The 56,582-nt window shown below is 42.2% G+C and carries 67 protein-coding genes, 1 pseudogene and 1 riboswitch (1 of these 69 running past the window's edge); of the genes and pseudogenes, 9 read left to right on the top strand and 59 right to left on the bottom strand.

The window, feature by feature from the left end:
- Positions 1-30, top strand: partial view of an SDR family oxidoreductase gene (locus AC0TWI_RS07515; protein WP_488125720.1) — the final stretch only. The gene continues 708 nt to the left of window position 1, outside the view; only the last 30 of its 738 coding nucleotides appear in the window; its start codon lies beyond the left edge, outside the window; its stop codon occupies positions 28-30.
- A gap of 175 nt (positions 31-205) precedes the next feature.
- Here the strand turns inward: AC0TWI_RS07515 and AC0TWI_RS07510 are convergent, their stop codons facing one another.
- From AC0TWI_RS07510 to AC0TWI_RS07455, 12 genes and pseudogenes are all read right to left on the bottom strand, one after another.
- Positions 206-1,897: an amidase family protein gene (locus AC0TWI_RS07510; RefSeq protein WP_488125796.1), complete on the bottom strand. Its 1,692-nt coding sequence runs from the start codon at positions 1,895-1,897 to the stop codon at positions 206-208.
- A gap of 88 nt (positions 1,898-1,985) precedes the next feature.
- Complete coding sequence (locus AC0TWI_RS07505) at positions 1,986-4,037, bottom strand: methyl-accepting chemotaxis protein (RefSeq protein ID WP_488125719.1); 2,052 nt, start codon at positions 4,035-4,037, stop codon at positions 1,986-1,988.
- Positions 4,038-4,289: 252 nt separating this feature from the next.
- A riboswitch (cyclic di-GMP riboswitch) is annotated at positions 4,290-4,396 on the bottom strand.
- A 504-nt stretch (positions 4,397-4,900) separates the two neighbouring features.
- On the bottom strand, positions 4,901-5,755 hold the full coding sequence (locus AC0TWI_RS07500) for a MurR/RpiR family transcriptional regulator (RefSeq protein WP_488125718.1): 855 nt from the start codon (positions 5,753-5,755) through the stop codon (positions 4,901-4,903).
- Between the two features lie 3 nt (positions 5,756-5,758).
- Positions 5,759-6,661 (bottom strand): ROK family protein, encoded by a 903-nt coding sequence (locus AC0TWI_RS07495; RefSeq protein WP_488125717.1) that lies wholly within the window; start codon positions 6,659-6,661, stop codon positions 5,759-5,761.
- A gap of 1 nt (position 6,662) precedes the next feature.
- Positions 6,663-7,352, bottom strand: a complete 690-nt coding sequence (locus AC0TWI_RS07490; protein WP_488125716.1) for an N-acetylmannosamine-6-phosphate 2-epimerase — start codon at positions 7,350-7,352, stop codon at positions 6,663-6,665.
- Positions 7,353-7,492: 140 nt separating this feature from the next.
- Complete coding sequence (locus AC0TWI_RS07485; protein WP_488125795.1) at positions 7,493-8,404, bottom strand: acetylxylan esterase; 912 nt, start codon at positions 8,402-8,404, stop codon at positions 7,493-7,495.
- 135 nt (positions 8,405-8,539) lie between these two features.
- Positions 8,540-9,370, bottom strand: a complete 831-nt coding sequence (locus AC0TWI_RS07480; RefSeq protein WP_488125715.1) for a carbohydrate ABC transporter permease — start codon at positions 9,368-9,370, stop codon at positions 8,540-8,542.
- Positions 9,371-10,246 carry a carbohydrate ABC transporter permease gene (locus tag AC0TWI_RS07475; RefSeq protein WP_488125714.1) on the bottom strand — a complete coding sequence of 292 codons (876 nt, stop codon included), beginning with the start codon at positions 10,244-10,246 and terminating at the stop codon, positions 9,371-9,373.
- Between the two features lie 67 nt (positions 10,247-10,313).
- Complete coding sequence (locus tag AC0TWI_RS07470; protein ID WP_488125713.1) at positions 10,314-11,654, bottom strand: ABC transporter substrate-binding protein; 1,341 nt, start codon at positions 11,652-11,654, stop codon at positions 10,314-10,316.
- Between the two features lie 30 nt (positions 11,655-11,684).
- Positions 11,685-13,529: a hypothetical protein gene (locus AC0TWI_RS07465; RefSeq protein WP_488125712.1), complete on the bottom strand. Its 1,845-nt coding sequence runs from the start codon at positions 13,527-13,529 to the stop codon at positions 11,685-11,687.
- 496 nt (positions 13,530-14,025) lie between these two features.
- Positions 14,026-14,447, bottom strand: a pseudogene (locus AC0TWI_RS07460) (helix-turn-helix domain-containing protein).
- Positions 14,448-14,512: 65 nt separating this feature from the next.
- Entirely contained in the window at positions 14,513-14,683 is a 171-nt protein-coding gene (locus AC0TWI_RS07455) for a hypothetical protein (RefSeq protein ID WP_488125802.1), read from the bottom strand.
- Between the two features lie 73 nt (positions 14,684-14,756).
- On the opposite strand from AC0TWI_RS07455, the gene AC0TWI_RS07450 reads away from it, so the two are divergent.
- The 3 genes from AC0TWI_RS07450 (at position 14,757) to AC0TWI_RS07440 (ending at position 16,284) form a co-directional block, all read left to right on the top strand.
- Positions 14,757-15,458, top strand: a complete 702-nt coding sequence (locus tag AC0TWI_RS07450) for an AraC family transcriptional regulator (protein WP_488125711.1) — start codon at positions 14,757-14,759, stop codon at positions 15,456-15,458.
- 123 nt (positions 15,459-15,581) lie between these two features.
- The gene (csaA, locus tag AC0TWI_RS07445; RefSeq protein ID WP_488125710.1) at positions 15,582-15,914 is read left to right on the top strand and encodes a chaperone CsaA; all 333 of its coding nucleotides are present in this window, start codon (positions 15,582-15,584) and stop codon (positions 15,912-15,914) included.
- A gap of 82 nt (positions 15,915-15,996) precedes the next feature.
- Positions 15,997-16,284 (top strand): hypothetical protein, encoded by a 288-nt coding sequence (locus tag AC0TWI_RS07440; protein ID WP_488125709.1) that lies wholly within the window; start codon positions 15,997-15,999, stop codon positions 16,282-16,284.
- Between the two features lie 378 nt (positions 16,285-16,662).
- On the opposite strand, the gene AC0TWI_RS07435 is transcribed toward AC0TWI_RS07440, so the two are convergent.
- The 7 genes from AC0TWI_RS07435 to AC0TWI_RS07405 form a co-directional block, all read right to left on the bottom strand.
- Complete coding sequence (locus tag AC0TWI_RS07435) at positions 16,663-17,391, bottom strand: vWA domain-containing protein (RefSeq protein ID WP_488125708.1); 729 nt, start codon at positions 17,389-17,391, stop codon at positions 16,663-16,665.
- Positions 17,367-18,029, bottom strand: coding sequence for a vWA domain-containing protein (locus tag AC0TWI_RS07430; protein WP_488125707.1), 663 nt, complete (start codon positions 18,027-18,029; stop codon positions 17,367-17,369). Before AC0TWI_RS07430 ends, AC0TWI_RS07435 begins: the two co-directional genes overlap by 25 nt.
- A 285-nt stretch (positions 18,030-18,314) precedes the next feature.
- The gene (locus tag AC0TWI_RS07425; protein WP_488125706.1) at positions 18,315-19,031 is read right to left on the bottom strand and encodes a YfjL-like protein; all 717 of its coding nucleotides are present in this window, start codon (positions 19,029-19,031) and stop codon (positions 18,315-18,317) included.
- Between the two features lie 2 nt (positions 19,032-19,033).
- Entirely contained in the window at positions 19,034-19,582 is a 549-nt protein-coding gene (locus AC0TWI_RS07420) for a zf-HC2 domain-containing protein (RefSeq protein ID WP_488125705.1), read from the bottom strand.
- A complete protein-coding gene (locus AC0TWI_RS07415) occupies positions 19,579-20,073 on the bottom strand; it encodes an RNA polymerase sigma factor (protein ID WP_488125704.1) in 495 nt (164 codons plus the stop codon). Before AC0TWI_RS07415 ends, AC0TWI_RS07420 begins: the two co-directional genes overlap by 4 nt.
- Positions 20,074-20,962: 889 nt before the next feature.
- On the bottom strand, positions 20,963-21,286 hold the full coding sequence (locus tag AC0TWI_RS07410) for a hypothetical protein (protein ID WP_488125703.1): 324 nt from the start codon (positions 21,284-21,286) through the stop codon (positions 20,963-20,965).
- Between the two features lie 288 nt (positions 21,287-21,574).
- Positions 21,575-23,023, bottom strand: a complete 1,449-nt coding sequence (locus AC0TWI_RS07405; protein WP_488125702.1) for a serine hydrolase domain-containing protein — start codon at positions 23,021-23,023, stop codon at positions 21,575-21,577.
- A gap of 549 nt (positions 23,024-23,572) precedes the next feature.
- Between AC0TWI_RS07405 and AC0TWI_RS07400 the strand changes: the two genes are divergently transcribed.
- The 3 genes from AC0TWI_RS07400 (at position 23,573) to AC0TWI_RS07390 (ending at position 28,048) form a co-directional block, all read left to right on the top strand.
- Positions 23,573-24,637, top strand: a complete 1,065-nt coding sequence (locus AC0TWI_RS07400; protein ID WP_488125701.1) for a mandelate racemase/muconate lactonizing enzyme family protein — start codon at positions 23,573-23,575, stop codon at positions 24,635-24,637.
- A 117-nt stretch (positions 24,638-24,754) separates the two neighbouring features.
- Positions 24,755-25,927: a DUF819 family protein gene (locus tag AC0TWI_RS07395; protein WP_488125700.1), complete on the top strand. Its 1,173-nt coding sequence runs from the start codon at positions 24,755-24,757 to the stop codon at positions 25,925-25,927.
- A gap of 27 nt (positions 25,928-25,954) precedes the next feature.
- Positions 25,955-28,048 (top strand): CocE/NonD family hydrolase, encoded by a 2,094-nt coding sequence (locus AC0TWI_RS07390; RefSeq protein ID WP_488125699.1) that lies wholly within the window; start codon positions 25,955-25,957, stop codon positions 28,046-28,048.
- Positions 28,049-28,433: 385 nt separating this feature from the next.
- Here AC0TWI_RS07390 and AC0TWI_RS07385 read toward each other — a convergent pair whose 3' ends face one another.
- From AC0TWI_RS07385 to AC0TWI_RS07365, 5 genes are all read right to left on the bottom strand, one after another.
- Positions 28,434-29,033, bottom strand: a complete 600-nt coding sequence (locus tag AC0TWI_RS07385; RefSeq protein ID WP_488125698.1) for a GNAT family N-acetyltransferase — start codon at positions 29,031-29,033, stop codon at positions 28,434-28,436.
- A gap of 26 nt (positions 29,034-29,059) precedes the next feature.
- Complete coding sequence (locus AC0TWI_RS07380) at positions 29,060-30,043, bottom strand: serine hydrolase domain-containing protein (protein WP_488125697.1); 984 nt, start codon at positions 30,041-30,043, stop codon at positions 29,060-29,062.
- Positions 30,044-30,373: 330 nt separating this feature from the next.
- On the bottom strand, positions 30,374-30,640 hold the full coding sequence (locus AC0TWI_RS07375) for a CD3324 family protein (RefSeq protein WP_488125696.1): 267 nt from the start codon (positions 30,638-30,640) through the stop codon (positions 30,374-30,376).
- A gap of 694 nt (positions 30,641-31,334) precedes the next feature.
- Complete coding sequence (locus tag AC0TWI_RS07370; RefSeq protein WP_488125695.1) at positions 31,335-31,664, bottom strand: YolD-like family protein; 330 nt, start codon at positions 31,662-31,664, stop codon at positions 31,335-31,337.
- Positions 31,661-31,879, bottom strand: coding sequence for a hypothetical protein (locus tag AC0TWI_RS07365; RefSeq protein WP_488125694.1), 219 nt, complete (start codon positions 31,877-31,879; stop codon positions 31,661-31,663). Before AC0TWI_RS07365 ends, AC0TWI_RS07370 begins: the two co-directional genes overlap by 4 nt.
- 100 nt (positions 31,880-31,979) lie before the next feature.
- On the opposite strand from AC0TWI_RS07365, the gene AC0TWI_RS07360 reads away from it, so the two are divergent.
- A complete protein-coding gene (locus AC0TWI_RS07360) occupies positions 31,980-32,219 on the top strand; it encodes a hypothetical protein (RefSeq protein WP_488125693.1) in 240 nt (79 codons plus the stop codon).
- 136 nt (positions 32,220-32,355) lie between these two features.
- Positions 32,356-32,619: a hypothetical protein gene (locus tag AC0TWI_RS07355; protein ID WP_488125692.1), complete on the top strand. Its 264-nt coding sequence runs from the start codon at positions 32,356-32,358 to the stop codon at positions 32,617-32,619.
- 35 nt (positions 32,620-32,654) lie between these two features.
- Here the strand turns inward: AC0TWI_RS07355 and AC0TWI_RS07350 are convergent, their stop codons facing one another.
- The 35 genes from AC0TWI_RS07350 to AC0TWI_RS07180 form a co-directional block, all read right to left on the bottom strand.
- Positions 32,655-33,533, bottom strand: coding sequence for an N-acetylmuramoyl-L-alanine amidase (locus AC0TWI_RS07350; protein ID WP_488125691.1), 879 nt, complete (start codon positions 33,531-33,533; stop codon positions 32,655-32,657).
- Entirely contained in the window at positions 33,534-33,824 is a 291-nt protein-coding gene (locus tag AC0TWI_RS07345; protein ID WP_488125690.1) for a phage holin, read from the bottom strand.
- Positions 33,805-34,338 carry a phage holin family protein gene (locus tag AC0TWI_RS07340; RefSeq protein WP_488125794.1) on the bottom strand — a complete coding sequence of 178 codons (534 nt, stop codon included), beginning with the start codon at positions 34,336-34,338 and terminating at the stop codon, positions 33,805-33,807. Before AC0TWI_RS07340 ends, AC0TWI_RS07345 begins: the two co-directional genes overlap by 20 nt.
- Before the next feature lie 113 nt (positions 34,339-34,451).
- On the bottom strand, positions 34,452-34,583 hold the full coding sequence (locus AC0TWI_RS07335) for a hypothetical protein (RefSeq protein WP_488125689.1): 132 nt from the start codon (positions 34,581-34,583) through the stop codon (positions 34,452-34,454).
- Between the two features lie 58 nt (positions 34,584-34,641).
- Complete coding sequence (locus AC0TWI_RS07330; protein ID WP_488125688.1) at positions 34,642-34,767, bottom strand: CD1375 family protein; 126 nt, start codon at positions 34,765-34,767, stop codon at positions 34,642-34,644.
- Entirely contained in the window at positions 34,764-35,009 is a 246-nt protein-coding gene (locus AC0TWI_RS07325; RefSeq protein WP_488125687.1) for a hypothetical protein, read from the bottom strand. The genes AC0TWI_RS07330 and AC0TWI_RS07325 overlap by 4 nt, the downstream gene beginning before the upstream one ends.
- Positions 35,006-37,015 (bottom strand): fibronectin type III domain-containing protein, encoded by a 2,010-nt coding sequence (locus AC0TWI_RS07320; protein ID WP_488125686.1) that lies wholly within the window; start codon positions 37,013-37,015, stop codon positions 35,006-35,008. The genes AC0TWI_RS07325 and AC0TWI_RS07320 overlap by 4 nt, the downstream gene beginning before the upstream one ends.
- 248 nt (positions 37,016-37,263) lie before the next feature.
- Positions 37,264-37,896, bottom strand: coding sequence for a hypothetical protein (locus AC0TWI_RS07315; protein ID WP_488125685.1), 633 nt, complete (start codon positions 37,894-37,896; stop codon positions 37,264-37,266).
- The gene (locus AC0TWI_RS07310; protein WP_488125684.1) at positions 37,893-38,195 is read right to left on the bottom strand and encodes a hypothetical protein; all 303 of its coding nucleotides are present in this window, start codon (positions 38,193-38,195) and stop codon (positions 37,893-37,895) included. The genes AC0TWI_RS07315 and AC0TWI_RS07310 overlap by 4 nt, the downstream gene beginning before the upstream one ends.
- Before the next feature lie 12 nt (positions 38,196-38,207).
- Entirely contained in the window at positions 38,208-38,861 is a 654-nt protein-coding gene (locus tag AC0TWI_RS07305; RefSeq protein ID WP_488125683.1) for a putative phage tail protein, read from the bottom strand.
- Entirely contained in the window at positions 38,854-39,909 is a 1,056-nt protein-coding gene (locus AC0TWI_RS07300) for a baseplate J/gp47 family protein (protein ID WP_488125682.1), read from the bottom strand. Before AC0TWI_RS07300 ends, AC0TWI_RS07305 begins: the two co-directional genes overlap by 8 nt.
- Entirely contained in the window at positions 39,909-40,319 is a 411-nt protein-coding gene (locus tag AC0TWI_RS07295; RefSeq protein ID WP_488125681.1) for a DUF2634 domain-containing protein, read from the bottom strand. The genes AC0TWI_RS07300 and AC0TWI_RS07295 overlap by 1 nt, the downstream gene beginning before the upstream one ends.
- A gap of 5 nt (positions 40,320-40,324) precedes the next feature.
- Positions 40,325-40,696 (bottom strand): DUF2577 domain-containing protein, encoded by a 372-nt coding sequence (locus tag AC0TWI_RS07290; protein ID WP_488125793.1) that lies wholly within the window; start codon positions 40,694-40,696, stop codon positions 40,325-40,327.
- Between the two features lies 1 nt (position 40,697).
- On the bottom strand, positions 40,698-41,660 hold the full coding sequence (locus AC0TWI_RS07285; protein WP_488125680.1) for an XkdQ/YqbQ family protein: 963 nt from the start codon (positions 41,658-41,660) through the stop codon (positions 40,698-40,700).
- Positions 41,653-42,315, bottom strand: a complete 663-nt coding sequence (locus tag AC0TWI_RS07280) for a LysM peptidoglycan-binding domain-containing protein (RefSeq protein ID WP_488125679.1) — start codon at positions 42,313-42,315, stop codon at positions 41,653-41,655. The genes AC0TWI_RS07285 and AC0TWI_RS07280 overlap by 8 nt, the downstream gene beginning before the upstream one ends.
- A gap of 3 nt (positions 42,316-42,318) precedes the next feature.
- A complete protein-coding gene (locus AC0TWI_RS07275) occupies positions 42,319-44,520 on the bottom strand; it encodes a tape measure protein (protein WP_488125678.1) in 2,202 nt (733 codons plus the stop codon).
- Positions 44,521-44,584: 64 nt separating this feature from the next.
- Positions 44,585-45,163 (bottom strand): DUF4352 domain-containing protein, encoded by a 579-nt coding sequence (locus AC0TWI_RS07270; protein WP_488125677.1) that lies wholly within the window; start codon positions 45,161-45,163, stop codon positions 44,585-44,587.
- Positions 45,164-45,219: 56 nt separating this feature from the next.
- On the bottom strand, positions 45,220-45,384 hold the full coding sequence (locus AC0TWI_RS07265) for a hypothetical protein (protein WP_488125676.1): 165 nt from the start codon (positions 45,382-45,384) through the stop codon (positions 45,220-45,222).
- 26 nt (positions 45,385-45,410) lie between these two features.
- Entirely contained in the window at positions 45,411-45,839 is a 429-nt protein-coding gene (locus AC0TWI_RS07260; RefSeq protein ID WP_488125675.1) for a phage tail assembly chaperone, read from the bottom strand.
- A 57-nt stretch (positions 45,840-45,896) separates the two neighbouring features.
- Positions 45,897-46,370, bottom strand: a complete 474-nt coding sequence (locus AC0TWI_RS07255) for a phage tail tube protein (RefSeq protein ID WP_488125674.1) — start codon at positions 46,368-46,370, stop codon at positions 45,897-45,899.
- A gap of 13 nt (positions 46,371-46,383) precedes the next feature.
- Entirely contained in the window at positions 46,384-47,706 is a 1,323-nt protein-coding gene (locus AC0TWI_RS07250) for a phage tail sheath family protein (RefSeq protein WP_488125673.1), read from the bottom strand.
- A 1-nt stretch (position 47,707) separates the two neighbouring features.
- Complete coding sequence (locus AC0TWI_RS07245; protein WP_488125672.1) at positions 47,708-47,929, bottom strand: hypothetical protein; 222 nt, start codon at positions 47,927-47,929, stop codon at positions 47,708-47,710.
- Positions 47,916-48,359, bottom strand: a complete 444-nt coding sequence (locus AC0TWI_RS07240) for a phage tail terminator family protein (RefSeq protein WP_488125671.1) — start codon at positions 48,357-48,359, stop codon at positions 47,916-47,918. Before AC0TWI_RS07240 ends, AC0TWI_RS07245 begins: the two co-directional genes overlap by 14 nt.
- The gene (locus tag AC0TWI_RS07235) at positions 48,349-48,855 is read right to left on the bottom strand and encodes an HK97 gp10 family phage protein (protein ID WP_488125670.1); all 507 of its coding nucleotides are present in this window, start codon (positions 48,853-48,855) and stop codon (positions 48,349-48,351) included. Before AC0TWI_RS07235 ends, AC0TWI_RS07240 begins: the two co-directional genes overlap by 11 nt.
- The gene (locus tag AC0TWI_RS07230; RefSeq protein WP_488125669.1) at positions 48,855-49,145 is read right to left on the bottom strand and encodes an ABC transporter ATP-binding protein; all 291 of its coding nucleotides are present in this window, start codon (positions 49,143-49,145) and stop codon (positions 48,855-48,857) included. Before AC0TWI_RS07230 ends, AC0TWI_RS07235 begins: the two co-directional genes overlap by 1 nt.
- A 76-nt stretch (positions 49,146-49,221) precedes the next feature.
- Positions 49,222-49,575 (bottom strand): head-tail connector protein, encoded by a 354-nt coding sequence (locus AC0TWI_RS07225; RefSeq protein WP_488125668.1) that lies wholly within the window; start codon positions 49,573-49,575, stop codon positions 49,222-49,224.
- Between the two features lie 11 nt (positions 49,576-49,586).
- Positions 49,587-49,874, bottom strand: coding sequence for a Rho termination factor N-terminal domain-containing protein (locus tag AC0TWI_RS07220; protein ID WP_488125667.1), 288 nt, complete (start codon positions 49,872-49,874; stop codon positions 49,587-49,589).
- 14 nt (positions 49,875-49,888) lie between these two features.
- Positions 49,889-50,911 (bottom strand): major capsid protein, encoded by a 1,023-nt coding sequence (locus AC0TWI_RS07215; protein WP_488125666.1) that lies wholly within the window; start codon positions 50,909-50,911, stop codon positions 49,889-49,891.
- A 27-nt stretch (positions 50,912-50,938) separates the two neighbouring features.
- Complete coding sequence (locus AC0TWI_RS07210) at positions 50,939-51,250, bottom strand: hypothetical protein (RefSeq protein WP_488125665.1); 312 nt, start codon at positions 51,248-51,250, stop codon at positions 50,939-50,941.
- 15 nt (positions 51,251-51,265) lie between these two features.
- Positions 51,266-51,853, bottom strand: a complete 588-nt coding sequence (locus tag AC0TWI_RS07205; protein ID WP_488125664.1) for a phage scaffolding protein — start codon at positions 51,851-51,853, stop codon at positions 51,266-51,268.
- A gap of 93 nt (positions 51,854-51,946) precedes the next feature.
- Positions 51,947-52,465 carry a hypothetical protein gene (locus AC0TWI_RS07200; protein ID WP_488125663.1) on the bottom strand — a complete coding sequence of 173 codons (519 nt, stop codon included), beginning with the start codon at positions 52,463-52,465 and terminating at the stop codon, positions 51,947-51,949.
- A gap of 114 nt (positions 52,466-52,579) precedes the next feature.
- On the bottom strand, positions 52,580-53,608 hold the full coding sequence (locus AC0TWI_RS07195) for a minor capsid protein (protein ID WP_488125662.1): 1,029 nt from the start codon (positions 53,606-53,608) through the stop codon (positions 52,580-52,582).
- On the bottom strand, positions 53,595-55,028 hold the full coding sequence (locus AC0TWI_RS07190) for a phage portal protein (protein WP_488125661.1): 1,434 nt from the start codon (positions 55,026-55,028) through the stop codon (positions 53,595-53,597). Before AC0TWI_RS07190 ends, AC0TWI_RS07195 begins: the two co-directional genes overlap by 14 nt.
- 10 nt (positions 55,029-55,038) lie before the next feature.
- Positions 55,039-56,310: a PBSX family phage terminase large subunit gene (locus tag AC0TWI_RS07185; RefSeq protein WP_488125660.1), complete on the bottom strand. Its 1,272-nt coding sequence runs from the start codon at positions 56,308-56,310 to the stop codon at positions 55,039-55,041.
- Positions 56,294-56,582: terminase small subunit (locus AC0TWI_RS07180; protein ID WP_488125659.1), on the bottom strand; the 289-nt coding region annotated here is incomplete at its 5' end. The genes AC0TWI_RS07180 and AC0TWI_RS07185, both read right to left, overlap by 17 nt.

Below are 56,582 nucleotides of genomic sequence, written 5' to 3'. Positions count from 1 at the left end.
GTGATCCGGCACACAGCCCAACTTGCTTGACGCTATCCATAAATCTCCTATATGGCAATCGAGCCTAGAAACAATCCAGCTGTTGTTTCGAAAAAAAGTCTGATAGTACAGTTAGACTGCGCTCTTTATAAACCGAAAAATGATAAAAAGACGCGTGAAAGATATATTCTATCTCTCACGCGTCTTTTACTATCAATTAAACAGATTAATTAAACAGCTCTCGCATTCTCTTCATAAACTCATCCCAAAAGGAAGTTTTATCTTTAGATTGCGTTTTATCGCCGAACTCCACTTTGAAATCAGGTGTTGTTTTCGGCAGAGTTCTAGCATCGGTTGCCTGTTCAAATGAATAGGCCAAATCGAATAGAGATTGTTCACTATATGCCGTGCCTAAAAATGAAATTCCAACAGGTACCTTCTCTTTCGTTGCACCGGCAGGCACTGTGATTTCAGGGAATCCCGCAGCCGATGCCACATAACTTGCAGCATACGTGTCGTACGCATCACACTTGTAAGTCGGATCTTCCTTATCGAATCTTGGTGAAGCCGGGCAGGACATCGTCGGGAAAACAATTGCGTCCAAATCATTTTCCTTCATCATTGTTTCAATTTCCTGACGCACTTCAGGGATATCTTTCGTTACGATATTGTTATACTCTGCAGAGTCCTTAAATGCAGCTTGTTCCATGGCCGTTTTCATGCCATCAATACGCCCTGGATTTACAGGAGTCGGTGAATTCAAAACTTCTGGTGATTCACTGATTTTAATAATTTCTTCCAGTGTTCTCGGCTGATCTTCCGGGAATTGGCTAAGGTAATCTTCCAATTGAACTTTAAAATCTGCGTCATTAACAGGACCAATGACTGGTGTCCATAGGTATTTCGTTTTTTCCGAGAAAGATACATTAATAAGCTCTGTACCTTTCTTCTCCATTTTTTCTAACGCCTTTTTCGTAATAGAGTCCACCTCTTTGTTGTCTCCAAAAAAGTCAACTGCTACTCCGATCCGCGCTTTTTGTATAGCCTTTTTATCTGTGAACTTACTGTAGTCTTCGGCAATGTGATCCTTTGCAAGCAACGTTTTGTCATCTTTATCATCGGCACCTGCCATCACACTCAATGCAATGGCTGTATCTTCCACACTTCTTGCCAAAGGTCCGGGAGTGTCGAAATTCAACGAGGACGGAACGATCCCGCTGCGGCTTGCTAAACCAAGTGTCGGACGGATACCGACCAGACCTGTAACATGAGCTGGTCCACGGACTGATCCTGATGTGTCAGTTCCCAGTCCAAATACGGCGAAATTCGCTGCTACTGCCGCAGCCGTACCACTGCTGGATCCAGAAGCGTCTCGGTTTAAATTATAAGGATTTAGAGTTAGCCCGCCTAATGAGCTGTATCCCAACCGGCCATATGATGCTGCGAACTCAGATAAGTTTGTTTTTGCAATGACAATGGCACCTGCATCCTTCAGCTTTTTAATGATAAAAGCGTCATCGGCAGGATATGCGCTTTTTAATGCTACTGAGCCTGCTGTAGTAGGCATTCCTTTTACATCAATATTGTCTTTAACAACGATTGGAATACCATGGAGAATCCCTTTTGGGCCTTTACTCTGTCTTTCTGCATCCAATTCTTTTGCAATCTCTAAAGCTTGCTCATTAATAGTAGTGATTGAATTAATAGTTGGTCCTTGCTTGTCATACTTTTCTATGCGCTCTAGATAATACTTAACCAATTGCTCAGAGGTAATCTGATTGTTATTTAATGCACCAGAAATTTCTCTTATACTCTTTTCAAACGGGTCAAATTTGATTTCTTTTGCTGAAACACTTGCCAAAGGCAGCATGGACATTACTAAAATAAACGCAATCAAAATTTTAAACTTGGACTTCATCTTAAACACGGTGTTCCTCCTATATTTCCATTATATATATTTAAATTAGATTAATTTTTCCAGCCATTTTGTTGATGAATTCATCAGTTTACAATTTAAACTGCTGAATAACTTCCTCTAATTCTATGGACATTCTTGCTAACTCTTGAGCTGCCAATGAAACCTGTTCCATCGAGGCGTTCATCTGTTCTGAGGATGCAGCGACATTTTGTGAATAATCGTTAACCTCTAAACTTGTTCTTGAAACTTTCTCTATATGGGTGACGACTTCTTCTATATGTTTCTTCATGTTGTCCATCGCTAGGCTAACCTCAGATATTTTCGTTGTAGCCTCTAGAACTGAACCCTTAATTTCTCCAAAGGCTTTTCCACTTTCATCAACAAGTTTCATTCCTTCTTTGGCAGATTTCGCCCCTTGATTTACAAAACTCATTGAATCTTCAATGCCAACTTTTATGTCATTAATTATCGTATTGATCTGCAATGCTGAATGGCTTGATTGCTCTGCAAGCTTTCTTACTTCATCTGCCACTACAGCAAAGCCCTTCCCATGTTCGCCGGCTCTTGCAGCTTCAATTGCAGCATTTAAAGCTAATAGGTTCGTTTGCTCTGAAATGGACTGTATGATTAGGCTTATCTGGCCAATTTCGTTCGATTTCTCATTCAATACGCTAATTTTTTGGGCAGAAGAGGTTACATTTTTATCTATTTCACCCATTTGCTTTACGGTATGATTCACAACTTCACTGCCTTGTTTAGCGGATTCGGCTGAATGGTGGATCGTATCCGTAACATTTTTCATACTCAATGTAACATCATCAACGTGCTTAAATACTTCATTGATAATATCTACTGCATTCTTCATAGCGGCGTTCTGATCGTCAGTTCCGCTGGCAACTTCTTGAATTGATTCCGTGATTTGATTGGAGGCTTCTTGATTCTCGACTGAAGAAGCAGCCAGCTCCTCAGATGTAGCCGACAATTGCTGCGATTCAAGCGATATCTTTTTCATTGTCTCTTTTAAACTACTAGCCATAATGTTGTAATTCTTACCCATCTCTCCAATTTCATCATTTGACGTAACCTTGACTAATTGGGTCAAATCACCTTTGGACATCGCTAGAGATAAATCACTAATACTTTTGATTCTCCCCGTTATCCTTAAACTAAACAAGATGGAAATGAGCACAGATATAACAGCGAAAATCCCGCCGATAATGAATATTTTGGAGCGCACAGAATTTGCAGTAGCTAAAAGTTCACTCTTCTCAACAACAGCGATATATTTCCAGCCTTCATTTTTTGAGGAGACTGTGTTTAACACATAGTCTTTTCCGTCAATTTTTGTTTCAAATGAACCATCTTTACTTAAATCCTTTAGTTCAGGAACGTTAAGCTCAGAAATTGGCTTAAAGTTCATATCTGGATTCTTTGGATGTGCAAGAATAGTTCCATCACCTTGCGCTAAAATTACATATCCATTTTCACCTATGCTGATTTCCTTAATAATATCGGTCAAACCTTCTAAACTAACATCCAGGCCTAGCACTCCGGCTGGTTTTCCGCCTTTTTCAATCGCAACGACATTACTTACAATAATTCCTTCAATCCCAGTTGCGGCATAGGCACTTGTTAATTTTACTTTCCCTGGTTCTTCAATACCGGTAGTATACCAAGGGCGGTCTCTCGGATCGAAACCAGCCGCTACAGGCCCCTCAGGATATTGTACATATCCCCCATCGGATGTGCCCATATAAACATAAGCTGCATTAGGATGACTTTTACCGAATTGATAGAGTACATTATATATTGCTTTTTCTTTCTCCCCATTTGTTGAAGGGGTCATGTTGATTGTCTCTTCTCCTGGTATATCTTTATAAGAGGTAATGCTTGAATCAGCACTTACTACCTCTGGGTTGGTAGCTAATAAATTTACATTCTCTCTAATAGAATCAAAATACAAAGAAATTCCATTATCTACCTGTTTAATTTCTCTTTCACTAGCATTGATATAATCTTTTTGAGTTATATCACCAACCGTTTTATTAACTAAAAAGCCAATTAAAATAACAGGTACTAGTGATAAGAGTAAGGAAAAAATTAAAAACTTTGCTTTAAATGAAAATCCTTTTCTATTCATGTCTCCTAACCTTTCCATTTTTAATTAACCCAAGCACAAGATTCCTGCTGCTCCATAGTCATTACATGCTTATTTCACTACTGTCTCATCCCTTTTCCAGCAAAATTATTACCCTACATTCACAATTCACGAAAAAGCAACACAGGTTTATGTAATTAATTTTTATTCCTGGGATTAGAATTGCAAAAAAAAAACTACTCTATGAAATATAGAATAGCCAAACAAAGGATAATAATATGCATTAATCCACTCTTTGGTAACCAGGCGATCATCGTTTAGATTACGGATTCATCCATCTCTAAACCTTAGACCCTAGGCTTTGCGTCCTACCCTTTCGGAATAGTTTGCCTTTATCTTCCATATAACTAATACTAAAATCACGCTTGACCATAATCTCACATAATCCGACAAATTTCAACATTTTTAGCAAAAAAGGTAATCTTTTTCAAATTAGGAATGTTCTTTACTGAATGAACTTAAATGGTTGCAACTAGTTCAGAAGTCGGATATTGCTTGTAGTTTCCCCACAGTTTTCCTATGAAATTAGGTCACTAAACTAATATCGGACTGGAATAACAATTTTTAATAGGCTTTTTGAAAACAATATTGTTTGGTACCAAAATAGATTCTTATACTGCACATCCACATAGCCCAAAAGTACTAGAAGGGAGCCTTCCATAAGCCCCCTCGCCTTATGGGATAAAACACCTAATTCAGGAGAGAAATTTAATATATAATTGTCCTTTCTTCCCTTACGTCTTGTTTTCGTATTTCTCATTCAAGCATCTATAGCTCTACGCAAAAAAAGGCCTTGCAGCAATTCGTCGCTGCAAAGCCTCGTTGAAGGAACTCTAAAAACTACCTTATACCATCTTTCCGGTTACCGATTTAGCGGTTCTTTCCTTGTTCGTGATCGATTCCTCTTTCGTCCGCTTAAAATACTCTGCATATAAGACATCCAATAAATAGAGCTGAGATATTTTCGCGCTGATGCTCCCACCCTGAAGAGGGCCTTCGTTGGCACCGCAAAGCAAGGTGACATCTGAATACTCAGTGATGGGAGACTTGGCAAACCGGGTGATCGAGATGACAGGACATTTCCGTTCCTCAAGCACTTTGGCCACGGCTATTGTATCTTTTGTCGAGCCTGAATACGAGATGAGGATAGCCGCGTCCTTTTCTGACGACAATGAAGCAGACATGATCTGCAAATGGGAATCAATCGAACACTCGGTTTTATTCGAAATTCTCATGAACTTATTTTTCCCTTCCATTGCGGTCATCAAAGACGCCCCTACCCCGAAAAAGTGAATTCTCTCAGCCTTCACCAAATAATCAATTGCCCGAGAAACCTCATCTTCCTGCAAAAGGCTGTGTGTTTGCTCCAGCGCATTGACCGTTGCACGCAACACCTTGGATGACAATTCCGGAATGCTGTCCTGCATTGTAATTTCATTCGAAAGCTGAGGGGTTTCATCTTCCAAGGTCGTACTGTGCGCTAGCGCAATCTTAAACTCCTGATATCCTTTGAAACCCATTGACTTGCAAAAACGGAAAATACTCGACTCTCCTACCCTGCAAACATCCGCCAAGTCTGTGATCGACATGTACACGACGCTCTTCGTATGCTCAAAGATATAGTCGGCAACCTTTTTTTCCGTATTTGTAAAAGACTGATACCTAGACTTCATTTTAGAAAACAGATCTATATTCGCCATCGTTTACTCCTTCGCAGAGGATAGGAGGTGCAGTGAGGCTGCGCCCAACGCACCCGCTTTATTCCCAAGTGCCGCCCTTCGGATTTTCACATCAGAAAAACTCACCATCACCATATCTTTCAACCGTTCCTCTATCTTTTCCAGAATGGTTTCCTGCTCCATGACACCGCCGCCCAAAATGATGGCCGGTGGATTGAAAATGTGGACGAGTGTCACCAGACCGAGCACAACTTCCTCAATCCAGCGCTCCACAACACCTGCCATTCCGGCATTTTTCTGCTTATACAAGGTGAAGATCGTTCTGCCGTCTGTCATATTCGGATTTATGGACCGGGCCTCCCTGATAAGTGCAGTCGTTGATGCATACATCTCATAACAGCCTTGTTTACCGCAATTGCAATCGAGCCCGTAAGGATGCGTAATCATATGCCCCATCTCACCAGCAATTCCACTTTTGCCGCCATAGATGCCGGAATCAATAATGATCGCCCCGCCAATTCCGGTTCCATACGTCAGACAGATGAAATCATTCCACTCTTTCCCGGCACCGAAATATTTCTCTCCAAGCGCTGCCGCATTCACATCGTTCTCCACTTTCACCGGCACCTGAAAACGTTCCTCAAGCAGCGCTTTCACTTTCATCCCCGTATAATTCGGTATGTTCTCATTCGCATATAAAATCGAGCCATCCGCCGGGTTCACTTGTCCGGCAGTGCTAATGCCAATCGCATCAAATCCATTATGATTCTCTATTATACTAGAAACCCTCTCAAAAAGATGGGGGCCACCCTTTTTGGCATCAGAATCATATTCCTCGAAGAGATCGATCTGTCCAGCAGCATCAGATCGGCAAAGCTTAATTGAAGTGCCACCTATATCAACGCCCAATATTTTCATCGCTTTCATCTTACTGTATCGCCTCGGAAAACCTGCGGGTAATTTCCATCGGCCGCGTAATCGCTGTACCGACGACTGCCGCGTGAACGCCTCTATCAAATACTCCGCGGAGTTGCTCCGGCGTCCAAATCCCGCCTTCTGCGATAATTGGCACCGGAAAATTCTTCACTAATCTCTCTACCAGTTCCATATTGGGCAGCTGGGTATTTTTGGTCTCCTCGGTATATCCGCATAATGTTGTGCCGATACAATCGAAGCCTAACTCATAGGCAACAGCAGCATCCTCATATGTGGCACAGTCTGCCATGAAAAGCTGATTCGGATATTTCGCCCGAACTGCCGGGAACAGCTCCCTGACTGTATTCCCGTCCGGCCGCACACGGAGCGTTGCATCCATCGCAATAATATCTACACCCTCCGCATACAAAAGATCGACCTCCGCTTGTGTCGGCGTGATGAACACATCACAATCTCCATAGATCTTTTTGATGATCCCGATGACCGGCAGTTTTGTGACAGTCTTGATTTCCCGGATGTCCTCCACACTATTCGACCGAATGCCCATCGCTCCACCGAGTTCCGCCGCCTTCGCCATCCGCCCCATGATAAACGGGCTGTGCAGCGGCTCCTCCGGCAAGGCCTGGCATGAGACGATCAATTGACCTTTAATAGCTTGCAAAATCATATTATTATTTTTCATAGATTTCCTCTCCGATGTATAGATGATTATATAAAATGGCGATTGTCTCAACGATCATCTCTTTGAACCTATGAATCTCCTGCGAAACCTCATGGACATTTGGCTACCTGGGACGCGTGTCCATGTTTATGAATGCAGGCTTACATACCTTGTATTTGTTGATGAATAAAGGCCATCTTTTTTTCTTCATGAAATGGAATCGGCTCATGTATATAGTATGGATAAGTGCAAATATCTTTACACTTACTCGCGATATGGTTAAATGCTCCAAATGCAGTCGACGGAGGAGTAACCGAATCTTTTAAGCCTATTGACATGAGTACAGGCACTTGAATACGCGGACAAAAATACAGTGCATCCACATAAGCGATAGATTGCAGGATCGCTTCCTTCGCTTTTCCTTCTGGACTATGATATTTCATGTAATTAATAATCTCCATATACGGGCCAGATAAAGCGATAGCCAATGCTCTTTCCATATGAGTAATGAACGGACAATCGCTAACGACAAATTGTACTTTCTTTTCCAGTCCTGCAGCTGCTAAAGCTAATCCTCCACCCTGCGATGAGCCTGCAACCCCCAATGTGGTTGGCTTGACAGGAGCACTTGAAAAAATCCAGGTTAATTGCGCAATGATATCACGATATACATTTGTATAGTAATAGGATTCCTTTTCCATGATGCCAGAAGTCATCCATCCAGCAACTCTACTGCCATTTGGATAATTGGCATGGTCAGGAGAATCGCCTTGCCCCCTTACGTCAAATGCGATAACCGTTATACCTTGAAGTACCCATTTTAAGTATTCAGAGGGCAACCCTCGTCCACCTGTATAGCCATGGAAACTCACAAGGATCGGTCCCTTGTCTCTATTAGTCGGTCTGATCAAGATCCCTTTTATCGGCGTTCCATCCCAACTATAAAGGGTGAGGTCTGCAACATCGACAAGAGGAATCGGATACTCTATCCAACGATAATCTACGGAATACTGAGAGTTTATGATTCGTTTCTTTTCTATCTCCCAGAAGGTATCGAAGTCAGGGGGGCTTATTCTTTAATGTCGGCGTATAGATAGCTAACTCTTCTAACGAATAATCACCAATCAATCGACTCACTCCAACTCACCCTTCTCTGTATAGAGATGCATGGAAAAATAACCCTATTTTTTCAGCGATCATTCAAACACCTACTCCTTTACAGAACCAGCTGTCGATCCTTCAATAAGCTGTCTTTGGAATAGCAAGTAAAATATTGTAACCGGGATGAATGACAGTACTAGCCCGGCATACAGCGCTCCCCAATCTGTATGGTATTGTTGAACCATCATGATATTCGCCAATTTAACAGGCAATGTCTTTAAATGATCGTCTGTTATCAAGATGAGAGCTAAAATATACTCATTCCAAATTCCTACGAAATTGAAGATCGCTGCAGAGATTAATCCTGGTTTCGCAAGTGGAAACATTACCTTCCAAAAAAGACGAAACTGTCCACACCCGTCAATAATCGCAGCTTCTTCTAATGAATCGGGAATTTGATTGAAGAAAGCGATTAACATAAAAATCGTAAAGGACAATGAATAGGCTACATACACTAAAATCAGACCTGGAATGCTATTCACGAGATTTAGACTATTCATCAACAGAAATAAAGGAGCCATTGCCAAAAATGTGGGCAGCATGAGACCCATTAAAAATACATTTCGAACAACACCTCGAAATCTGAATTTCTTCCTGCTCAATACGTAAGCAGCCATGGCTGAAATAACAACGATTAATGCAACAGTAATCGTTGTTACAATTATACTGTTGATAAAACCACTGCCTAAACCGGCCTCGCCCCAAGCATTTCGATAATTGTCAAATGTGATTTCTGCAGGCAGGGTCAGCGGCTTTAATAAAATATCAGCAGATGATTTAACAGAGTTAACAAACACCCAAAGAACAGGAACAATGATCAAGATTGAAAGTATGATAAGAAAAAGATGTCCGCTAATTTTTTTGATGACTCTACGCATTTATCCTTCCCTCCTCGTTATTCGCAAAGTCAGCATCGATGCAATGAGTGTAAGAATTAGAAATATAACCCCCAACGCTGACGCGTAGCCGAAATTAAAATTGGTAAAGGCTTGTTCGTAGATATAAAGTGAAATCGGTTGAGTAGACCGATTTGGTCCCCCGCCTGTCAACAACTGCGGCATTTCAAAAACCTTAAGTGTATTTATCAAAGTGAAAATAATAACGACCTGCATAATATCTTTTAACATAGGCAGCGTGATGTAGATACTCTTTTTAAAGTTTGTTGCTCCATCAATCTCTGCAGCTTCTAAAATATCCTGTGGGATATTAAGGATAGCCGCTAGAATCAAAATGCTGTAAAAACCAACCATGGCCCAAACATTTACAAACACAACACTTCCAAATGCAGTTTCAGTCCTTCCCAGCCACTCCGTCATGAGAAAATCAAGGCCAACCAAATCAAGCAAACCATTAAGCATGCCGTTCACTGGGTTTAAGATTGTAGACCAAAGCATCGCAATAGCCACGCCTGGAAGAATGTAAGGAAAAAAAGTGATGGATCGATAAATGTTTAACCATCTAGTCCTTAGAAAATACGAGATGGATATTGCAATTATAGTCGATAGAATTAATACTACCGGTACCTGAATCAAGATATACTTACCAGTAACCTTTAATGAGTTAATAAAGATCTCATCTTCTAGCATTCTTTTATAATTTCCTAGACCTATCCATGTTTTTGTGCCAAGCCCACGCCAGTTATATAAACTCATTAATAGTGCGTTGAAAGAGGGATATATAACAAATACCAGATATAAAATGGAAGCGGGTAATAGGAATAGAAGAATAGACCATCTTTCGCTTTTATTTACCATCCGAGAGCCCAACCTTTCAAAATAGAGAGGCCTAAGAACTCTTAGACCTCCCCCTTTAAATATATAATTACCAGGAGTATTCAACCTTCTCTATGTTGTCATCCTTTCGAGTCTGTTCCGCAAACTTTTCTGCTTGTTTAGCGAACTCTTCTGGGGTGATTTCTCCCAGCATTAGACTTTGATAAACGTTAATTATATTTCCAGCCATTTCAGGATAAGAATCATTCATAGCTGTCGGTGCGTAAGAACCTTCCGCCTCTTGCAAAACTTCAAGTGCACTTTTAAGCGGTTCGGATTTTATTGCATCATCGGTGTTTTTAATGACGCTTGCCAGCCCTTTAGATGCCACCATTTTCTCTACTTCCTGTTCACTTGAAAGGAACTTAAGGAACTTAGTTGCTTCCTCCTTGTTTTTTGAACCGCTCGGAACGTACCATGCCCCGCCCCATCCAGTAGAAATTGGCGCTAGCTGTTCCCCTTTGCCTCCATCATAAGCAGGCTGATTCAGTGCTCTTAATTTATAGTCACTTGGAATGACATCCTGCATTTCGCCCTCTAACCATGAACCCGCCATTACAAAAAGAGATTTACGTTGGAAAAACAAAGTTTGAGCTTCTGTGTGAGAAAGACCAAATGTCCCGTTCATGAAAAGTCCTTCGTCTACCATTCTCTGTGACTCTTTAGCTGCTTCTACAAATGCAGGTGCTTCCCATGCCCCCTCTTTAAGGTTGAACGCATCTAGAATTGCTTGCTTTCCACCAATTCTCTCAACGAGCGGCAAGTAAATACCATAGTAATAGTAGCCTGGATGCTTACCTGGAACAGAGAAAACCGATACTCCTGCTTTTTCTGCTTCATCTTTTAATTTGTATAGATCCTCTTGAGTCTTAGGGAGTTCCCAATTATTATCTTCAAACAACTTTTCGTCATACCACCAAATATAACCCGGTGAGAAGATGGTAGGGATCCCATATGTTTTTCCGTCTTTTTTAAGATTAAATTGTCCTGGCTCAAAAGTATCGATCCACTTAGTAGTGCTGTCATAAGCATCTTCTTTCAGCGCTTCATCTAGTGGTTCAATCATTCCTTCATTAATGATACCTTGAATATCGAAACTAGGACCCGGGTTCACTAAATCCGGAACATCCTTTGATAAAAACTTTGTCTGCAATTGAGTATGGATATCAGGGCTTGCGGTTACCTTAATCTCAACATTTTCGTTTTTCTCCATATATGTCTTTGCAGAGTCCTTCACCCATTCAGAACCAAATCCGCCTTCAAACATCATTACCTCGACAGTGACCTTTTCATTCTTTTTACCGGAGGAACCGGAACTGCTGCTGTTTTTCGAACTACACCCGACAATAAAGAGCGATAATATCATTACGATTAATAAAAACTTTTTCATAGGATTCCCACTCTCTCCTTTGGATTTTGCTTACTTATCTATTAATGACTGGTTTAACTCTTTAAGGATTAATCCTGACAAAATAATAGCAGGTGTCCAGCCGCTTTCAATTACGTAAGGACCCCATCCCGTATCCCCGTTATTGCCGAAGTATTCATCCTTATGCAGATGGAATGATCGCATCCACCCCCCCTCAAATTCAGGCTTAGCAGATGTGATTTGGATAGCACAAATATAATCTACCAACTTGCCGTAAAACTCTTCCACCTCATCATCTTGGGTAGCAATGGCTGCTTCATTTCCATTCATAATTAGAAAATTATTCGTATATAGTTGATCCGCTATACCCTCATCATTCCACAAAAACACTCCTGTATCTTCGGTTCCATATCTATCTGGATCAGGGTTATCTGCCTCCTGGATCCCACCCTTCTCATGCTGATGCACTGACAAATAATTTATGATCTCTTTTAAGCCTGCATATACCTCTTTATCTTTTGTCATGCTATACAACTGGGCAAGCGCGAGCAGAAACCTGCTATAGCCAGCCGTTTTACTATACATGTACTTCATTCTTTCTTTATTCCGGAGCAAAAAGCGTGTGCCTTTTAATGAAACATCTAAAAAGGTTCGATCATCGCTCACTAGGTAGGCCTGTAAGAATGCAGCGTGAACGATGCTTTCGAAATGCGGATTCATGCTTGATTCCGTCGATTGTCTGTAGTGTTCACGTCCCTTTTCCGCTAAGTCTTTCTCCCGGAGAACCTCTGGCCGCAACCCATTGACATTCTGAGTTTCGAGCAAGGCATATGCAGTGATTAATCCTCGCCTCTTGTATTCCTCATTACCGGTTTTTCTATAAAGATAGAGTAAGATGAGGGCTACCCAGCTATTGTCGTCTGAAAAAATTTGGTCCGGTTTCTCTTTCGGAAACTTAAACCATTTCCAAAATCCGTAGGTTGTAGAGTCCTCATCTGTATCTTGAAAGCCTTCATTGAACAAGTAGTTCAATATATTATCTGAAAAGGTAATCCATTTTTTATCCTGTACGTATTCACCGTATAAATAAAACAATAGAGCCGTATGGGCATTACAGTCTGGCCTAATATCTTGCCCTACATCACCTCTGATGGAGTGGATATTCTCGAACACCCCTAAACTTCCGTCCTCTTTCGGTAAAATTCCTGAGTTCAAAAACCAGCTGATACCTCTTTCTATCACCTTGCTTACTTCAGTGTCATCCGAGAGTCCCAGAACTGGCTCTATATTATTTAGCGGCAGTTTATAAACATCTCTTAACAATTCAATTATTCTTTTCCAAGCCCAGTGAGGTCTTAATGTCCAATGCTGTTTATTTGCGAGAAAAGAGAAGGCAGCGTATATAACCATGCCTTTGCCAACCTTATTTACTATCAACCCCGGATTACTTCCCTTAGCCATTGATCGATGGGTTTCTTGGAATAGTCCAATTTCCAACAGAACATCTGTATCAAAAGTAAAGCCTGATATAAAGGGCCCCTGCCACTCCAGCAGCGTTCCTTCTACACAGTAGGGAGAGCTGAAAGTTACCTTCAATTTGTCCAATCGATGATTGGTTACGGGAAAGTCTTGTTTTAAGCCAATTAGCCGTGAAGAAGGAAAGTCTTCGCTGTTAATCAATTCACCATATAATGTGCCTCCGGACTCCACGTATTTCCATAGCTTTTGAATAACAGCATAAGGAAGCTTTTTGGGCTGACCATCTTCATTGCCATTTATAAAGATACATGAGTAACAATTTAACTCCCCTGCCATGATATCCTCATACTGTAAGTAGCGAAACTCACCGGCAATATACTTTTCGATTTGTTTTGTCTCGTCAATAATTGCGTACATTTTTACCCCCCCTATTTTCTAAACCTTATATATCTGTGGCCATGCTTCTCCTATCCCTCGCTTTGATGGCAGGGCTTACATTTTTGAATTTGGAAAGGATAAGCGGGAAAAATCAATGTATGTCTCCATCCTATTGCTAGGGTGAAGATCAATCCGAAAACACCCTGTACCGACACTACCAAAAAAGAGAAGCACTTCTTTCTCCTCGAATCCATTTAAATTCTGATTAATATGATTGGTTGTAATTTTCATTATATTTAACTTAGGAAAAATTGTCCACTTTAATATCTAATTAGGAAAAAATTTTCCTTCATTTCATTCTATGTGTTATAAGAAGAGATCATTCTCCTATCTCCACTACAAAAGACGCTTGTTATTCTCGAATGGCTGCCCGTTATTCTCGGATAGAACGACAAAACCACGTTCCTAGAAAAAGGAGCGTGGTTTTGTCGTTCCGGTAAAAAGAACATACAGCACCTGTCATTAAAGCGTTCGTTTATTTAACAGCTGCCCTGTTTACTTCAACACGAATAAGCAATAAAGCAAAGAATACTAATACTGAGAATGCTAAACTAGCACCTGTTACTGTCCAATTTATTTCTCCATTTTTAAGAACACTTACAAGTAGGATCCCTGACAACAAACCGACAATAAGCATAAAATAAGCTATCCAATTTAGAAAGTTCCGCTGTTTGCTGTCTTTAATAATCTTTTCTTTCAAATCCTCATCACTCTCCTTAATAATTCATCGATTGTGATATCGAACAAATCACTTAATTCAATGATCACTTCAATGTTGGGAGAATTTTTACCCGTTTCCCATTTTGAAACGGACTGGCAACTAACATACATTTTTTCTGCAAGGTCTGCTTGAGACCATCCTCTTTTTTCTCGTTCTCTTTTTAAGCGTTCACACAAAACATATTGTTCATCACCTTTCCTCCTTCCAGTATTGGTAGTTTGAGCGGCTAAAGTAAGGATCGTTATGCGCGCATTAAGGGGCAACCAGCAGTTGCGCCCTGGTTATCCGGCGATTTGGCGCGATTAACGGAAACCTGATTTCCAGAATTTTTGCCAGGCACTAGCGCCATCCAGCCAGGCCGCTCCATGAATTCGGCAGGGATTTTATCCAAGAAAGAGATCGTAATGATCATGATATAGCCGCTCATTTTGTTAAAAACTTACTTCCGCGATAAGTCTATATTATACTTTATGGTGAGGAGGAAAATGACTATGGTTAACCACGTAACATGTGAGAAAAGATCTTATACGAGGGAATTCACCTCTCATCAACATGAGTATGGGCAATTTCTTTTTCCGTTGAAAGGATCGTTAGACCTTCTAACGAAGCAGCAGGAAATCAATCTTAATCCGGACTCTTGCTTTTATATCCCTCCCCAACTTGTTCATAACTACCGTTCCAGGGACAGAAATGAATTTCTGATCTTGGATATACCAACACACTACTTGCCGGAACATGCAAACGATATGTATATGCAGGTGGATGAGCAATGGGCTTCCATTCGTTATTTGCTGTTGGAAGAGGCGAAGAATCAAGACAGCACCTCCTCCTTGGAACATTTGGCCAGATACGTGGCCAACAAACTAGATATCTCCATGCCTCCCTCGATTCAATACATTCATGATCATTATAAGGAACCGATAAGACTAGAAACGCTGGCAAAAATAGAGCATTACCATCCCGTCTACTATTCAGCGTGGTTCAAGAAAAGAACGGGCAAAAGCCCAAAAGACTATATAGCTGAACTGCGGTTGAAAGAGGCGAAGCAATTATTAACTTCAACAGAGTGGTCCATGTCTGAGATTAGTGAAGAATTACGGTTTGAAAATTCTTCGTCGTTCACAAGGTGGTTCGGGAAATCAGAGGGAATTTCTCCGCAAAAATACAGGGTTCTTAACCATAGATAAAAAGAAGATTAAACTCGGCAAAGAAAATTCCTTCCTGTTTTTATATGCTAAGTCTAGCGGTTCTTTTTTCAGTATCTGTTGGACCCCTGTTTGGCAGGAATATAATTGGAAGGCGGTATTTTCATGAAGAACATTGAGGACTTTCTTGAATTTGATCTTCGGGTTGGCACGGTCATCGACGCTACACCTTTTCCTGAAGCGAGAAAACCCGCAATCAAACTGACAATCGATTTTGGGGAAGAGATCGGGATAAAACAATCCTCTGCTCAAATTACAAGAAGATATTCACCCGAACAGCTTTGCGGCCGTCAAGTGGTGGGAATCGTTAACCTTCCTCCAAGGCGGATCGCCGGGTTCAAATCTGAAGTATTGGTACTGGGCGGTGTTCCGGAAGAAGGAGATGTGGTTCTGCTGAAGCCCGATACAGCAATCTCAAATGGAACACGCATCTCCTGACCTATATTGCACCATACCCTAAATTGCAATATAATTGAGTGTATTTTACATATTCCAAACCCTAGACTGAGGTGCCGTTCATATGTCATTGAACTTTATATTGCTGCTCACTTTACTCCTTTTGTTTGTTCCGTTTTTCATTTACTTTAAAAGTTCAAAACGGAAAGGCAAAAAACAGCTTGCCATCGCGTGCCTCATTTATTTGGTTATCGCCAGTCCCGTTATATACGGAGTACTCGATAACAAAATTATGCAGTACGAGGATGCCAACATCGGCTTAGGCCTGTCCTTTTTCCTGACGTGGTTTCTTACGATCTGTCTATTAGCGGCTTCGCTTGTATTTGGATTTAAAATGAAAAAAACATCGTGAATTTCTATCGATAATTGAAGGGCCAGCCGATGTCCAATATTGAATTAGCAGAGATCGAGATGATGGTACTTGGAATCTTTCTTCTATTCAGTGCCATGTAGCAGCGGGATAGCTCTCCTGACGATGCCGACCATGACACCATTACCAGGTATTGTCATGATTACCCGCTAAACCGCCGTGCTCATTTTTACTTTGCCATAAGGCATTATGAATCTGATTGCTGCTGGGATGGTCGTGGCAGGCGTGGTGCTCGTAGGCGTGTCAAACACCCGCTGGCTAAAGCGACTATATCCCGGCCATCATCTTTGTAAGAAAAATACTCCTTCTGAATGATCTTCTTCAGAAAGAGTATTTTTTATCTCATCTGCCGTTTTTCGCTTACTTTTCATCATAAATCCGGTTAATTTCCTTTTCCTTTTCTGACCAATCGCTATACGATTCGGAGAGTAGGTAATTTGACATCTCATCCACTTTGTCACCCATGTCCCAATAATAATTATTCCTCATGTCGATGATTTTGTTTTGCTGAGAGCTTGTGATTTTTCCTTGTGTCTGCAATTCCAACAGGACACCTTGCATTTTGTAAGACTCAGCCCGATTTTGTGCTTTCCAGTTTTGAGTATGAGTTACGATACCGCCTCTTTCAGCCACTTTATCCATAACGAGATTGTTTTTTTCTTTTAGCCACCAATCAAGCCACTCTTCTGCACTTTTTAATGTCTTTTCAAATTCGGCCTTCAATTGTTCATGGTTCCGGGCATTTGTATAACTCCCTCCGGCCGCCTTCGCCACGTCCTGAAGCTGCTGTTCTTCTTTGCTTGCCACGTCAAAACCGATAATATGCACAATCGGGGAGATCCCTGATTCCTTTAAGGCGGATGCGGACTGGACCGGATCCCCTCCACAAGTTTCCACCCCATCACTGACGACAAAAATAACATTTTCGTCATCGGCTCCTGCGAATTTTTCCAGGTCTTGCTGCGCTTTTTCAATGGCTCCAGCAAGCGGCGTCCATCCTGCCGGGTCGAATTGATCCAATGCCCCAGAAAGACTTTCCTGATTATAAGACTGGATCGGATAAATCAATTCATTTGATTCACACGACATAGCCTTGTCTGCCTCTGATCCAGTTCCTTTATGCCCATATACTCGCAGTCCCACATTCGCTCCGCTGGCAGGCTTGATGCAAAATTGCGGATGGCTTCCTTCGCCAGTTGCATCCGTGTCTGAGAACCGATTTTATTCGCCATGCTTCCGCTCGCATCCAATAAAATCACTACATTATAGGATGCTTTCTGTTCAGCTCCACTTTCGCCATCCGGCCCCTCTGTTATTTCTGTTGACTGCAATAGCGTCAGCGGATCTTGATATTCCATCTTAAAGAGCGAATACAGATATTTAAAAAGCTTTTCCAGTTCTTCTCCGCTTGCATCTTCGGCGAAGGCAGGGATATCACTCGTAATCTCCTGCAATTCCGCTTCCGGCACATTACCGTCTTCCGACGCAAACTTTCCAACTGGATACTCCACAACTTCCTTCAATGTTAACGGAATTGCACGCACAGCTTTCGCCCACTCCACGCCAAGCTCCTTTTTGGCTTCCTTGATTTCCGCCTCTTGACTATCCTCATTTTTAACTTCGGCCTCTTTCTCTTGGCTTGCTGGATTACCAGACTGGCAGCCCGTTATCAACAAGACCAAAGCGACAAGCAGCGTGCTGGACATCATCTTAATGTATTGCTTCAAACTCCTATTCACCTCTTCGCAATTGATCGGTGCTCTATCGTTAATTATAGTAAAGTTGTGCAGAAAAGGAAGAGTATTTGATCAATTCATCTGTTAAAAACAATCCAATTTAAGAACGGCAGTATAATTTTTATGCCGTTCTCGGCTTTGGTGCAGGAGCGGTTTAACGGGGGCTTGACGGCGGTTGGTAAAAGCATGGTGTAACGAAAAAAAGCGACCATTTAATCGGTCGCTTTTCATAGTTGATCAAGTGACTCATCATACTTCCATGAAAGCCTATCAAAATCATCTGTTAACCCCTGGCTTATCAATCACACTAAACTTTAGATTATCAATCGTCAATTTCTGGTCTGGGGTAAAGCTGATGTACTCAATATTTTCTTCCCCGTTTACCATACTGCGATATCCCGCCTCGGCAAGATAATAATCGATCGATTCGTCATTTAATAGCTTTTGCATAGTCTTGCACTGCTGCAATATCTGTTCTTTTGTCAAATCGCCTTTTTCAAGTTCCAGCATAATGAGAATCGGCTTCGGTGTTTTCAACTGCGGCGTCCATTCCTCAGCAATTTTACTGTACACTTCCACATCAGTATCCACTGAACCGACCTGCGGCACTTTTTCCTGGAGGAGCGTTAGAATATACTGCTCTGCCTCCGCGTTTAGCTTCACTGATGCCTCTTTGTCTATCTTGGATTCATGGATTGTATCACTGAACACTTCATATGGTTCGAAAGCCGAGACATAGAACGTATAGGTGTTTTCAACTGCTGCCGATTCTTTTTTCACTACTTTAAATTCATAAGTGCCATCCGTCCATCCATACCCTACCGATCGCTTGATTTCGTAGTCCATGTTCGGATAAGTTTGTTCTAAAAACTCCACCAGACTCTCTTTTGCTTTGTGTCTGTCAATTGTATTTCCGCTCATTTGCATGTAGGCAAACACTAAGACGGCAATTAATGAAATTGCAATCACACCGTATATTATTTTCTTTTTCATAACTAATTTTCCTCTCTTATTTTAATCATGCAAAAGCCGACAAGGATTCCGATAAAAGTAAATAGCAGATGGATAATTAAGGTCGTCAGTGCGATTTGAAGAGCTTCTGAAAAACTTTCAGCATAAAATTCGCCGAACCAATCCGTCATATATAATAGGCAATTCCATATGAAATTTGGTACGCTTGCAAGCAGGACGGCAACGAGCACCGATCGGTAAAACAGATACGTGACCGCCCCCAAAATTGCATAGGTCAGGATAAAGCCGCTATTGTCATTCATAATGGTCGTGCTCATCGCCAATATAAAGGCAATTGCTACAAAGAAAATCTGTATTGTCGTCAATTTCACCGTTATACTCCGAATCATTTTTTTAGAAGCAAAGCCCGGTCTTATTTCCGCGGGCAGTGGAATTTTTGACTTCTCTGCGATATGCCGGCATTCCTGGCAGCTTTGCAGATGTTCCTCAACAAACCGTTGAGTACCTGGTTGCAATAATCCCTCTTCATACAAAGGCAGTAGATCTTGCGTCACCGAACATCCGGTGTTCATAAAGTCCCCTCCATTGAATTTTGAATTTGTATTTTTAGACGGTGAAATGTTACACGTGCATAATTTTCAGATCTGCCGATTAATACACCAATCTCTGCAAAACTCAGCTCCCCGTATATGCGCAGCAGTACAATCTCTCTCGCCGAATCTTCCAACTTTGAAATATGATGCAACAGTTTTTTCGTATCCTCCTTGATTTCTGCCAGCTCTTCCAATGAATGAATTTCCGTTTCCGGTACCGCAGAAAGTTTTTGCATTAAGCTAAGCTGATATTTGTTTTTACGGTAATACTTTTTCAATAGGTTCGTTGCGATCGAAAACATCCAAGTCGATAAAGTGGAAGTGCCATTAAATGATGCGATGTTTTTACAAGCCTCATAAAAGGTATCGTGGCAAAGATCTTGAGCGGTTTCATGATTACCTGTCTTGGCATAAAAAAACGCATAGATTTTTGGTTGGATTTCCTCGTATTCTTCTTCAAGCTTCTTCATAACGCCCTCTCTCTCTTGCCTGTTCTTAGTATTAATACCTTGTTTACATGTTTCGTTACAACTCTTTGAAGTTATTTCTCATCATTTTTCATATTTTAGACTCATTTCTTTATTGTTGCACCATAGTTAAGTATTAAATAATCGCCAGCCATATGGCGTAGTGCACCCCAAAAGTTAAAGTTGAAAATCTAACTTTTGAGGTGTTTTTTTGCGTCTGAATATGACGAGTCTTTTAAGGTAATGGTGGTGCTCGAGTATCTGAACAACTCGCTGTTTTATGAGCTGCCGGACTCCAGCCCCTTGAGGAGACCCCTGGAAGTGATTCGGGACGCCAACTACCGGGCATTACCAGCACAAAAACCAGGGCCTAAACTCCGGAAACACTAGGTTTTCCAAAGCATATCCCGTAAAGGAAGCTGCCTGGACAACTCACCGATGGAGAACTTTTTCGGCCTGATGAAGAAGCAGGAGATGTATTACAGGGAGACGCGTTATACCTTTGAAGAGCTAATCAAACAGGAGATGTAATATAAAACAAAAAAATGCGTCCCGCTAATGGGAACACATTCATCTCAACCTGGGCTTAAATGGAACGAACGTTCGAATAACTTGTTGATAGAAATTAGAGTCTGGATGAACCTTAGCAATTACCACAGCATTAATTCTGAATTTGAACAAAAACTCCCTGTAAATCTTTACACTAAGCTCAATAAGAAGCATCCATCTTAAAAAAGATTAATCAAAAATGGATGATCCTTTAGCGTGTTTTAGTTTTCTTATTATCATTTCTACAGCGTTACTCATAAACGCTCCCGTTTGTTGAAGATCGTTAATCAACAAAATCCCAGTTAGCTTAAGCAAAAATCTTCAAACACTTTTTTCTAAATTTTCATTTCTTTTTCATGATCTCTTCTTTTGAGACAACACACCAACCGTTTGCTTGAAGTCTCTCTATATAGGCCTCTATCTCGATTTCTTCCCTTTCTAAGTCAAGGGGGCGTAGTGAAACCCAACATTCATTTAGAGCATAATTCATTGTAACCTTAACAACCTCATATCCATTATGAAAACCTGGATGGAATCCTGGGTCATCTAAAATGTCCCCTTTTACAGGACGAATGTTAGATTCAAATGTTTTCATAACTATTTCTCCGATAATGTTTCCTGTTTGTTCTTTTATGGATGATAAAAAAATCATTAAATTTATTTTCATCATAGTCCCCTACCTTAAATTGTAGTAGTGATGTAATCCCTCTCCACAATACTACAAAATGGTGATATTATCCCTAATCTACCTCGCTATACTTCCGTCGCAACCAATAAAATCACTACTTTGTAGAATGCTTTCTGTTCATTTCCGCTCCCGCCCTCCGGCCCCTCTGCAAAAGCGTCAGCGGATCTTTATATTCCGCTTTAAATAGATAATACAGGTATTCAAAAAGCTTATCCCATTCTTCTCCGCTTACATCTTCGGAGAAAACAGGATTCCTTAACATTATCCTTATTTTCGGACCGTGGCATCGAATCGTTGAGTATATACAAACCAAGCAATGCTTGCTGTTAATAATGTTGACGAAATTAAAGCTGTCAGGACACTATGTGTTTGCCAAATAAGTATCGTTGACCAATCGAAAGTTAAAAACATTATACACTGGGCAATCGTAGTGATTAGGAAAATAATTGTTACGATTGCTCTCTTTATTGTCATTGGCTGCCGCTCATTCGTTTTCCTTTTTCTAAATCCTAAGAGAAATAACAGAACGGCCAATGGGCAAAGAATAATTGTGGTAGACGACAAAATGATGTCCAAAAGCTGTGTGCCACTCATCTCATATGACTGAGTTAGATTGCCGTTTACTATATTTTTAATTTTTAGCACCAGGTTTGTATTGGTATTTGCGCCGTTGCTCAGTAAGCAGATGGCTGTTCGCTCATTTGGCAGTATGGCTACTTCGGTTCTAAAATTCGGATTACCCCCAGTGTGTTCTACAATCGTTCGTTCGGCGTTTACCGACCAACCTGCCGCATAATACATATCATTGACAGCTGAAACAGACATATCACCCCTATGGGATTTTTCGATAACCCTGTGAAATATTTCTGGTATGTCCTGCGCGATCCCCATCTGTATGCCCATCCAACGCGCCATATCTTTTGTATTGGAAATGATATAGCCGGCAGGTTTATTCCCCGCATAATCCGGAGCATTAAATGGAGTTGTTATAAAAAAGGAAGAACGGTAGCCCTGTGCTAACTGTCCAGTGGCTTGAGCATCTTCTTTATAAACATACGTCTGATGAAGACCTAAGGGTAGAAATACCTGTTCCTTCATAAAGTCTTCATAGCTTTGCCGTGATACAATCTCAATAACCAAACCCAATACGTCATAATTAACGGTTCCATAGTTATATTGTTCACCGGGAGAGAACGCCAATTCTGCATCTACCAGCGTTTCCACAGTCTTTTGCAACATATCAGGTGTATTACCTTGTGGAATATTTTGAGTATGTCTACTATTTGTTAGGCCGCTCGTATGGTGAAGAAAGTTATTTAGTGTAAGGCTTTGCATATCAATAGGTTTACCTTGATACTTTAACGTAAACCAAGGTAAATATTTTTGGATAGGGTCAGTCATTGATAACAGCCCTTGCTCTTCCAATAGCAAAATCCCCATACCAGTAAAAGCTTTACTTACCGAGGCCAACTCATAAAGTGTATTTTCACTTGCAGACAACCCCTTTTCAAGATCTGCATACCCAGAAGAAAAGTAGAACACTTCACCATCAGCAAGTATTGAGATTGACATTCCAGGTACACCTGATGTCCGACGGGCATCATCTAGCAATGCTTGTATTGCCACAGATTTCGGCTCTGACAACGCATAACTTTTTACTGCGAATCCTGGAAATAATATAAATATCGTTAATACAAAAACAATAGTCTTTTTCATACACTCTCCTTTTTGAAGAATTATAAGGGATTAAATAAATTATCTTTCTATTCAGCTATAAACAACTTTATGATTCATTTTTTAACGGATTATGTAAGCAGATGCAGCGCCTTGTGAATTTGTATACCCCAGTATATTGTTATCTCCTCTTGTTATGAATACTGATTGCCCGGCTGCCTTCTATATTTCCTCGTAACATTCCTTTTTCATTCGCAACTTGGAATACACAGACGACGTAAACTACAAATAATATCGATGCAGGTTTAAAATTACTATTCTTAAATTCATTTATAACCATCTCAATAATAAACAATGAAGCTGACAGCAAAAACGATATTATTGCCAGCATTATAAATACCTTATCCACGTTTACACCCCTTTTTCTTGTACTAGAACTCCACCGTAATACCTGATTATTAAAAAACATTTAATCTTTTAACATCTGGTGGATATAAATCCCATTGACATAAAATTTATAAATCTCTATAATTTTCGACATGGCTATTTCGAAGCTCGAAATATCCGAATATTTAGGGAGGTTGTATCATAATGAAAATTACAAACATCAAGATTGAAACGTTAAAGTTAGAATTGTACAAGCCTTTAACTGTTGCACTTGGGACCATTGAGCATGTAGAAACGTTGCTTGTACAAATTGAAACAGATGAAGGCATCACCGGCATTGGAGAAGGGTCACCGTTTGAGTTCGTGACGGGAGAAACACTTGAAACGTCTATTAAGCTAGCTAAACAATTTAAAACCTTGCTGATTGGAGAAAATCCATTACATATCGAAAAAATACATACCATGATGGATAAAACGATTGTTGGCAACACGGCGACAAAAGCGGCTTTCGATATTGCGCTCCATGATATTATGGGCAAAAAAATGAATGCTCCGCTGTATCAAATATTGGGTGGGCATAGTAACTCCTTTATGACAGATGTCACCATTGGAATCGATACACCAGAGATAATGGCAAAAGAAGCAAAGGAACGAGTAGATAGCGGCTTTTCTATTTTGAAAGTGAAGGCAGGGCTAAATGCTGAACAGGATATTGAGGCAATGCAATTGATTCGTGAAGCGGTTGGCGAGCGGATCCGGATTCGGATGGACGCCAATCAAGGCTGGACCGTGCCCGAATCTATACGTGTTTTAAAGGCGATTGAACCTCTTCATATTGAAGCTGTTGAGCAACCACTTCCTTATTGGAACATTGGGGGACATGCTTATATACGCAATAAAGTAATGACGCCTATAATGGCTGATGAAAGTGTCCATTCTCCACAAGATGCCTTGAAAATAGTAAAGCAGGATGCGGCAGATATTCTAAACATTAAATTAATGAAATCAGCCGGTCTTTATAAAGCCGCACAAATCAACCATATCGCGGAAGCGGCAGGTCTTACTTGTATGGTCGGTTGTATGCTTGAAAGTAAAATTGGTATTACTGCTGGAGCAAGCCTCGTTGCTGCCAAGAAGAATATTATTGATGCCGATTTGGATAGTTTTCTTTATATCAAAGATACAGGGATTAAGGGCGGGATATCCGTTCAAGATGGTGTCATGATGTTACCTGAAAAACCAGGATTAGGGATTGAACTGGAACTATAAAGACTAAGAGTCGATACAAGTTTGGGAGGCTTGATCTTTGTCAGTAAGAAGATTTCATACACCCTCTTGTAGTAAATAGAAAAGAAAATATTAATAGAAATATGAGGGGAAATAAAGATGGAAGCATTATTTACTAGTACGGGAAGTTTGTTAGCGATTATGGCAATTACAGTTGCCCTGGGCTTTTTCTCACAACGATTTAAAGGGTTTAAAATGTTAGGTCCCGCACTTATCGTCATTATTATAAGTTTAATTTTGGCGAATTTGAAAGTGGTTCCCTTTAGCGCGGAAGTTTATGGTGTTGTAGCTGAATATGCGATCCCACTCTCAATTGCGATGATGCTTTTAAGTGTCGATATAAAAGCAATGCTTAAATTATCGAAAAAACCTATTGTTTCGATTGCTATAGCTGGCCTAAGTGTCAGTGTCGTGACAGTGATTGCGGGTATCATTTTCGCTCCGATGATTGAGGAAGGCTGGAAAATCGCTGGTATGTTTGTTGGTACATATACGGGAGGCAGTTCAAACTTAACTGCCATCGGTTATGGACTGGGTGCTCTGCCAACGACTTTTGCGGCAGCGAATGCAGCCGATTATGTCATTGGTGTTCCTACATTAATAGCGATGTTTGCATTTCCTAGGTTCGCTGCACAGTCTAAATGGTTCCAGAAGGTATGGCCATTTTCCCTTTCGAACGTCGAGTTGGAAGGAAAGCATGGAGAACTAGACGATGATCCCTTTTTACAAGAGAAAAAGTGGAGTATTACTGATATCGCTTGGAGTTTTGCACTTGCATTCGGTATTACAGCACTGGCTTCTTTTTTGGCTGGCTTTATGCCAGAATCCTTTCAAGGGGCAGCACGTATTCTATTCATCACCACGATTGCAATTATCGTTGCTCAATTTGGACCAGTGAAAAAAATAAAAGGGAATATGGACTTAGGTTTATTCGTTGCCCTCTTCTTCCTTACCACTATTGGGTACATGGTTAATCTTAAAGCGTTTGTCGGTTCTACACTTGCGATCGCGTTATTCTGTTTTGTTGTCATTGTTCTTTCTTTAACAGTACACGCACTATTATGTCGTCTCCTGAAGATTGAATATCAATACGTTGTGATCGGGATTATCGCATCCATTGCAGATGGATCTACTTCCGCTTTAGTTGCAGCCTCTGCGAATTGGAAAAACCTAGTCAGCCTTGCCATCGTCCTCGGTGTCATCGGGATGGTGATGGGGAATTATCTTGGAATTGGAGTCGCTTATTTGATTAAGTTTATAATCGGCGCGTAAGGTACATCGTTGAGGAGGATGGGAATTATGGCAATCTACCATTTATACCGCTCAGGCATTCATGATGCAACCATTGAATGGAAAGATGACATCATTTATATAAGTGAGCGGGATATAAATCGCAATAAATGGAATGAAAAACGAGTTTTAGAAGCAAACGATGCCGATAGGTTGGAAAGCTTTTATCATATCAACCCTATAAACGTCTTCAAACAATTATCTGAATTCCGAGAAAAGCTAACAACTGATGAGCAAGAAGTTCATCTGTCAAACGATTCCATTTATCAAAAACATGAAGAAGAACAAGATTTATGGGTGCAACGTGAACAGAAATTCCCGCTCGATATTTTGATGATGGATCAAGAACCCGTTGCCTTTATTGTGCCTACTAGGGAGAACTGTCACGTATTAGTGAAAGAGGGATGTGAAACATATACCCCGGTTGACCAATGGAAAAGAGATGTGTCACCTGCCCAATACGGAGTCAAACACATTGGAAGTTTTCGTGTGAAAATGCGGGATGGAATTCATCTTGCGACAGAGGTGTGGCTTCCTGAAGGGCTGGATCACGCGGTACCAACTATTTTTATCCGAACGCCATATGGCAGACTGATGTATGAGAAAATGTACACTAATTTTATCCAAAGGGGATATGGAGTAGTCATCCAAGATACACGAGGGCGCCAGGATTCCGAAGGGAAATGGCTTCCGATGTCTACCGAAGTTGCGGATGGCGATGACAGTCTGAATTGGATTGCCTCCAACAGTTGGTGTGACGGAAATATCGGGATGATTGGTGCTTCGTACGGCGGCTATGTTCAATGGGCTGCCGCTGCAAGCGGAAACCCTCATTTAAAAGCTCTGATCAGCATTGTAACGGCGGGCAGTGCTTTTATTGACATCCCCCGCAAAGGCGGAACGCTTGTTTCAGGGATGCTTGCATGGGCTTTTGCGATGGCCGAGCAAACATTCAAGCCCGAAAACATGCTTCGTTCCGATTGGAAAGAAGTCGTCAAAATTAGACCGTTACAAGATATTCCGAAAATAGCGTTAGGCAAGGAAATCCCGTTTTGGAGCGAATGGATGGAACATGCTCATGAGGATGACTTTTGGCGAGCTGTCAATTGGTCACTCCATAAAGAGTCCATCCAAGCCCCAGCGATGATTGTTTCGGGATGGTATGACGATAATGGCATGGGAACGACAGAGGCTTTAGATATTGTCGCAGACTATCAAACATCGAATAAAAAAGTGATCCTCGGTCCATGGATGCATAATGCGAATACGACTCGTGACATTCAAGGCGTTCCACTTGGTAATAATGCGCTTCGCTATGATTTGGATTATCGTTTTCAGCAATGGTTTGATTGCAAACTAAAAAGTAAAGAGCTTCAACTTCCAGAAGAATCTGCGGTGGAATACTACATAACTGGTGAAAATAAATGGACCCATGCAAGCAGTTGGCCGCCGAAAGAAGTTGAATGGACAAAGCTGTATGTAGCGGGTGATGAGCAAGCAACTGTTTCCGCTGAGAATAGAACACTTGTCTCAAGTCAAAAAGTACAGGATGACTATGTGGAGTATGTCTATGATCCGCATAACCCTGCCCCTCATCTAATCGATATTTCGGAAAACGAAATTGGTGTTCCGGCTGATTATCAAGAGATGGAAAAACGGGATGATGTGCTCGTTTATAGTTCAGATCCACTTCAAGAATCCGTAACGGTAGTAGGCGATCTGGTTGTAAAATTGTTTGCATCGAGCTCTGCAAAGGATACAGATTGGATTGTCCGATTAACAGACGTGGATGCAAGTGGACGCTCTATTAAATTGACAGATGGCGTATTGCGGGCGCGATATCGGAATGGCTTTGATCACGAAGAATTGCTTGAACCGGGTAAAGTGGAAGAGTATACAATTCGGACAGCTAAACTAGCTCATACATTTAAAAAGGGACACCGCATCCGCTTCACCATCACTTCGAGTGCAGACCAATTTATTTTCCCGAACCACAATACAGGTAATGACCCTGCTGCAGATACAGAAACGGAAATAGCGATTCAACGAGTTTATCATTCGAAAGACTACCCGACGCATATTGAATTGCCTATTCTACTGTAGAAGGATTCGGTTCTATACAAAATCCCCTTTGAAGATAGATTTGTCTTCTAAAGGGGATTTTTTCTATATCAATGGTATTAGAATACTCTCGTTGTTACTATAGGGCATAATATCATCAAAAATGCGGAATAAAAGTCCACATTACGATATCAAGACCTAAGTTGGATAATTTCCAGTTATGCACCTGTTACAGAAAAAATGAAAATTAAATCTGTTGACACATACTTCAATAAATTGAAAGAATGATGTAAACAACTGTCCTTTTTACGTTCATGTTACCTATCATCATGCCGCCCATAAATCATCTTCAGTTCTATGAATTGCTGGTAAATGTTATTCTAATTTTAACCTTCGAACAACTGCCTTCTTTGTATTTCCAAATTACTTACGAGAATTGGTTACTTCTCTTTTCATTTTCAATAAATTCATCTTTCGTTAATCCAAACAATATAAAATCTAAATATTGCCCGTTTAAATACACTGCTTGTCGACGAATACCTTCTTGGACACAGCCTAGTTTTTTCATCATCTTCGCAGAACCTTGATTTCCTTCAAGAACACAGTCATTAAATTTATTTAGTCTTCTTTCAAGGAAAGCATATTTTAAAAGAATTTTCATCGCTCTTGTTCCATACCCCTTACCTCGGTATTCTTTATCAATCACTATGCCAATACTAAACGTGCCATTTCTTTCGTCAATACTATTTAAATTTATACCACCTACACTTTTACACTCCAAATTTTCAATAGTAAACATTATTCGTCCATTGGTTGAAGCAAAATCAGCATTTTCCTCTGCGAATTTTTTCGAGCCTACCATGGTGGGTGGTAACTCAATAGCACATTCTAACAGACGGCGTGCAGGAGTATCAAATTTACTAATATAATCTCCTTCCCAATCTTCCGGTTGGATAGCACGCAATCTAACTTTATCATCTTGCCAAAAATAATCGCTATAATCAATTTCCTTTCTTTTAGCTTCCAATGTTCCTCATCCCTTCGAAAATTCTATCAAGCATTGGAAATATCTCTGAAAATCTTCCATACATCACAACCATAATTGCTTACTAATGTGATGAGGATATCCTGTTGTCTATCATATGAACTAAAGAAACTTACACCCGGATCGCAACCTTCAAAATGACAGGCAAATGTACCATTTGCTTTTTTATCAAGCCAAATCCCATATCCATAGCACTCTTCTTTCACTTGGGGAGTTAACATCTTTTTTAACATTTCCTCCGAAATTAATTGACCATTCAACAGGGAAGTCCAGAACTTTTCAATATCTATTACAGTGGTAAATGCTCCACCTGCTCCTGTTCCTTTTACATCAACACTGTAAATATTGGTATAAAACTCCTGACTAATGCGATCATATATATACGCATTTGCACATCCAGAAGGCAACCTGTCCAGCTCATAATATCCTGTATCCAACATATTACATGGAACGAAAATATTTTCACGAAGATAGACATCAAATGGCAAGCCAGTAATTGACTCAATAATAAGGCCAAGAACAACAAATCCGGTATTATTATATTGAAACTTCTCTCCTGCGGGATACATCATCGGCTTATGAATGAATAATGGAATGATATCCGTTGATGTGCGGATTTTATAATTGGGATAATCTATCCACAGTTCATCATAATCCTCCATGATGGACTCATCAAAATAATCAGGTATCCCTGATGTATGAGTAAGCAACTGTCTAATAGTGATGTGAGGATCAATATCCTTCAAATCAAAATTCAAAATGTCTCCTATATAACGATCAAAAGATAATCTGCCTTGTTCAATAAGCTGTAAAATCGCTACAGCGACAAAGACTTTTCCTGCTGAAGCTGTTGCAAACTTGGTGCCAACTTTATTTGATACTCTATTGGGCGAGTCTGCATAACCAAACGCTTTTCGGTATACATTTTCGCCCTTTTTCGTAATCGATATGACGCCACTAAAATCCTTGTCTATGTATTGTTCCACCCTCATATTTTTCCCTCCTGAAACAGCTTATTCCACAAAGTTATTAATACTTTTCCAAACTATGATTATTTTTCTTCAAACCTTAACTGTAATCGAAATCTGCAGAACACAAATCGTACCTGCGGCTAGGATTCACAAAAATCGCTATCATGCTTATACGGTGAAAGTTGATTCCATCGTATGTCACCTCTTTACTATGAGGCAATGAGTTCTGACGCTTTCTCGTTTCCGCTTAATTGTAAAATATCTGAGTTTCTGATTATATGTAGAATTTACTTTATAATTGTTTCTTGCACAAAAAGGCTCATGAGAGTAAAGATCTCATGAGCCCTTATCCTATCTCTTTGAATAGACAATTTTTTTAATGCTATCGTAGGAAAGAAAATATTGTTCCATAAGTTCATTAATTTTTGCGCCATTACAGAACTTTTCGCGGATTTCTTCATTTCGCAGGTTCAAGGTTTCTTTATACCCTGATTTTTCTCCCCAGCCCTTACGGACGCCTTCTTGAATTGGGATATATACTAGTTCTCCTTGAACATACTTTTGAATTTCCTCAAGAAGATCCTTTGGTAAAACTGAATACGCCTTAATATATTTCATTCCCGCTCCGCTCCTTAAAATAAATTCGAATTTTAAGGTAGCAAAGCCTATACTATCAACAATATCGACCATTCTTTTCAGATAGAGGACGAACGGTTATAACAAACTAGCTCCATACAAACAACCGCTTTAGTTCATAATATCGACTTTGCATGGAGCTTTCCTAGGCAATTGAATCTATAAAGCAGATTATTCATTAACTATCCCTCCCGTCTAACAACTGTATAAAATAAAGAACAATGCTATACTCGATATATTAACATACTTTTCAAATAATTCTCGAAAATCTTCTCCTTAAATACATTAATATTGTCTCTACTCCATATTTGTACGGTAAGTATTGGTAGCCCCAACAAAAACATAAAAACAGGTGAAGAAAATGACTTTTTTTCTTCACCTGTTTTATTCTAGTGGCTTATTAGATAGCCCTTATTACCTTCGAAAAACCCTATCAATATTGTCAGAGTGTGATATAAGCTCCCCAAAGCCTTGGTATATCAAGGTTTTAGGCGTCTTTACATCATGCCGCCCATAATTCAGCGAGCTTTTCAGGTCTTTCCTCGGCTTTTTTACGATGTAAATTCAATCATCAAGTTAAGTAGAACAGAACATTCATTCTCCCGACTTTGCCTAGTTATTTTTATTCGTTATTTTTCTGTTATTTTTCGAAAAAATAACTGCATAGCCTGTTGTGTTAACTGTCAAACTCCACTTCCACGACACTGTCATAATCAATCAGCAACACATTCCCATAGTAATCCTTCACTCTCAGTTGCCTTTCTGTTTGGTCGATATAATGGATTACTCCTGCCACTTCCTCAACAAAACCATCTATCCATAAAGTAAAAGCCAGAGGCAATTGATATTCCATTGAAGTATGTATCGTCTCGTCTATCTGCTGCAGCTGAGATTCATCCAAGACAGGCTTTTCTGTTTTGTAGTAGTCCGCCTGCATCTCCCTTATTTGCTCCACATGTTCAGGCATGAAGAAGCCCTGCCATTTGATGATGCCCCTGTCGTTCATGCGAACATCGCCTTCTGTCTGATTCTATCCACTGATAGGATATTTTCCTTTTTGAATACTCGATACTCCTTTTTATTAAAGCAATAGGCCCTGACGTACTGATCAGTTACCGATAGTACCTTTATGACTCTTTGTGTAAATTGACCGTCCTTATCCAGGTAAATCATTAGCAGCTTCTTATCGTTCTTTATTGACCAATTAAGCACTCCGTCCATCCTTATCCCTCCAAAGAACAAACATTTGTTCTTATTATATGCGAACATTTGTTTGTTTACAACTGGAAAAATGTTATAATCTATTCAGGAGGGACGATGAATGCGAATCACTTTAGACTTTTTAATATATGCCAATGGGCAGACGTCAAAAAGACGTGAGGTCTTTTTAGTGGGTGAAGGTTTTAATGGGGTTGAGGATGCTATAAAAGTGGCTAACATCTACCTGAAACAACTTTATAGGGAGATTGGCAATGGGGCCATCATCGATAAGGTTGTATTTAATGAGGTTTTGGATATTTCGGAGCATGTGCATTTATATAGATTGAAGCTAGTTAAATGAGCTCGGCAATTCGCCGGGCATTTTTGTTGTTTATTCAAAAAAGGAACTTTTATGGGATGTGATGAAATATATAGATGGTGATGTGGAAGTGTTACATCGATGATTTACACGAAAAGGTTAAGTGAGGGGTGAGATATTGTTTAAAAAGCTTTTGCTTATACCGTTAGTATTTTTGACTGTTGGCTGTTCAAATAACAGCTCTGAATATTTGATTTACGACTTACAAAGCACAATTGATGAGATGGAGGAAAGAATCACGTTTTTGGAATCAGAAAACGACTCTCTCAGACAGGAAGTGGAAGACATGGCTGATGACTTGAGTAACTCTAACGTGGAATCAGAGCTAGAGGATTTGGATTCACGCTTGTTCGACGTCGAATTAATGTTGGACATCCAATGAGAAAGAAGGACCCGGCAAAGGGCCGGGCCTTTTTCTTATTTCTTATCTTCATTTAATTTTACTAGCAATTCATCTATTTTCTTTTCAAGCTTATCAAGCCTATCGATTACTGGTTGGACAATATATTTTCTCACATTATCGACAATCTTATTAACGACCTTGGCAGCATCTTCCCTCAGCAAGTACCTTCGCGGATACCCTTTGAAATAACCATTCTTCGTCGCCCTGTACCAGTCTTTAGATTCAACAGCCCAAGGACTTTCTTTCTGAGTATTATTGTTGAGTTGTTTTTCAAGAGCATCTACCTGCTTCTGCAGTTTTGCAATCTCTTCTTTCATGGTTTCCTCTTCCTCCTTCTCCTTTAAAGAAGCTGCCGAATAAACCGGCACACCGTTTTCTACATCGTGCTTAAACTGTGCCTTTGTGATGCCGAAACTGGCAAGGTAACCGAAGGGATCAGTATGTGTAGTGCCGCCCAGCTCTTTCCGGATCCAGTCGTGTGACTTGATTCCCTTCGTCGCCGCTTTGCCTTCATCAAATATTTTCGGAATGCCGGCTTGCTCAGCTAAATACCGCAAGAGCCAGACGTATGCTGCATAGTCCTTTTTAAATGTCTCCGGATCATTCGTGCGTGCCAGCTCCACTTGAGCATAGGAGTATGGGTTGCCTTTGGGGCCGCAACCATATTGCAGGCGACCGACTGGCGCCAGCTGTACTATACGGCCGCCCCCGCCTACCCAGTGGGAGGTGAATGCGTTACGATAGTTGTTTTTCATAAAGTTGATTTCTTTTTCTAAAGAATCTGGCCCTGTATTTTTTGGATTTCCAGATTCGTGCGCCACAATATAACGGGCTGCCGTTAAAGACAATACAGGCAGCCCGGATATAATTTGATTTTCGATAGGATAGGACAATTACTTTGCCTCCTTCTTAGGCTCCCGATATCTAAGTGCCTGCTGGCTGTCAGACACCCCGGCCGTCGTCGGGTCCGTCACAGCGTTATAGAGGGCTACGATAATTGTCCCAAGTACAAATGGATTTGCACACGCATCTCGGATTAAACTAAAGAATGTCATCCAACTCGTGACTTCGCTTGCTGATATCCCGTAGTATGCCAAGATTGGCACCCCGAATGCTATCAGGACTTGTATAATAAACTGCGGATTTCTAAATCTAACACGCCAATTAATTTTCACTTGTTTCATCCTCTCTTTTTTTCAATAATTCCTGCTGCAGAATCTCGTTTTCTTTCAGCAACTTCACTTTGTCGATTTTCTCCAATTCTGGATGGCGTTCCAATCTTTTCTCCTTGCCGTCCGGATCCTTATGGAGTTTTTCTAAAGCGTTATATAAAACCGGCGGGATGGGCAGCCCCATCTGCGCGCAATTTTCCAAAACGGAAATGCCTTCGTTGACGATAAAAAAAGATGTCACACCAATGATGATCCAACCATTTGTATTCTGACCGGCAGTCACGGCCATGTACTCGATAGCTCCAGCCATGCCAATCAACAGCAGGACAGCTACCTTCTTAATCACTCCTGCCATGCCAACAGTGCTATTCCATGACTTAGTTAAAAACGACCGCATCAGGCCACTGGCAACGTCCAGAAACATCAAAAAAACGAGGACCACAATGGCCTCGTTAATCGTGTTCAGCATATACATGGCAAAACTGGCGATCAATGCGCCAATGCCTTTAACTCCCGTGACCTGCATACGTGTCACCTACCTCCACTCCTTTCGACAAATCCCCTCTCCCCCTTCAGTTTTCTTTGTAAATAAAAAGAACGCCCAATGTGGGCGTTCCACTTTAATCAAAATTCTATTTTTTATTCAGCCAGCTCTCCATACCCCAATATTTCAAGCTGACGCTTAACTTCTGGCTGAACCTTGGTTGGAACCTGTGCATAGGTCTTGTCACCTTCCATAATCAATGCCACGTAAATAACTGCGATTGGCATAATCCCACCTCCTTTCAATACTTTCAAAAGAAGCCATAATAAAAACGCTTGGAACAGCTTACGCATCAGCATTACCAGCGTTTAGATAGTCCTGTACTTCTTTGCGAATACGTGCAGGCACTTGTTCGATTGTCTTGTCTCCGTCTTTGATCAACTCCGCGTAAATTGGAACAATTGGATTCATTCTGTCTCACCTTCTTTCGACAGGTACACAGCTTCATAAAGGTCCGTTACGACCAACATGACATTCCGGTTTAGCTCCCGTAACTCCAAGTTTTCTTCGAACAAATCCGTAACCGTTAACATGAGAGCCTTGTTCATTTTTTCTAACGCGTCAATTTTTTCCGCATCTGTCTTTCCCTCGAAAACTTTCTCCAATGGACCGTGCGAACCATCAGACAATCTGCGTCTAACTAATATGGTCATTGTGTCAACGCCCCCGTCAGTAATGTGATTGGCTTATCGCCTGTCCAAGACAGTTTCAGGACGATGTTCTCGGCAGGTGTATCGGTCTGAAAAATGAAGAAGTCCTCCGCAATTCTTGGGGCAACCGGTGCTGTTGTATCTAGCGTTAGGGGTACAAACTTTTCCTGCTCCGTCCCGTTTGTCATGCTGATCTCTGCTTGAATTTCCTGCCCCTCATCCCTCTGAACCCACAACAAAACGCCCTGTGCTGATCCGGCTGGAGGTACGATTTTGTACCGTTGCACGGATTGACTCATAGGCGTTAGATTTGCAGTCTTATTCAATTTGATAGTTTTGGAAAACTTGAAATCGTATGTGTCAGTAACTTCGACAACAATTTTATTTTCTCCAACTTGGAGCTTAGATAGCTGAACATCGAAAGAGAACTTGCCTGGCGGACCGTTGTGTATCTCGACGTTCATCCCGTTATTAATTCTGTAACGAACGATGACATCGTTGCCATCAAGATCAAATGATTCCCCTGTGACAGTAAATTTGTCTGGATCGATTAATCCAGAGTTAGATTCGATTGGATCAATAGTCAACGATGGCGGCCGGTTCGGAACAACATAGAATGTTCGCTCCTCAACCTCCGACTTGCCCCGCTGATTATCCTCTGACCAAACCTCGACTTTGTACGGCGTGCTCTCTGAGAGTTTATCCGTGACAGCCGTGTCGTCCTTATAGAGCTTTCCTTCTCTAAACGTAAAGGTCTCTTTAAAAGGGATAGGCGTTCCACTGGATAGCTTTGTTTCTATTCCCCTTGCAACACCACCATTGAGACGCAAATAGACAATGACCACATCGCCGATGTCTTCATCTTTTGCCGACCCCTCAATAACAAAAGCGTCCTTTTCATAGAGGGTTTTGTTGTTTTCTGTAAGCAGAGTAATTGTTGGCGGTACATTGTGTTCAATTACGAACGGCTCCGAATACACCCAGTCAGAATATACGCCGCTAGTATCTCTGGCCCTTACTCTGAATGCAACGGTCTGAATCGCCTTGTCAGTTGTCGGAGTAAAGTTCCGGTTTAATGCAGTTGCATGAGTGCCAACGGCCGCCCAATTTCCACCCGCGTTTCGGTATTCCACTTCATAGGCCGCAATGCCTGCTGCTGCGGATGCTGCGAATGTTAGGGTTACAGGAACGCCTGGTTTCAATTTCGTTCCCGTTACTGGCGATGAGAACCCGCCTGGCGGCGCTATGCTTTGATTGACCCGACTTCCACGAACATACCAGTAACCGTCCGTATGTTCGCCGTCGTTAGGGTAACTACCATCCTGGGCGACTATTCCGGATTGTATTAACGATCCTTTTACTGCTCTTTTCTCTTTCACGTATGCTTCCGATAACGATGCGCTAAATCCTGCTGTATTGTCATTTATGCGCCATGTGTTACTTGTCATTTTGAATAAATACATTCTGTCATCCGAAATAACGTACTTATCGACAAAATTCGAATTTGGGAACATTGTCGAAAATTGATCCACGCCTACAAATCCCAATTCCTCATCAAGTCTGTAAGAATGATAAACCGGCGTGCCAACAACCGCATTCCCACCCGACGTTTTAAAAGCACTCATAGCTAATATGTTTTTCACTATTTTTTGGTGCTTACTCCAATAATACATCGGTTTCGTTACTGTTAATGTCGCACTATCACTCCACGCAGATACAAGGCCCCCGGCATCCTCTGCCCTCACCCGGAATTTTACACTTGTGGCCGTCGCCGGAACTGTGAAATTCGCGCTGTTTGTGGTCGGGTATGAGTGATGTGTCCACGTAGACGAACCGTTTAAGGCATATTCCAACTTGTACCTGGTAAAATTCCCTTCTGCATCCGACGAACCACCCCACGATACACTTCTCACATCACCATGCTCAAGAGTGCCTGTCGGTTGTGTGAATGCGCCTGGCATTGTCGGCGCTGTGTTTTTGATTTCTCTTTCTACTGTTAAAGGCCCCAATTCCGCTGAAATTCTGTATTTGCCAATTATAGGTGTAGGTTCACCCGGAAAGTGTGTGGCCGCATACAAGTTTAGATAAGATGATACGGTAAACCTTGTTAATTCTTTGTACGGGCTTAATTTACTTATCGCAACCGTTGGAACTGTGGCGCTTGGTGAATGCATTCTGTAATTATACAAATTAAAATTAAAATCTACGTCCTTCCAACTAGCTGCTGCTAATTCCGCGAACTTTTCCCATGCCATCCTTACACCACCTCCCCGACTTCGATTGTGTATGTGCTCCAAGCCCCGTTTTCCATCTTCCCTGCTTCAATCTTTGCGGTACTCCGTGCAATCGCGGCACCTTTTACATAATCATTTTCCAACGGTTGCACCGTGATTGTGTTTTGCGTGATTTCAGTAATGAGCTTGTTCTCAAAATTCACCCCATCGAAAATGGAGACCTCGGTGAAAGGCTTGAATCCTTCGGTATGGTCCACGTTAAGAACCGTCGTTCCGGCCGAACGGGGAGCCGTCAAGACCGCCCTGGCCGTCAGGCGCTGAATCTTGTTCGGCTCGCCATCGAACAGGTCCGCAAACGCGCCGGAGTTACCCGGGAACTTGTCGTTGATTTCCTGATTGATCTGCATACGAAGAATTTCATTGGCATGTTGTACCAATATCTCATGAGCACGGAAAAGCCATGTATCCAAATGGTTCATATTCCTTGCATTTAACCGTGTTCCCTCTTGTTCTGCAACGAATTCAGGGCGCCCAGTTACTTTATTGATAATTACATTTCCTTCCTTATCTCGCTTAGGAATGAAATCACCGTTTTCATCGATCTTTAGAATGTGATCCAAAAAGTGAATTAAAGGATATGGATTGCTGTTGTTCACGGTTGCACCTCCTCCGCAATAATCGGGATGTCAAATACATACATAAACCCGTCATTTTCCTTATTGAAATTCACCGGGCCGCTAACCAAAACAATGTTGTCCCGGTCTAGCAGTGAAGCATGAGTAACTGGCCCCTCGTATTGGTCAATATAAAATTTGACGCGGACAACATTACCGAGCAGTTCGGTACCAAACACATCAAAATCTCGCTCTATCCCACCAATTAAAAAACGCCCTCTTCTAACATTGGTTAGAATGGCGTTGTGTAAGATATTCATCAGCCTTCCATGGGCTTTCATTTGATCACCTCTTTAATAAGTTACCGACATGTCACTTGCGACATATGGCACTTCGTATACGTGGCCCCTCAACTTGCCGGATCCCGATAACTTCCCGGACATCCCTTTTTCATCATTGGTAGCGATTGTTAAACCGCAGACAGGATATAAGACTGGATAGACATGAGCACGAGGGATGATTATGATACCAGGAATACGGATGACATAGTTATAGTCCAATGCCAGGTTCATCGGAATCATTTCTTCCATCGTGTCCTTCAATAGCTTCACATCTGCAATCTTCTCGAAAAACTCAAAGCCCAACTCATAGGCATTTGCATCAAGAAAGACTTGATATTTCCCTTCTCCACAAAGCGCATTTAACCGTTGAATCAACGCTCTGAAAGTATAAGGTAAACGATTATTCATCTTTGCTAAAATACGAAAACGCCTCTCGTTGATCGTGTCTGTATTTCTTCGCTGGATCCTCAGTACCTTTTCCCAGCGGCGCAAACCATGCTCAGTCGCATCAAGGACGAAGCGATCTTTAAAGATGCCGAGTAGATGAATTCGTATGCGATTCAATTCTGCACTTTGAGCCTTTGTAATTTCCTGAAACTCTACAAATTCATTAACCGTAGGAGGCAGCATTGGATATAGGTCTATTTCTCGTTGCAAGCTATCCAATGATTTCACCCCTGACCGGAATATAATCGGCTTCCAGAATAAGATTTTCGGGAAGGCCATTGATCAATGTATTCTGCACATCCAGCACGCCTTCCAAGTCCAGAATACGTGATTCAACCTGTATTATCCGAATAACGATTTGCGAAGTGTCTTCCCAATTCTGTTTCAGTTCCAAGAAGTACTCATCTATAAGTTCCTGGATAGGAATCTCAAGATCCGGCCAAGAATAGCCACTCTCAAATGTGATATTGAACATAAAGTTCACTACAGCCTCAGAGACACCAAATATCGATACAACATGACCTATAGGGGCAAGGCCTAATCCTTCTCCTTGGCCTTCAAAGGGGTCAATGGCAGTCTGCAGTTCCTCTAGTAAAGCAGCAGTAGGTGGTTTGTATTGCGAATCCATAACAACCAATTTCACCGTACTTCCACCTTGCCAAGCTCGGTATATTTTAACACCTCCAACCCCCTGCAGGCTGTGGACCTTCTCTTTGTAGTCTTTCCTGTTGCCCCCAAACGCCTGGGAATCGAAACTATCCAAGTACTTCTTGCGGAGCGCTTCAGTTTCTTCTTCATCCTCACCTGGAATTAATAGTTCCGTAAGCTCTGCCCTTGTCAGCCCGTCGATATATTCCATCGGAATTAACGTACCAAATCCAATATTTCCTCGGAAGCCCGGCGTCTCACATTTCAATTTGAATATCCCGAAGCTGATTCGTTCAATAACGGTATAGTTAAGATCATCCAAATTGAAGCGCGAACCGAGTGGAACATCGATGTTGAATTCGCCTTTTAAAATAGCGTGTGTGGCCGGATCAGGTGTGATTCCCCTTTCCCTACTCAATTTCATTAGGAATTCACGCGATGCTGTATCTCCGAACATCTCAATGATCATGCTGTCCATTGCGATATAGAGCTCTTTGGCTTGAATGGAAGAAGGGGCAAGGGCATCGTAAATAATGGATCCTTCACGTTTATCTACATCTGTTTTTACACGGCTTAATGACTCTTCTAGCAATTGATCTTGCGTAATGTGTTCAAACATTAAACCGCCACCTCCGTTTCCGCCTCAACCTCGCCAAAGATCGTGTGGGCCGTAAATCTAACATGTACTTTATTCTTGATATGAGAAAATAAAAAAGCATCCACACTAAGGATTCTGTCATCCTGTGTCAATGCTTCCGTGATTAATCTTTTCAATTCACTATAGACATATGGTATCGGTTGACCGAACAATTTGCCGATTTCTGCGCCATAATTCCAGGAGTAAATGAGATTATCATAACGTTCTGTGCCTAGCGCTTTGTATATTGCTTGTTCGATTGCTTCCCTGCCATCTGTAAAACCTGTTACTCGGTTGCGGATCAAATCCAATTTATACGTCTTCGTGGGTTCGACTTCTTCCTCGAAATCCGCTGCCAATTCAAGGAGACCTTTATTTTCTCGCGGTATCACATCCATCACTCCTTATCAAACACGACATACTGCTGGCCGCCTTGGACACGCAATAACTTCACGATATCCCCCACAACTAACCCATTATGAATAAGAAAAGTTTTACGGCCTTTGTATTGATGATAGTGAGTGGCATATGCTGCTTCCCCGCTACCGCCGCTTGTTTCTTCAGTTACATGATCAACCGTCATTTCAACCTCGTGATCTCGAACAGCACGCGTAAGAATCAGTTGTTCCTCTTCAAGAGGCAATCGCTGTTCCACCAATATTTTTAAGGGCGCCACGCTGATCACTTCACCAAACAAAACCTGAACAGGATCCATTGCTAGAGCTGTATCGGCACTCGACTTTTTCAGCGACTTTAAAATGTCATGCATATCACGCAACAAACTCACCGCCAATCAATTTCAAGTCCATATAGTGGTCTCTCTCGTCGAATGTATGTTTCACATTATCGACGACCATATAGTTAGCGACAGTCATATCACCGATATAAAGACCAACGCCAAGGCTGCTGCCAGCGCGGACCCGGGGATCTCCAAATGCGCGTTTGACAATAAGATTTCTTGATTTTTGATTGTACAAGGCTAGTAAACCATCAGCTTTCGCTTTTCCATTCACATTCTCCTGGATTGTTTCAAAATACTGCAGGACGCCCCATTCATTCATGTGTTTGCTGTCTTGGGCAATGTAAATTTCTCGCTTGCCTTTTTTCTTGTTTTCATAAGATAGCTTGATTTTGTTGTACGTATTAGAGTCGATGGAAGAGGTATAATCAAAGCTTTCTCCCGTTTCTTCGTCAATAAGCAAGTCCAACTTCATGGATTCTATATTCCGCAACGCCACTGCACCGAAATCATCATACAAAACATACAATTTACGAGTATTTTGCAGTGTGATATCCAAGGCGTTCTGTACCATATCAAAAAGCGTTTTATTGTCCTCAACTCGAGATGGTATTTTAAAGCCGGTGTTTTCAATCCCGCCTGCCTTCATTCTGAAATCGGCAATCAACATCTGCAAAAACTGGCTGGCTGTTTTGTTTTTATAAACATAGGTGTCCTTGTTTTTGAAGTAACGCAGCTGGTCGTAACAAGTAACAGTAATCTTTTCATTACTCGATCGCTTTTTGGTGAATACAAAGCCGTAGAAAATCTTCGATCCATCGTATATGAATCGGACCGGATTACCTTCTTGAAAATCGAGAGCCTCATCTTTGAGAACGGTGAATGTTAACTTCCCAGGTACGCCTTTCCGGGTCGTTTCCCATACAATGCCTTCCTCGACAGCAGGCTCCGTTATTTTTGAGCCATTTTGGATAATCAATTGCGCTTTACCCAAACCGGATCACCTGCCCCGGTTTAATAGCTGCAGGATTCTTGATCCCATTCAGTTTTGCGATTTCCTGATATTTCGATCCATCACCTAGTTCCTTTTGGCAAATCGCCCACAAGGAATCATTCGGCTTCACAGTATACGATTTAGCAGGCTTTTTACTGCTCGGCCTATCTTTGGTTGTCTTAACCTTTTGGGCAGACTGAGAGCCAGCAGCCTTGTTCTTAACAACCATTTTCTTTGTGCCATAATCCCGGTACTGTTTCAGGTTTATTGCTACTTCAATATCGAACCCATTTTCAGCATCCTCTTTAATTACGTAATCCTCCAAGGTTACTTTCAAGTTCGTATCAAATAGCAGGTCACCATTCGGCTTAGCCCGAGTCACGATAAATTGGAAGGGCTCTTTACTGATCTTGAGTTTCTCAAATTTCTCCAGGAAGTGTGTAGCAGGCTGGAAGCCATCCGGATAGACAGCAAAAGGGTATTTGGAATTCGGCAGTAAAACGTCAAAAGACAGCTCGGTAAGTCCGGCCGTTTTTAACAAATTGACTTCGCCCTCATTTATGAGCGTGATTGTCTTATTTTTATTTTGTATCTTAGTATCCAACTTAGGAGGCGCAACAGGTAGCTGCAATCCATCCATGAAAAATCCATACATCCATTACGCCCCCTCTGCTGCGACATCGATTGCTTCTTCCAATTTCTCAGCGAACTGATCGATGATTCCATCCAAATCGAGATCGGAATTAATCGTATTTTCGCTTTTGAAATCCACCTTAATCTCTGCGGTGGTAAATCGATTAATAGCGCCACGTTCTGCCATGTCACGGAGATATTTCAGGTCCTCCTCTGAAGCTTCCATCGACTTTGCCATTTTTGCAGTATTGCCCGCTGTCTTCTTGCCATCATCGCCAAGAGGGCCGAGTGGACCGAGTGCGTCTTGGAGGCCATTCATGATATCTTCGTAAGGATTCTTAACTTTGGGCATATCAGCACGCGGATCGTTATCGAATAAGTTAGCTCCCCAGTTATAACCGGTATTCCATGCCTCACTCAGAGATTTGGTTTCCATTTTAGGCGCTTCCCAATATCCCTCTGGAGCCTCACCAGCCCAGTCATTAACCCTTTTCTTTATTCCGCTAAATTTTGTGGCGATGGATGTAGCGGGAGCCATTTTACTCATGTTTCCGATATCAATTCCCGGAATCATATTCAAAGCATCTATTACCCAATTGATTGCTGTGATTGCCATGTTAGCCCCTGAAATAAACGCGTTCGCCAGATTGGTGGCTGCAGAATCGAAAGAACCAATCATACTCATTTCCATGTCAATAGCGTTATTCACAAGATTAGCGAACAGCCGTTTGACAGTATAAGTCGGGTGAATCCAAACATTCGCCCAAAATTCAGCAATAGCCGCAAAAATATTCCACAGAAATGCAATTACATTGTAAATCCCTGCGCCGAGAGCCATAAAGGCACCAGCTACTATGCCTGTAGCACTGTAAGAAGTTCCCGCAAAATAATTTACTGCGGCAACTGCCAGGTAGAGCACTCCGATTAATATAAATATAGCCATAATAACAATAAATACGGGGTTGGCTGCTAACGCTGCATTTAATCCCCACGCCGCTGCAACCATTGACCACGTGGCGCCTGTTCCAGCACCCATCGCTGCTGCATATATAAGCGTCGCCGTTGTATTTAATGCTTTCCAAGTAAAAGCTGCTATTTCTGCTAGTTTCACGGCGCCTAATGCCGCTGCATATCCCAACATGACAGTAGTTACAAAACCTATTGCGGGACCTATTAATGACCATTTGTCATACATAAAACCCGCCACTGACGCAATAACGTCGAATGTCGCTAAAGTTATTTGAGACAATGTATACAAAGAACTGACAATGCCATCAATCATACTTTGAAACTTTTCGTTGTTCGCGATTTCATTCATGCTTTGTAATACAGGCTGGAATGCCCAGATTGCCTCATTTTTAAAAGTGGTCCATATCTGTGAAAATGTATACGGCATGGATTCAAAGTTTTTGTTAATCTCCTTAGTGGCCGTTAACATCGCATTCTTCACGATTTGAGCAGTGATTTCACCATCAGAAGCCATCTCACGTATTTGGCCAATCGGCACTTCTAAATAATCTGCAATGGTTTGAATCACGTTTGGAGCAGATTCAAATACTGCGTTCAACTCTTCACCCCGTAGTACTCCAGAACCGAGCGCTTGAGTTAATTGGAGACTTGCTGATGCCATCTCTTCCGTCGATGCCCCAGCAATGATAAACTGCTTATTTAGATTTTCCGCGAAAAGTATCGCTTCTTTGTTATTAGCAAACGCATCTTTAGCACGCAAACCAAGTTTAGCAACGATGTCTGCTGTATCTAGATACGACGCCCTCGACCTTTGAGCCGAATCAAAGATCATGTTTTGCAACTCTTGTGTTGTCTGCAACCCGTCATTCATCATATTTAGACGTGCTGTCGTATTAGTCATTTCATCAGACAGCGAAATGACATTTCCAGCTGTATGAATCCCTAAATAAGCTGCTGCTACACCTGCGATTTTTTGAAGCAAACCATCCGCTGCGGAAGAACCATTTCTGATGTCATTATTAAATTGCTTCTGAGCCACATCAGCTTGCTTTATTTCGTGTTCAATGTCGTTAAACGCCGTTTCGGCTTTTGCTAATTCTTCTCGAGCGTGTTGAATACTGGCAGTGTCAACTGCATTGCTTGAAGCACTCTGTAACGCTTCAAAACTATTCAAAACCACATTCATCGCTGTGTTCATAGATTGAAACGCTCGAGACATATGATCTTGAATTTGAATAGCCGTTCTGATTGTTGCCACCTTCTCACCTCCCTCCAGAGGAAATACAAAAAAGCCGCTCATTGGGCGGCTTTTTTATCACTGTTTAGTTAATGTTAATAACTCCTGTTTTGGATCCCCATGACCCTGTTTGCACTTTTAAATCAAGCCCTGACAAACCAGCAGGAACTTCAAATAGTACATTTCCCGTTTTGGCTAGTCCAGGATTGATGCCATCAAATAAAAAGAACTTTTCGTCAGCAGTTATAATTGTAGAGGGAGTATATTCAACGCCACTATCCGAAATCAATTTGAAGAAACTTGAATCTGTATTGATCGATTCGTTCCCATCATTACGTACAGTTACATTGACAATTAAATATACAGCACCATCGGCACTTGGTTCATATTTAAACATGCCATTACCTGCTGTTACTATATTTGTTTCCTCGATAGAATTAACCTTAAACACTACCTTACCTACTGATAATTCATCACCAATACCTTTTTTCTTTTCTTGTTCAATTGCGGGGGCATTCTCCTTTTGCGCACCTGCCACTGAAGTTGGTTTTCCTTCGGCATCGATATTTTTATTATTTTTATCGCCAAATAAAGCGCCGATAATCATTAATAATACGAAAAGCGCAATTAAACCTCCGCAACCAAATTTAAAAAACTTTTTCACTTGTTCCCCTCCCTTATTAATACCAATAGCATATAACAAGAGGGAAAATGTTACCATTACTTTTTTCTTCGTCTGCTATTCCGCTTTGCCTCTTTCTCTGCCTTCTTCTCAGCATCCATCTTAATCTGCACAGCAGCAATGACAAAGGCTTTTTCATACTTAGGCAGTTCATCGAACTCATGCGGCCACTTTTTCAATTTATGGAGGCAATAATAAGCCACGTTCGACTCAAAATCGCCTCCATTGATCAGTTTTTTGCTTCTTCTACGGCCTCATCCATTCCCACATCGAATCCGTTAACCGTTTGGACCAGCTTCAGATATTCCGCATATTCTCCCGGCAGCAACATCTTCTTTAGCAGCGCCTCTGCACCCATTACACCATAGCTCTCCTGCAACCCTTGATCGTGTAGATTAGGGAAGATAGTACATTTTACCGCCAAGGAAGCTAAATATCCTTCGTAATCAGTCACAGGCTGAAAAACATTTTTCTTTCCCGGTACCGGCAAGCGTTTAGTGTGGCTTTTCCGTAAGGCTTCATCCTCGTCGGAACCAACGGCCCCCACTTCCCATTTGATTGGATTTTTATCCTCATCAATGAACCGTTTAGATACAACATGTTTCTCAGTTTCAACCTTTACTGCGTTCTGTGCCAAAAATGCTGTTAAGTTACTCATATAATTTCATCCTTTCAAATTTAAGTATTAAGAAAAGCCCGCGTAAGCAGGCTCTAATTAGGATTGCATTGTATTTAGGATGGAGAATTTTTCTGGGAACTCAAATCGCTCAAACGTAAAGTCAAAAGAATCCTCCAGATATTCAGCATCCGCGTCAATCAACGCTACAATTCCGCCATCCATATTGCAATCTTTTAAAATCGTTGTTTGACGGCCGACAGTCGAAGAAGCATCTTCGTTTGTCACCTGGATATCGAAGTAGATATCCTCTCCTGTCTCCTGATAGCGATAGAGCAATTCTCTGAAAATGGAAGTGTTGTAATGAAATGTAGCCGAACCCGTTCCTTCACCGCCAGCGGATTTGTTCCCCTTGCTGACTCGACCCATGATAGGGACTTTAGTTTTTGTTTTGTCATAGTTTGCTTCTAAATTAATCACGTTCGCGAACTTATAGCGATTGCCCTCGATGGTTACGAAGGCTTCTCCCTGTGCCCCATGAATCGAATCTTTGGCGTGCATGGTTTCATTCATGAATATCCCTCCTTTATGCTACAGTTGTTGTAATGTAAAGCTGTGACATTGCCACAGTCGGCTCGATCACTTCATTCACTACAACCGATTTTTTTGTTTTTCCTTGATCAACAACAACTTGCTCCGGATCAAAGTTCTGAATGGCACGGAGGCCTTGTAACTCCCGCCGGTGAGCGACAATATCCCCCCATAAAGAAACACGGCCGCTCTTGTCATTTGGAACCTGACCCAAGTACCGTGTGTTAAAGAGACTTGCCGTATCAATTGCAATTTGGTCCAGCACTCGTATTACCTGGTTCATGCTAAAATCTTCGTTCTTGTCGACAGTAAAGGACGTGAACGTATTTACATCTTCGAGCACCCGGATCTCTTCACCTACTCGATGGAATACATACTTTCCAGCCTTTAATAGAGCAGCAAGCTGTTGTTGAGTTTTTGTTTCACTCATGTCAATTGTGAATTCGCCGCCATAAACTTTATTAGTGTTCGATTTATTAACCGCAACACCCGCTTGGGCACCAACGGCCCAATAAACTGCACCGAACGTCTCTTCTCCATCTCCAGTTGTATCATTTTGAATATCAATGATGCCTTCGTGATCAGCTGGACCAATTTTATGGCCAACCAACTGGAATTTTGCCCCTACACTATCGCGCAGACGCTTAGTATATTCAACGAACAACGATTTAATAGTCGGTTCAGCAGATAAGCAGCCGAGCGTGTTAAAACCATATGCTTCAAGTGAATCCAAAGCATTCTGGTATGCAGTACCGGTCAATGGTCCTCCATTGGTGCCGCCTGTAAAGGTGAGCCCGGCAGTTTCATCCAATGACGCTTCATCGTTCCATATGACAAAATCCGAATCAATTAACTCAGCAGCTGTAGTGATCGCCAATTGCTCGTCCACTACTGTAGTCCCCAGATATGTTTGCACATCAAATGTAGCAGGCTCGTCTACGTTCGCTGATACGATGATTGTTAGATCGTTGCCGCGTATACCCTTGCATCTCGCCTTTCCAAGAGCATTAGACGCTGCCACAGCGCCTTCCTCTAATCGATAAAAGAAAACAGTGTGGGCGTTTTTAAATACATCTCGAATCCCTTTAAGCTTTTCGTGTGTGTAATCGTAACCGAAGATTTTCAACGAATCTTTTTGCAAATCCTCCGCCGTTACTGCGAATACGTCACCATCAGCACCCCAATCCAGCACAATCGGCAAGCCGACATACCCGCGATCGCTAAGGTTAACGAACGCACGTGCAGCACTTATAAAGTTGTGATAAGTACCTGGGAGCACTTTGTTTTGTGATAAAAATGTTCCTCCACCGAGCGCCAAGTCAATTACCTCCTTCGAATTGCTTTAGAATCTCATCCACTTCAGCGAATGAGTAAGTTTTTTCGTCGTCAAGTAACGCATTCAAAGCATCGCGACGATGAATATATTTTTGGCTTTTCACAAGTTGTGCTTTTGTGAACGTTGGCACCTTTGCATCGATTGCCTTCTTAACCTTTTTTCCTGTCACTTTCGATTTCTCCTGAATTGATTTATTCTTCGCCAACTGCAGCCACCTCGTTTCCGTTTGTATAATGCCTGAGCGAACTCATGAGCACTTTTGCCTCTACTTCTTGCAAGAAGAAATCAAAGCGCATGAAGTTATGACCATTCCCATCTACAACCTCGCTATTGGCTCCCCTGGCCAACATCTGATCGCCATTCAACAACTTCACTACCTTTAGGGCTTGCTGTATCTTCAACGTCATGGTGGCACTCTCAGAAGCTCCCTGAGAAGGGAAGTATTGAACATTAAACAAGGGAGTAACCTTCCATCTGTCGCCGATCTGACGAATGTGCTCCAAGCTCAAAAACTGAATGAAAAAAGCAGGGGTACCAAACCCCTGCGGCACTTCATCAATATAGGTCGTATAACGGTCACCAAACGATTGATTCAGCTTGATTGATATAGCAATGATAATATCGTTAATTTCCATCGAATATCTCCCCCAAGAACTTCATAAGCTTTCGTTCAAGAATCTGAGGCGATTGCCTTTCGAGTTCTTGCTCGGAAATAGTCAACATGAAGCGACCCTTTACCCAACCTTTGTGATTGCGCGTGCGGTGGCCATATTCGACGTATGAGGCATAGCTGACAGGGTTCACGATCTCTACTTCATACACTGACCCGGATTTCTTAATTGAAAGGGATTCAGCATAACTCTTGGCACCTGTACCGCCATTAAATACAGCCGACAATTCAGCCTCACGCTCAGTATCAGCTGTCCACCCCCGCCGTAAAGTGCCGCCGACTTTTCCCTCGTCTTCATATACGCCTACCGGTGTTCGCTTGATCACCTTTGCAAGTAATCGGGCAGCAAGTTCTTTCGCACACGCCTCGCAAAACTTCTCAAACCCTGCCCGTTCAAGCTTCTCCATCCGCTTGGCTAAGCGTTGCAGCTGTCGATAGTCAACGCTTCCCCACCGAGCCATTATGCCCACCTCTCAAATAATTCGAGCTGGATCTCCTGGTGAGAACTATAAACAGCCGGCTCACCACTTCGACTATATTCAGCCGTGCGGCCGCGTTGGGTAACAATGATTTTCGAGCCTGCATTTATAACCAATTCCGGTGCAATGAATAGCTTCGTAGACTGCGCTACGATTCCGACTGTATCTGTTTGGTTTGTAGAAGCAATTCGCTCGAAGGAGAGCTTGCAAGGCTGATTTTCCAACACAGTGACTTCTTTCTGGGTTGTAACGTGAGTGATCGGATCCTTCACAGAACGACGCTCTATAACGGTACACACGCCAACATAGAGAGATTCAACAGCCTTGCGCTGAAGTGTTTGGTTCACCTTACCACCTCAATCTCCGATAGCGATTCAGTTGTTTGGCGTAGTCAAACAGAAGTTGCTCTGTGGCTTGCTCACGCGCTTCCGCCTTAACAGAACCATATTGGACAGTTGTATCGCCTTCCTTGATAGATTTCACTGCCTGTTGTTCGTCGGGATTCGATTTTCGTTCCTCGCCTTTGATTAGATCGATCACCATATTGGCATGAACAAATTTCAACCCAGCCGGGACGCTTTGTTGATTGGTATAGGAGGTTATCAGTTGACCGACCTCTGCCACGATTAATGCCAAGTCCGTATCATCATCAGGTCGTTTGTCCGGCGGGAGCTTTGCTTTGATAATGTCGAATACATCCATGATGAACCCCCTTATTCTTCCACTGGGTTATCTGGAGCTTCAGAATCTTGCTTTCTAATGGCAGCCAAAATTTCATCTCTTTTTTTGGCTTCTGCCAGGTCAATGCCATGTTCAGCAGCATAATCTTTAAGTTCAGGGATCGTCATTTCATCAAGTGATTTTGTGACTTTTTCAATCGTACCTATTACTTCTACAAGTGAATCATCAACGTGTTCTGCTTTCATGGAAAATTCCTCGCCCGGCTGATAGGTCGTGCCATCATACCGGACGGGAATAGACTTCACTTTTACTTTTAGCAAAGTGTCCATCCTCCTTATGCAATTGGTTGAGCTTGGAATACTTCATCAGCAGCAGGGAATGAAGGTAGCGCCGTAGCGACTGCCTTAGTCCAAGTAGAAACCGGATCAAGGCTCTCTTCATAAACCATGGCCAGTACATTCCCGATCGTGCTTTGGTCAACGGCTGGATCACGTACTAAACGATTCTCTTCAGGCGTTGGACCGTAAAGTGTCTCGCCGAGAGTACCGTCTCCGAACATGACAAATTTGTTTTGCGGGAAGTAACGGTGCTGCGTGTATTTGCCGTTCTTTCCCTGCTTTCGGTACTTGGCATCATACGCCGCAATCTGCGGAAGATCATGTTGCACCATAAAAGCGTTCAGATCGGCACGAGTTGCTACCCGCATGGAGTCACGCCCATACAAAGCGCCAATCACTTTCGGATGGCGTAGCAAAGCGGAAAGTACCGCATTGGAAGTCAATGCACGGGTTGGTGCTGTTCCTAACTGATCAGCCCAACGGAGCATATCTTCAATCGGATCTGAATCCGCGTTCGTCCACAAACCTGTTCCGGATAGAGCTTCCTTGTTCTCAGTTGGTACTTGGTAATCTACAACCATATCAAGATGGTTCTCATCCAGTGTGACGGTTCCGTTCGCGAGAACTTCCATCCGCATCGCTTCGACGCGCGCTTTTACACCAGCAACCAGAACGTCAATATCATTGAATACGTTCTTCATCAAATAATCTTGCTCAGCCTGGTTGCGCGGGCTCTCGATTGCGATGATGTCTTTTTCCTTTAGCTGCATCTTACGTTTGATAAGTGCAAGTTCCAGTGCCATCTTGCTCGCTTCACGACTGCCGATTTCAGCTTCCGTGTCGAAGGCGTGGACACTTGCAATGACAGGCAGAGAACTTCCACCTTTTATCATGTCGAACTCCAGCGACTGCTTCTTTACTTCAGGGAATAGCTGCTCACCTAAAAGGGCCGGGTATTCCCGGTTTTGCAGATAATTCAGTACTTCCTTCTGGGAAAACAATTCTAAAATGCTTGGCATATTTCATTCGCTCCAATCGTTGTTTAATTATCGAAATTTGATTTCAGTTAAGGCTGCTTTGGCTTCTTCGGACAGAGCGATAGGCAGACGCTCCGCAATAATCCACGCTTCACGGATAACCGAACCAGGTTGCGGTCCTTCGGTTACATCAACGTCTGTGTATACGATGCCTTTTGCTGTTTCATCATTGGCAGGCCATACTGTCCCCGCCTTAACAATCTTGCGGCCGTTTGAATCGACAGCAACTCCCGAATCACTAATCTGTTCAGTGAAGGCTACAACTTTTGCGCTTGCTAAAAAGTTAATGTCTTCTGCTTTTCCGTAGTTTTTAACGTACATGGAAATTCTCCTTTCTTAACTCCAAATTGATTTTTCAACAGGTTTGCTCTTCTCATTCGCGTTCTTTGCAAAATTGGCGCCAGTGCTCGCCGGTGGTGTGCCTCCCGGATCGCCTTCAGCAGGCCTGGCCCCTTTGAAAGCAGGCGGCTGATTCCCTGAATCCTGGACAAACAAAAAAGACTTTGATTCCTGCAGTGTTTTAATCTGCTCATCAAGTCCTTTCGCAACGTTCCCGTCTTTATCCAGTTCGATTGTCTTGCCGTCAATGAGAGTGGCAACAAGATCTGGGTCATGCACTTTGCCAGCAAGGGCAAGTTTCACTGCGCTGGAAAGTTGGGTTTCTTTCAGCTTGGTTTCATATTCCGTCTTTGCCGTTTCATTGGCTGCCTGGAGCTCATCAATTTTTGCCTGCAGTCCTTTGGCATCGACTTTCTTCAATTCCTCCAGCTGCTTGTCCCGGTCTTTGATCTGATCGCTCAAATCTTTGACTTCCTGGATCTTCTCATCCAAACGGCTTTTGGGAATCATCTGTCCGAAACCGGCCACAACTTTATCAGCTTGCTCTTCAGTCAGCCCAAGAGCGATTAATTGTTCTTTGTTCAATTCATTTTCCTCCTAATTCGTTTTTTACGTGTAACGACACGTTAGGTATTTGCTTTGTTCTTTAACGTCTGCAAATGCTAAAAAGACGAAAGATCACTGACGTGGAGATACTGAATTCAAAGCTTCCTCAAGGTGTTTGTTGATCTGTTTTACCACTCTGTCTACGTCAACATCAACATTAGACTGAGAGTTAATATGGTTGGCAGTGCGGGACCGTCTTGAAGCTTTTCTTTGTTCGTGTAAAGGTGCCAGCAGAATATTCCTTATCTTCTCGTCCCGTAACATGTATTCCGCATCCTTAACAGGGAAGCCGTATGTTCGGATAACATAGAGGAGTTCGGTTGAATCAACCTGTTCCTCATATTCTTTTTCAAATTCTTCAGCTGAACAGGTGGTAACCTTTCCGTTGTCCGAAACTACAAGATAATCTCCCGGAGTGATATTCAAATCGCCTTCGATAGGTTCAACAAAACGGCTGCCCTCACAAGACGGACTGATGTACAGGCTGCTTGTACTTGTTAGGAGAAAGTCTCTCACATCAGCCATTGGCTGTCCTATATAGGTTTTCAAAGCCCACACTGTCTGAAGCTTTCTTTGATACTTCTTGCGCATGGTTCTCATCCTCCCTCTTTTTATTGCTGCATGACCGGGCAGCCCCCGGAGATGGCTGGATCACCTTACCTTTCTCGAATTTGACATACGAAACAGCAATGGACCTCACCACCTCTAAGCAACATACTTTACATGCCATTCTTCATAGGCCATATTGGACGGCACATAATATATCTCGCCATCCTTACCACGAGCAATCCGTTCACCATAGTTGTCATCAAAGTAAGGCACTGTAACGGACCGGCACCACACGTGAAATGGCGGGGCTGTCACGCCTGTTGAGTAGTCGGACATCAAAAAGACCTTCCCATCAAGTTCCTGACAAATAGAACTTGTTTTGTGGTCTAGCGTCGCTACAATTTCATAACGCTCGACATCTAAATCACTGAATGCACTCTTTTGGGCAGCAGACGCAAAAAAAGCCGATTCGGTCATGATTAACCGTCCAGCTTGATGCTTGCTTACGTTGAAACGTTTCGCGATAGTCGCAATAGCCTTGTCCGGAGCATCACCGCGTATGAGCGCTTGCGTCAACTCAGTATGAAGCGTATTTACTAAAGAATCTTTCGCCTTCCAAATCCGGGAGCTGAAATTGGCTCCATCAGCTGCCCAAGGTTTCGCTATCACTTGCTCCAACTGCTTTGCATTGATTGCCTGTAAGCTATAGCCTACGTTGAAGCCCTTTTGAATCTCATAGGCGGTGTGATAATAGGAGTCTTGATACACGTCTTTCATCAGGCTTTCTATGCCATCCAGCTGCTGTCCATACAGCTCTTCAACCTTCTGCTGCATTTGAAGTTTGATTGATTCAAGGCGAGAGATATGAACACGGGCAGATGCATTTTCAAGCTGTTTCATCCATTTGCCATCAAGTGCATTCTTTTGCCCATATTCGATGTATTTCCGAACATCCCAATGGAACTCGGCTAACTCGTCGCCCCTTAACCATTGTTTAGCCTCAGCCAATGAAATCTCATTGTTGTCAGCGAAACGCATATACCATTTGTAAATATCCTTCTCCAGCTCATCCTTGATCAAATTATAAAGTTCCTCAATTTCTTCCGTGAACTCTTGGCTTTCTGCTAACTGTGCTTCTAACAGCTGCTCAAATCGCTTACGCCAATACTCCCTACTTTGAGTCATTTACTTCACCGCGTTTCGGAAAGGAGTTGCGATAATCATCAAGTTCCTTCTGCTGATGCTCCTCTTGATTCTTGATCCGATCCTCGACTTCCTCCGTATACCATGGATGATTTTCACGGATTGTCCGGTCATCCAGGATTCCCACGGACTTGCTGCAATTCTCAATTGCTTCCGTCTCGGCAATAATGATATCCCGGTTGAAGATGACCGTCACTGTCTCTTCGGTGAAATCTCCTTTCCCGGTCATGAGCAGATAGTGATTGATGAACCAAAGCATGTGCTCAATACTCGACTGGAACTCTGCCTCGAGCGTGTTGCAGTCCATGTCCAAGTCGGAATATCGGAAGCGTAAGGCGACACCAGAAGCATCCCTCAGATTGACATCTCTGGTATCCACGCCTCGGCCGAACTCATAGATGGAATTGCGGGTACGGTCAATCTCTTTCTCTACCGAATCGGTTTGAATGTCCGACTGCAGCTTGTCGACATCTCCATCAGCATCAAGTTTGACGGCCATATATTCATTCAGGTCCCGGAGAAATTCGGCCAGGTTTTCGCCGCCATAGTTTATCAGTTTATAAATGAATTTCGGCAAATCCGCAAGCTGATCGGCATTGGTTGATGCCTGCAAATTGTAGTTATCGACCAGCGCCTTGATACTTTCCACGAGGGGCTGTTCTTCCTCGTTATATTTAAAGTGGATCAGCGGAATCTTCTCCCATAGATAGGGCCGATCATTGATAGTGAAGTGGTAATTCCGTTCAATGCCAGCAGGGACGTCTGGAATCAACTTGGCCCCTTCCACCACGTAATATCGGATGCCGCCGCCGTGATAATACTCCACTTTCTGGAGCGTCTCCTTTTTGCGGTTCATGTAGATCGTCTGATTATAAACGCGCAGGAAGGAGGTAACTTCCATATGCTCGTTATCACCCCAAAAGGGGATAATTTGCTCGGAAGGAAACTTCGCAAACGACAGCTCGCCCGTCTCATTGATGTAGGGATACAGATAAGCAATTCCTTTATTGATTGCCTCCTTCCCGATGTTCTTGAGTTTCTTTAACAGCCCACGATCGAATGTTTCTTTGAGAACTTCCGCATATTGCTTGTTCTCGGTGCTGATCGTCGGCTCTTTCGACAGGAGGTACCCCACTTTCTGATCTACCAGCTTCTTAGTAAATCCATGGGATAATTTCTGATTGGATTTCCAACTGATTTTTTGGATCTTCTCCTCTATGGCGGTCTTGTTGCGATAATATTGTTCGCCCAGCAGCATGTTCTTTCTGGCTTCGCTGTCCTCCCATTCCTGTATCTCCATGAGAAGCATTTCCTCATCAGTTATCACGTCGTTGACCATATCCTTGATCACCTTCTCCATTCTTTCGTGCCAACGCGGACGATAAAGATCTTCAATCAGCATATTTCTCACCTCACTTTAAGATGGACACGGACGGTCGCTTCATATCCCGTTCAAATGCGTAACGGGTGGCGTCAATCGTATGGTTGTTTTTATCTTCAAGTCGCGGCAGCGGATTTCCGTCTCGGTCCGTCTGGTAATCAATGTTCTCAAATTCTCGTGCGATGTTAGGCGTTCGCAACGGGTCAATGCAGATGAAGTCCAGATCATCAAGCCACTGCTCGCCGTATTCAACTGAGTCAGGCCCTTTCTTAGCTGGATAGATTCGGCGGATCCCGTGCTCTTTCTTCAGCTCATCAATGGACTTCGGCTCCGCGTTTTCTGCACATAGCTCAATCGATTCATATCCCTTTGAGAATATCCACTTTGCCAGATTGCGGTTACTGACCTTTTGGTCATAAAGCTCATCGATGGCATAGATGCCGTTTCGTTTTTTGTCATAATGCCAGCGAACAAAAGCAAGAGGATCTGGGCCGTAACCAAAGTCAACACCTTGCCGAATATTGTCAAAGCGACTGACCATTTCATCCGTAATGCTGCCGGCTTCCACCTGCAAGTTATCGAACGGAACGACACCGGAGCCAATTGCCTTCCCTTCATACTCCCATTCATACCGTTTTGGATTGCGCTCCCGGGTCGCCTCAGCTTCTTCGATGAACTGTTTCGAGATGTATGGGTTATCCAAATACGTTGAATGATGCACAAATGTATTGGCTGGCTGAAAGGACGTCTCGTACTTCTTGTTGACCCATGATTGTTTCCTTTTTGGTGGGTTATAACTGAAAAAGAACTTATAAAAAAGACCATCCGGCAGCTCCCCGCGCAATAGGGAGTTGGTGATGGTCGTCACTTCTTCTTCAGTTTTAAACTCAGCCAATTCCTCAATCCATGCGAAAGCAAAGGGATAGTTTGCTGATTTTAAGGACTTGATTCGCTCTGGCTCCTGGGCACCTCTGAACACCATGTAATTGCCCTGGGGAATATAAGTGATTCTCATTGGCGACTTGTTCACTTTGAACAGGTGCGATACGCCTTGCTCTGATATGGCCCATTTCATCTGCTCGAAGATGGACAATTCAATCGTGTTATCAACCTTCCTGATGCCGACCCCGTTTAGAGGATAGCGCATGAGCAGCTGAACGATGATATGGGCGATGTCAGACGATTTCCCGGAACCACGTCCGCCTTTACAGACAACGTTCAGGATTTCTTTTGCAACAGCTGCCCGCCAAACCGGATGAAAAGCTTTCGGTAGAAACTCAGATAGTTTACGTTTCATCCCCATCACCTATGTCATCGATGAAAGTTACCACACCCTCGACTTCCACCTGTTGCTTATCCGTCCACATGGTATAGCGCTTGCCAAGAAGTTCGGCTGCTTTGATACGCTCTGCAACTGATGGCTTCATATCCGTTTTCATGTATTGTTCGCCCATTCCCATGCCTACTAATGCAGCGCCCTGGGCCTCTCCTCTTAACACCGCTGTTAAAGTTTCTAGGATCTCTTGCTGATCAGCAACACGTTCAGACTTTAGTTCTTCCATTCGGTCTGCTATA

It is taken from the genome of Lederbergia sp. B243.17 (assembly GCF_057657925.1).
This window is presented reverse-complemented; position numbering and strand designations above follow the sequence as displayed.

What these genes read in the sequence shown, in the direction of transcription:
- AC0TWI_RS07435 (WP_488125708.1), bottom strand. Translation starts at nt 17,391, where the DNA reads ATGTCGTGTGAATCAAATGAATTGATTTATCCGATCCAGTCTTATAAT.
- AC0TWI_RS07380 (WP_488125697.1), bottom strand. Translation starts at nt 30,043, where the DNA reads ATGAGGGTGGAACAATACATAGACAAGGATTTTAGTGGCGTCATATCG.
- AC0TWI_RS07190 (WP_488125661.1), bottom strand. Translation starts at nt 55,028, where the DNA reads ATGCTGATTGAAGATCTTTATCGTCCGCGTTGGCACGAAAGAATGGAG.
- AC0TWI_RS07215 (WP_488125666.1), bottom strand. Translation starts at nt 50,911, where the DNA reads ATGCCAAGCATTTTAGAATTGTTTTCCCAGAAGGAAGTACTGAATTAT.
- AC0TWI_RS07410 (WP_488125703.1), bottom strand. Translation starts at nt 21,286, where the DNA reads ATGAAAATAAATTTAATGATTTTTTTATCATCCATAAAAGAACAAACA.
- AC0TWI_RS07495 (WP_488125717.1), bottom strand. Translation starts at nt 6,661, where the DNA reads ATGAAAGCGATGAAAATATTGGGCGTTGATATAGGTGGCACTTCAATT.
- AC0TWI_RS07455 (WP_488125802.1), bottom strand. Translation starts at nt 14,683, where the DNA reads ATGATCATTACGATCTCTTTCTTGGATAAAATCCCTGCCGAATTCATG.
- AC0TWI_RS07345 (WP_488125690.1), bottom strand. Translation starts at nt 33,824, where the DNA reads ATGAAACAAGTGAAAATTAATTGGCGTGTTAGATTTAGAAATCCGCAG.
- AC0TWI_RS07330 (WP_488125688.1), bottom strand. Translation starts at nt 34,767, where the DNA reads ATGAATCCAATTGTTCCAATTTACGCGGAGTTGATCAAAGACGGAGAC.
- AC0TWI_RS07505 (WP_488125719.1), bottom strand. Translation starts at nt 4,037, where the DNA reads ATGAATAGAAAAGGATTTTCATTTAAAGCAAAGTTTTTAATTTTTTCC.
- AC0TWI_RS07450 (WP_488125711.1), top strand. Translation starts at nt 14,757, where the DNA reads ATGACTATGGTTAACCACGTAACATGTGAGAAAAGATCTTATACGAGG.
- AC0TWI_RS07310 (WP_488125684.1), bottom strand. Translation starts at nt 38,195, where the DNA reads ATGAAAGCCCATGGAAGGCTGATGAATATCTTACACAACGCCATTCTA.
- AC0TWI_RS07395 (WP_488125700.1), top strand. Translation starts at nt 24,755, where the DNA reads ATGGAAGCATTATTTACTAGTACGGGAAGTTTGTTAGCGATTATGGCA.
- AC0TWI_RS07400 (WP_488125701.1), top strand. Translation starts at nt 23,573, where the DNA reads ATGAAAATTACAAACATCAAGATTGAAACGTTAAAGTTAGAATTGTAC.
- AC0TWI_RS07390 (WP_488125699.1), top strand. Translation starts at nt 25,955, where the DNA reads ATGGCAATCTACCATTTATACCGCTCAGGCATTCATGATGCAACCATT.
- AC0TWI_RS07500 (WP_488125718.1), bottom strand. Translation starts at nt 5,755, where the DNA reads ATGGCGAATATAGATCTGTTTTCTAAAATGAAGTCTAGGTATCAGTCT.
- AC0TWI_RS07255 (WP_488125674.1), bottom strand. Translation starts at nt 46,370, where the DNA reads ATGAATGAAACCATGCACGCCAAAGATTCGATTCATGGGGCACAGGGA.
- AC0TWI_RS07360 (WP_488125693.1), top strand. Translation starts at nt 31,980, where the DNA reads ATGCGAATCACTTTAGACTTTTTAATATATGCCAATGGGCAGACGTCA.
- AC0TWI_RS07465 (WP_488125712.1), bottom strand. Translation starts at nt 13,529, where the DNA reads ATGTACGCAATTATTGACGAGACAAAACAAATCGAAAAGTATATTGCC.
- AC0TWI_RS07300 (WP_488125682.1), bottom strand. Translation starts at nt 39,909, where the DNA reads ATGTTTGAACACATTACGCAAGATCAATTGCTAGAAGAGTCATTAAGC.
- AC0TWI_RS07240 (WP_488125671.1), bottom strand. Translation starts at nt 48,359, where the DNA reads ATGGAAATTAACGATATTATCATTGCTATATCAATCAAGCTGAATCAA.
- AC0TWI_RS07475 (WP_488125714.1), bottom strand. Translation starts at nt 10,246, where the DNA reads ATGGTAAATAAAAGCGAAAGATGGTCTATTCTTCTATTCCTATTACCC.
- AC0TWI_RS07375 (WP_488125696.1), bottom strand. Translation starts at nt 30,640, where the DNA reads ATGAAATATATTAAGGCGTATTCAGTTTTACCAAAGGATCTTCTTGAG.
- AC0TWI_RS07260 (WP_488125675.1), bottom strand. Translation starts at nt 45,839, where the DNA reads ATGAGTAACTTAACAGCATTTTTGGCACAGAACGCAGTAAAGGTTGAA.
- AC0TWI_RS07370 (WP_488125695.1), bottom strand. Translation starts at nt 31,664, where the DNA reads ATGAACGACAGGGGCATCATCAAATGGCAGGGCTTCTTCATGCCTGAA.
- AC0TWI_RS07225 (WP_488125668.1), bottom strand. Translation starts at nt 49,575, where the DNA reads ATGGATGTATTCGACATTATCAAAGCAAAGCTCCCGCCGGACAAACGA.
- AC0TWI_RS07490 (WP_488125716.1), bottom strand. Translation starts at nt 7,352, where the DNA reads ATGAAAAATAATAATATGATTTTGCAAGCTATTAAAGGTCAATTGATC.
- AC0TWI_RS07415 (WP_488125704.1), bottom strand. Translation starts at nt 20,073, where the DNA reads ATGAAGAAGCTTGAAGAAGAATACGAGGAAATCCAACCAAAAATCTAT.
- AC0TWI_RS07335 (WP_488125689.1), bottom strand. Translation starts at nt 34,583, where the DNA reads ATGCCAATCGCAGTTATTTACGTGGCATTGATTATGGAAGGTGACAAG.
- csaA (WP_488125710.1), top strand. Translation starts at nt 15,582, where the DNA reads ATGAAGAACATTGAGGACTTTCTTGAATTTGATCTTCGGGTTGGCACG.
- AC0TWI_RS07340 (WP_488125794.1), bottom strand. Translation starts at nt 34,338, where the DNA reads ATGCAGGTCACGGGAGTTAAAGGCATTGGCGCATTGATCGCCAGTTTT.
- AC0TWI_RS07470 (WP_488125713.1), bottom strand. Translation starts at nt 11,654, where the DNA reads ATGAAAAAGTTTTTATTAATCGTAATGATATTATCGCTCTTTATTGTC.
- AC0TWI_RS07365 (WP_488125694.1), bottom strand. Translation starts at nt 31,879, where the DNA reads ATGGACGGAGTGCTTAATTGGTCAATAAAGAACGATAAGAAGCTGCTA.
- AC0TWI_RS07280 (WP_488125679.1), bottom strand. Translation starts at nt 42,315, where the DNA reads ATGTATGGATTTTTCATGGATGGATTGCAGCTACCTGTTGCGCCTCCT.
- AC0TWI_RS07210 (WP_488125665.1), bottom strand. Translation starts at nt 51,250, where the DNA reads ATGTACGTTAAAAACTACGGAAAAGCAGAAGACATTAACTTTTTAGCA.
- AC0TWI_RS07290 (WP_488125793.1), bottom strand. Translation starts at nt 40,696, where the DNA reads ATGCATGACATTTTAAAGTCGCTGAAAAAGTCGAGTGCCGATACAGCT.
- AC0TWI_RS07510 (WP_488125796.1), bottom strand. Translation starts at nt 1,897, where the DNA reads ATGAAGTCCAAGTTTAAAATTTTGATTGCGTTTATTTTAGTAATGTCC.
- AC0TWI_RS07440 (WP_488125709.1), top strand. Translation starts at nt 15,997, where the DNA reads ATGTCATTGAACTTTATATTGCTGCTCACTTTACTCCTTTTGTTTGTT.
- AC0TWI_RS07325 (WP_488125687.1), bottom strand. Translation starts at nt 35,009, where the DNA reads ATGACCATATTAGTTAGACGCAGATTGTCTGATGGTTCGCACGGTCCA.
- AC0TWI_RS07200 (WP_488125663.1), bottom strand. Translation starts at nt 52,465, where the DNA reads ATGCGCAAGAAGTATCAAAGAAAGCTTCAGACAGTGTGGGCTTTGAAA.
- AC0TWI_RS07235 (WP_488125670.1), bottom strand. Translation starts at nt 48,855, where the DNA reads ATGGCTCGGTGGGGAAGCGTTGACTATCGACAGCTGCAACGCTTAGCC.
- AC0TWI_RS07425 (WP_488125706.1), bottom strand. Translation starts at nt 19,031, where the DNA reads ATGAAAAAGAAAATAATATACGGTGTGATTGCAATTTCATTAATTGCC.
- AC0TWI_RS07420 (WP_488125705.1), bottom strand. Translation starts at nt 19,582, where the DNA reads ATGAACACCGGATGTTCGGTGACGCAAGATCTACTGCCTTTGTATGAA.
- AC0TWI_RS07480 (WP_488125715.1), bottom strand. Translation starts at nt 9,370, where the DNA reads ATGCGTAGAGTCATCAAAAAAATTAGCGGACATCTTTTTCTTATCATA.
- AC0TWI_RS07185 (WP_488125660.1), bottom strand. Translation starts at nt 56,310, where the DNA reads ATGGGGATGAAACGTAAACTATCTGAGTTTCTACCGAAAGCTTTTCAT.
- AC0TWI_RS07405 (WP_488125702.1), bottom strand. Translation starts at nt 23,023, where the DNA reads ATGAAAAAGACTATTGTTTTTGTATTAACGATATTTATATTATTTCCA.
- AC0TWI_RS07195 (WP_488125662.1), bottom strand. Translation starts at nt 53,608, where the DNA reads ATGACTCAAAGTAGGGAGTATTGGCGTAAGCGATTTGAGCAGCTGTTA.